The sequence below is a fragment of the Pseudomonas sp. 14A genome (assembly GCF_018132745.1).
GTDB lineage: Bacteria > Pseudomonadota > Gammaproteobacteria > Pseudomonadales > Pseudomonadaceae > Aquipseudomonas > Aquipseudomonas mercuritolerans.
The window spans coordinates 574,801-632,471 of the sequence record NZ_JAGRQJ010000015.1; the positions used below are offsets into that span (position 1 = coordinate 574,801).

Consider the following 57,671-nt stretch of genomic DNA (forward strand, 5'->3'; position numbering starts at 1 on the left):
CGCTTCCCTGCCGGTGTGCATGATCCCCAACTGCGCTGCCACCCGTCACGCACACTTCGTGCTCGACGGTTCCGGCCCGGCCTCGCTGGAAGCGCCACCGCTGGACGCCTATCCGGAAATCGTCTGGGAAGCCGGCCCGTCGGCGCGTCGCGTCAACCTCGACACCCTGACCCCGGAAGACGTGCAGAGCTGGAAACCGGGCGAAACCGTGCTGCTCAACGGCAAGATGCTCACCGGTCGCGACGCCGCGCACAAGCGCATGGTCGAAATGCTCAACAAGGGTGAAAACCTGCCGGTCGACCTCAAGGGTCGCTTCATCTACTACGTCGGCCCGGTTGATCCGGTCGGTGACGAAGTGGTTGGCCCGGCCGGCCCGACCACCGCAACGCGGATGGACAAGTTCACCCGCCAGATCCTCGAGCAGACAGGCCTGCTGGGCATGATCGGCAAATCCGAGCGCGGCCCTACCGCGATCGAAGCGATTAAGGACAACAAAGCCGTGTACCTGATGGCCGTCGGTGGCGCTGCTTACCTGGTTGCGCAAGCGATCAAGAAGTCCAAGGTGCTGGCATTTGCCGAGCTGGGCATGGAAGCGATCTACGAGTTCGAGGTCAAGGACATGCCGGTCACCGTAGCGGTGGACAGCAAAGGCGAGTCCGTGCACATCACCGGTCCTGCGATCTGGCAGCAGAAGATCAGCGAAAGCCTGGCGGTGGAAGTGCAGTAAGCCCTTCGCTTGCATGAAACGGCCGGCCATCCGCAGCGATGGACCGGCCGTTTTCACATGTGCAAACCGATCGCGATAAAAAAGCTGCCGGTGCATACAAAATGATCTTGTGCACCTGTCAGATCTGACAGGTTCATCTTTGGCCTTTTCTTGTTAGCGTCGATCCAACACGCCCACGCTGCGCGCTATGGATTCGACCATGCCCGACCAAGATTTGAGCATCACCGCACCGGCCATCGCCAAGAGTTCATCGATAGCCACGATCGGCAAGAGCTGGAGCGCTGTAGGGCCCACGGGCACAGCGGGGTTCGAACTGCCGATCCCTGCGAGCGTTGGGCGCGGTTTTGATCCGCAAATGACGCTTTCGTGCAGCAGCCAGAGCGGTAACAGCGCGTTTGGCCTGGGCTGGAATCTCGGTCTGAGTCAAATCAGCAGACGCACCAACAAGGGCGTACCGCGCTACAGCGAGCACGACGAAATCATCGGTCACGACGGTGAAGTGTGGATGCCCGAGCTGGATGATGACGGGAAGCTGAAATCGCGCAGGGAGCAAACCTACCGGGATGTCGTCATTGCTGCCCATGATGTCGTGTCTTACCGGGCGCGTATCGAGGGTGATTTCTCGCTACGCGAACGCTGGCAACCGGCTGACGGTGGAGCGCCCTTCTGGCTGGTACACGGCGCCGACGGCACATTGCACGTCTACGGCAAAACCACCGCCTCACGCCGTGCCGACCCCAACGACGAATCGCGCATCAGCAATTGGCTGCTGTGTGAAAGCATGAACGCCCATGGCGAACACATCTGCTACGAATACAAACCCGACGATCAGCCTGACGAACAAGACCCGATTCACGACTATCGCGCCCAGCGTTATCTGCGACGGGTGTGTTACGGCAATGCCACGGCGAGCGATCACCTTTACAGCTGGGACACTGACCGACCGACGGATCTGCCATGGCATTTTCAACTGGTGTTCGATTACGGCGAACGCAGCAATTCGCTGACGGAGATTCCGAGCTACGAGGAAGTGAACCGCTGGCGGCTGCGACCGGATCCGTTTTCCAGCTATGGGCAGGGTTTTGAGCTGAGCACCCGCAGGCTCTGCCAGCAAGTGTTGATGTTTCATCACTTCCCCGGGGGCCTGGCGACAGAGGCAAAACTTGCACGTCGCCTGCTGCTGGAATATCGACCGTTCCAGAACATTGCGCAGTGGGCTTACAGCCAGATCACTGCAGCGCACTATCAGGCGTTCGATGGCCAAGGCAATGTCGAACACACTCCACCGGTGGAATTCGACTACTCGCCTTTCGAGATCAATAAAACCCCTGCCCGGCTGTTGGAAAACGAGACTCAACCGGGCATCGAAGACGGCGGGTTCTATCAATGCGTCGATCTGTATGGCGAGGGCGTGCCGGGCTTTCTCTGCCGCTACGACAACGCCTGGTATTACCGAGAACCGCGACGCGCGGCACCTGGTACCGAACTGATCGGTTACGACCCATGGGTTTTGCTGGACAGGATCCCGGTGGCAGATCGCAACCGCGCCGTGGCGCAACTGCTTGACCTGACCGGTGACGGCCGCCTGGATCTGATCATTGCCCGGTTGGGTTACTGCGGTTTTCATGCGTTGAATGCGCAGCGGCAATTCGAACTGTTCAGCGCGTTCGACACGTTTCCCCGGGAACACCAGGATCTGACTTTGACCATGGGGGATTTCAGCGGGGACGGGCTGATGTCAGCGGCCAGCATCAGCCCCGACCGCGTACGTCTTTATGCCAGCCTGCGCGAAAAAGGCTTCGCCGCCGCACGGGAAATACCCCATGAATACGCAGACGATCGTCTGCCGGTGTTCAGCAACTCGCGAAGCGAACTGGTGCTTCTGGGCAATCTGCTTGGCAGCGACATGCCCGAGCTGTGCCGCATCCGCCATGACGAGGTCCGCTGCTGGCCGAATCTTGGTCATGGCAAATTCGGTCAAGGTCGCAAGATCAGCGCCCTGCCCTTCACCCATGAAGAATTCGACGCCTCGCGAGTACGTCTGGCCGATCTCGATGGCTCCGGCGCGCCCGCGCTGATCTATCTCAAATCCGATGGGTTCGACATCTACCTGAACCGGGGCGGCAATGGCCTGGAGCAGATTCCCGTCAGCGTGCCGTGGCCTGAAGACGTGCGCTATGACCGTTTGTGCCAGGTCAGTTTCGCCGACCTGCAAGGCCTCGGTTGCGCCAGCCTGATTCTGACGGTGCCGCATATCCAGCCGCGGCATTGGCGCTACGATTTTGTTGCAGCCAAGCCCTACCTGCTGGTCAACAGTAACAACAACATGGGCTGTTCCAGCAGCGTGACTTATCGCAGCTCGGCTCAGGAATGGCTGGATGAAAAGGAGCGGCTGCTGGCACTTGAGCGTGCACCGGTATGTCATCTGCCATTTCCGCTGGCCGTGGTGAAGAAGCAGGAGCAACACGACGAGATCACCGGCAACCGGTTGACCCAGTCGTTCACTTGGCGCGAAGGGTTCTACGACGGCAAGGATAGGGAATTTCGTGGGTTCGGCTACTTGCAGCAACTTGACTGCGAGGTTGGAGCCGATCCTTCAGAGCCCGGCTTCAGCGAGCCAGTGCAAACATGCACCTGGTTTCACAACGGTCAGGAAATCAATCGCTCCCGCGACGATTATTTCAGCGCGGACGCGGACGCCTGCCCGTTGGGCGAAACCCTGTTCAGTCGTTACCACCCCAAAGGTGAAATCGATGAGCCCGTCACTCCGGAGGGGGCCGACAGTCGCTATCGGATTGCGCAGGCACTGGTTGGCTCGGTCGCTCGAACAGAAATTTTCCCCTACCGCGCCGATGCGCAGGCGCCCGGTGCAGCCGCGCTGTACTCGGTAGAAGAGAAGCGCTATCTGGTTCGCGAGGTACGACCGCAGGGGCAATATGCCGCAGCCGTGCTGCTACCCCTTCAGGCCGAAGCAATCAGTTATCAGTACGACGGCTTTATCAATGACCCGCTGTGCCGCCACGATGTCATCCTGCGCTGGGACGCTTACGGCGCCGCGACCCACGCACTTACGGTGAGCTATGCGCGCAGGTTGACCGCCCAGAGCCCGCCCCCCTTCACCGAAGACCATCTGAATCAATGGTGGTCCGACGCTCACGACGAAGCGCAGCAATACTTTTACATCAGTGAAACCCGTGCACGCCGGATCAATCTGGTCGACTCGCAACAGTGGCGATTGGGCCTGCCCTATCAGGATCAGGGCAATGCTTTGAAGTTGGCCAAGGGCGATCTGCCGGTCGGGCTCAACCCGGGACAGGTATCGTTCGAGTTTCTGCGAGAGCACCAGGATTCCACGCAATGGCATAGCGAACGGGTGCTGACTTCCCAATCGATCCAGCGCTATGTGAGCGTGGACGGTATCGAACTGGATGACGGTGTCGCCGGGTTCGAAGCCCTGGCGCATTCTCTGGAGCTGGCGCTACTGGACAAGACCGCGCTGGACGCTTATAGCGTTGTGCCAGGCCTGGTCATCCGTGAAGCCCTGCTGGATATTGGCTATGCGCCCATGCCGCCGTTGTTCGAAGCGGCGCCGAGTGACGAACAGAATCTCTGGTCGTCGCGCTTCAATTTTTCTCGCTACGGCAACCTGCCAGCGTTCTACAACGTGCTCGCATTCAACGAAACGCCAAGCCATGGCATGACCACGGCGGTTTACGACAGTCATTACCTGACGATCATGCGGATGGAGTTGCCGGACGGTTGTGCCGTGCGCGTCGCGGAATTCGATTACCACGCGCTGAAACCCCTGCGAGTCATCGACGCCAACGACAATCTCGAAGAAGTTATCTACGAGCCTTCCGGTCAGCCATTGGTCACAAGTTTCCAGGGTACGGAAAATGGCAAACCCGCCGGCTTCCATGCCCTGAGCGACTATCGGCCGTTGCCCGACACTCATCCGGAATGGGCCATCGCCAATCCGGCGCAGGCCGTCCAGGGCGCAGCGAGTACCCTGCACAAAAACCTGTTCAGCTGGATGGCAGCCATTCCTGCTTCGGCGCTTGGGCGCCAAGGGATCAAACAAGGCGACCTGCTGCGCGGCGGACACATTCGCGCCAGCACACGTCGCCGGCTGACCCTTGCCCGGACATTGACGCTCGATGATCAGCGGATGCTCGAGGCCATCAGCTCAGCGTGTCGAGAACCTGTACACACCGTGATACTCAGCGCCGACCGCTATCCCGACGATGCGATCGATGCGCAGATCCAGATCGTCAAAGCCTGTGTCGACGGTTTTGGTCGTGCATTGCAAACCCTGCAATTGGTCGACCCGGGGCCGGCGCATGACGTGGACCCGAACACTGGCGAGTTGCTTGCCGAAAACGCTGAGTTGCCTGCCGATCCACGCTGGCGCGTCAGCGAACGGGTCGAATACAACAACAAGGGTTTGCCCATACGCCAGTACCGGCCGTTCTTTGCCAACAGGCACTGCTACGTCAATGATCAATCGCTGCACAGACTCGGGCTGTTCGACCAATTGTTCTATGACGCGCAGGGGCGTCCGATCAAGCTGGTCAACGCCAAAGGCGACTTTTCCCGCCAGACTTACCATCCCTGGTATCACACCAGCGAAGATTTCAACGACACCGCCGAAGAGCAAGAGTCCGCTCGCGAGTCAGGCTCATGACCTCCTCCCTGCATTGGCGCACGCCGTCACTGGCGGTCATCGACGGCCGCGGCCTGCCGATCCGACAGGTCGCTTACTTGCGCTCAGCAGTCGGTGCCACACCCAGCGCTCTGGTGACGACCCGGCAGCACGATCTGGCAGCGCGCCACGTGGCGCAGCAGGATCCGCGCTTGCCAATGGCGAACGCCACCACCACTTACATGCTCAATGGCACAACGCTGTTCACCGATAGTGTCGATTCGGGCTGGCGCCTGGTCCTGCCAGGCATGGCCGGCGAGCCTTTACAGCGCTGGGATGAGCTTGGCCATCACTGGGAATCGACATTTGACCCGCTGCTTCGCGTGAAAACTCTCAGGGAACACGGCGAGGACCTGGGCGAGAGTTTCACCTATGGCAAGAGTGATGCCGATGCAAGCCATAACCTGCGGGGGCAGTTGAACAAGCAGACAGATGCTTCAGGTTTACTGGAGATCACCGGCTACTCCCTCTCCGGCCAGACGCTCGTGGAAACCCGAACCTTCCATGATGACGAGCCATTCACCACGCGCCAGATGATCAGCCCCGTCGGTGCTGTCCTGGAGCAAACCGACGCCGGCGGTCATCGCCGAGCATCACGCCATGGTCTTGCCGGGCAGCTCAGGCAAGTGGATCTTGAGATCAAGGGGCACTCCGTCAAGCGAGTGATGCTCGATGCACAGTACAACGCCAACAATCAGATCATCGCGCAACTGGCCGGCAACGGCGTGCTCAGCCAATGGACATACGACCCGGCCGACGGGCGTTTGCACACGCAAACAAGTCACAAACCCGGTGAAGACAGGCTGCAGGATCTCGAATATTTCTACGACCGCGTCGGCAACGTCATTCGTATCGAAGATCACGCTTTCGAGCCGACCTGGTTCGCCAACCAGCGGGTCGATGGCCATCGCGAATTCAGCTACGACTCGCTGTACCGGTTGATCCGTGCCACGGGTCACGACGACGCCCTGCCCCCGGACATCCCCGGTCTGCCGCAACCGCCCACCGAAAAAAACCGCCTCAACTATACCCAGACGTACAGCTACGACGATGGCGGCAACCTGATCGAACTGCGTCATCAGCGCGACGGTGCCAGTCGCACCCGGCGCATGTACATCGACGATCAAAGCAATCGCGGTGTGCGCCGGGAAACGGGCGATGATGAACCGGACTTCAGCAACTGGTTCGACCTGCACGGCAATCAGCGCAGGCTGCGGCACGGCCCGACCTTGCACTGGAACAAGCGTGACGAGCTGGAGCACATCGATCTGGTGGTGCGGCCGGACAGCGCCAACGACGCCGAATACTACCGCTACAGCCAGGGCGTGCGAGTGTTCAAGCGCCACGAAACCTTTGCTCCGGGTGCCAACCATTTTCATCAGGTCCGCTACCTGCCCGGTCTGGAAATCCGCAGCAAGGACAACGGCGAAGAACTGCACGTCATCAGCCTCGGCAATGCACGCTGCCTGCACTGGGTGACCAATCCACCTGCCGAAAACAACCAGGTGCGTTACACCCTGGACGACCATCTCGGCTCTTGCGTGATGGAACTGAACGAAGAGGCGACAGTTACCAGCGAAGAAGGCTACTACCCCTTCGGCGAAACCGCGTGGATGGCGCCGGAATCGGAAATCGAATACCGCTTCATCCGGTATTCCGGCAAGGAAATGGACGTCAGCGGGTTGTATTACTACGGCGCCCGTTATTACGCGCCGTGGTTGCAGCGCTGGATCAGTGCCGATCCGGCGGGGGATGTGGATGGGTTGAACCTGTATGGGTTCGTCGGGAACAACCCGCTGACTTTTGTGGATGTGCATGGCAACAGCCAAGACAGATTCGATATCGTCAATTTCTCAAGGTTTGCAACGGTACTCGGCAACCACGCTGCTATGACGCAGGACAAGATGCTGAAAATTTCACAAAGAAAATACGGGGGGGATCTGCTCAAGAGCGGATTTGCAGAAGCACTTATAGGCACTGCCGGCTTCTTTGCAGGTTACTTCGGCGGCACATTCGTTGGTTCAGAACTTACCGCCGGTATGCCAGAGGCCGTCAAATACCTGGTCGATATGGTTGCCACGCACATCAACGGCGACATTGCCGAGTCGATCGTCGCTCAATTCACGTCCTTTGCAAATATGACAAGCCCATTGATTCCACAAACTTCGGTCATGAGCGTCGAAGCCATTGATCAAAAGATCGCTGGCACGGCGAGTTCATCGAGTTTTACGCCAGCTGATGCGTCCACCATCCTGATGAGCCGTGGCGTCGGATCATATGTTCCAGGCACGGGTGCGGCACTTAACCTGGGTTCGCGAGTGCAGGAAGTGGTGGACATACAAAATGGTCTGGATCCGGTCAAGATTGGAAAAATCGAAACAATGCTCGCCGACTGGCATCAAGCCCTTACTTCGCGAATGACCCATATTGAGAAGGCCTTCAGACGAACAGGACAAAACACGATCAATTCGGCTGACGTGCTATCTGACAAGAGCCGCTTGAAGGATGCCAAAATCATTCGGCTAGATACCTTGCGAGAGCAGACCACTGAGATCCTTGGATTTATCGAAACCACCCAGACCATGATGAAGTGGTACAAGGAAGATTTACTTACAGACAATGTTTTCCTGCGCAAAGAAGCGAAACCGAGGACCGGGTTCAGGGCGAAATTTCAGGCTTTTGTCGAGCGTTTCACCAGACATGTCTACCCACCCCAATGAAGTACGATACCGTCCATTCGCGCACTCCTGCGTTGACGGTCATCGACGCACGTGGTCTGCCAATCCGACAGATCGCTTACCTGCACTCGGTAGCCGCTGATCCGCCAAGCGCTCTGGTATCTTGCCAGCACCACGATGTAGCCGGGCGCCTGGCGGCACAGTACGACCCGCGCCTGCCGGTGGCGAACGCCACCAACGTCTATGCGCTCGACGGCACTGTGCTGTACACCGATAGCGCCGATTCGGGCTTGCGCCTGGTGCTGCCGGGACTGGCCGGCGAACCACTGCATCGCTGGGACAAACGTGATCATCATTGGCAATCGACCTTTGACATGCTGCTACGCGTAAAAACGCTAAAGGAAGCCAGCGGGGATCAGATCGACAGTTTCAGCTATGGTGAAAGTTCCGCCGATAGAGACTGCAACCTGCGCGGCCAGTTGATCGAACAGACGGATTTTTCAGGATCGCTGAAAATCACCGGTTATGCCCTCACCGGCCAGGCGATTGCAGAAACCCGCACCTTTCGCGATGGCGAGCCGTTCACCACGCGCCAGATGATCAGCCCCGTCGGTGCTGTCCTGGAGCAAACCGACGCCGGCGGTCATCGCCGAGCATCACGCCATGGTCTTGCCGGGCAGCTCAGGCAAGTGGATCTTGAGATCAAGGGGCACTCCGTCAAGCGAGTGATGCTCGATGCACAGTACAACGCCAACAATCAGATCATCGCGCAACTGGCCGGCAACGGCGTGCTCAGCCAATGGACATACGACCCGGCCGACGGGCGTTTGCACACGCAAACAAGTCACAAACCCGGTGAAGACAGGCTGCAGGATCTCGCCTATTTCTACGACCGCGTCGGCAACATCATTCGCATTGAAGACCACGCCTTCGAACCCACCTGGTTTGCCAACCAGCGGGTCGATGGCCATCGCGAATTCATCTACGACTCCTTGTACCGGTTGATTCGCGCAACCGGTTACGACGACGCCCTACCCCCGGACATCCCCGGCCTGCCGCAACCGACCGATCCGAAAAACCGCCGCAACTACACCCAGACTTACACTTACGACAAGGGAGGAAACCTGATCGAGTTGTGCCATCAGCGCGACGAGGGTTGTCGCACCAGGCGTATGCACATCGACAGTGAAAGCAATCGCGCAGTACGCCGGGAAACCGGCGATGACGAACCGGACTTTGGCAACTGGTTCGACCTGCACGGCAATCAATCCAGGCTGCGGCACGGCCCGACATTGCACTGGAACAATCGTGACGAGCTGGAACATATAGATCTGGTCATTCGCAAGGACAGCGCCAACGACACCGAGAATTACCGCTACAGCCAGGGCGTGCGGGTACTCAAATATCGCGAAACGGTCGCCAGGGGGGTCAGTCACATCGATAAAGTGCGCTACCTGCCCGGTCTGGAAATCCGCAGCAAGGACAACGGCGAAGAACTGCACGTCATCAGCCTCGGCAATGCACGCTGCCTGCACTGGGTGACCAATCCACCTGCCGAAAACAACCAGGTGCGTTACACCCTGGACGACCATCTCGGCTCTTGCGTGATGGAACTGAACGAAGAGGCGACAGTTACCAGCGAAGAAGGCTACTACCCCTTCGGCGAAACCGCGTGGATGGCGCCGGAATCGGAAATCGAATACCGCTTCATCCGGTATTCCGGCAAGGAAATGGACGTCAGCGGGTTGTATTACTACGGCGCCCGTTATTACGCGCCGTGGTTGCAGCGCTGGATCAGTGCCGATCCGGCGGGGGACGTGGATGGGTTGAATCTGTATGCGTTTGTAAGCAACAACCCCGTCGGTTATATAGACGCCGACGGTCAAGGCAAATTACTGCCGACAAAAGCGGACTATGACGCCGCCTGGAGCAGGCACTTTTCGCGGGAAAACGCCAGCTATGCAAAAAGAGGTCAGGGAATGGCTTCTGATCGCCTGCGCAGCACTCTGGCGAATCAGATACTCAAGCACGTGAATATTCTGGGAATCACCCAACTGCGATCCAACAATGTGCAGCAGCAGATGCTCAACCAGAATTCAACTTCCCATTTTGCGAAAGCAACAGCCCGTAGAACAGCCGTCCATGTGACGAATCAGGCCCTCAGTTATGGCGCAGGAATAGTGGTTGGGCTGGGTGCCCAAGCGTTAGGGGTAGCCGCTCCTGGCGTGGGAAATGTGGTTGGTGTCGGCATGGGGATTGCCACCAAAACCGCCGTCAGCTTCGCTATCGACTATGTCGCCGAAAAATCCGGGCTGAGCACCTCGGTCAAGCTCAAAGCAAGTGCTCTTGATCCTGACAAAATCATCCGGCAGGCAGAGTACAAGTCCATGAACCTACTGAATTACCTGGGCGCCAAGGGCATCAAGAATTTTGACGTTCGAAAAACCAAAGGCCAGGTAGGTACCGGAAAACTTGCTGCCGCTTTTGGGCTCAAGTTTTTTGCACCAAACGTTGCTTCTGAAGCCGGTGCAGGGCTTTCCTTAGCGATTGGAGCAGTAGAAATCGTTAAAGAAGTCAGCGACGCCAGTTCTGAAATATCCGACGAGAAATACGGCAGGCTGTTCACATATATCCCGGCATTGGTCCAGCAGATCAACGATAACCTGCAAACCACCAGAGAGTACTTCGCTGCGCTTTCCATTGATTCGCTGGCAGGAGTCAAACTTGCCGACCTCGAAACGGAAACGGCAAGAATTACCGGACACCTGCAAGAAACGATGAACAGGGCAATATCCTATTCGAAGAAACCCAGGGCGGCATGACCCCCATGGATCTCAAGTAGCAGGCAAGGGGTGATGGCATGCTATCGTGCCCCTCCTCCTACCATCCGTTAGACCAGCATGCTGCCGACTTCCCGTACCCTGCGTCTGTCGTTGTATTCCCTGCTGATCATCGCCGGCACGGTCGTGGCCGCGACACTCGCGATGCGCCACGCCGAGCGTCAGGCGCTGGAAGAAGACGCGGCCCGCGCCAATCAGCAACTGGGGTTGTACGCCAACTCATTGCACACCCTCATTGATCGCTATCGCGCCCTGCCCGCCGTACTGGCGCTGGACCCGCAATTGCGTTCGGCACTGGCCGGCCCGGTCGATGCCGCGCAGCAAGCGGCACTGAATCTGAAGCTGGAAAAGATCAACGGCGCGGCGCAGTCCTCGACCCTGGAATTGCTGGATCGAACAGGGCTGGCGGTGGCGGCGAGCAACTGGCGGCTGCCGAGCAGTTATGTCGGCCACAATTATGGTTTTCGCCCGTACTTCAGCCAGACCCGCACTCAGGGCACCGGACGTTTCTACGCGGTGGGCGTGACCAGCGGCATTCCCGGCTATTTCCTTTCCAGCGCGGTGCTCGGTGACCACGACGAGTTCCTCGGCGCCATGGTCGTCAAACTGGAATTCCCGGAGTTGGAGCGCGAATGGAGCCAGGGCAGCGACACGCTGCTGGTCAGCGATGCGCGCGGGATCATCTTCATCGCCAACCAGCCGGGCTGGCGTTATCGCGCCTTGCGGCCGTTGAGCGCCGATGATCTGGTCGAGATCAAAAGCACGCGTCAGTACGACAAGCAATCGCTGGTGCCGCTGACCCATTTGCCGTTGCGCCGCTTCGATGACAACAGCGATCTGCGCCGCGTCGAAGGCCCGCAGGGCACGGCGGACTATCTGTGGGAATCGCTGCCGCTGACAACCGAAGGCTGGACCCTGCACCTGTTGCGCCGCCCGCAAGTAGCCTTCGAGGATTTGCGCAACGCCGCGCTGGCCGCCGCTGGCGTGTGGCTGGCGTTGGTGTTTCTGTTGCTGTTTCTCAATCAGCGCTGGCGGCTGGCGAAGGTGCGTCAGCGCAATCGCGAAGAACTCGAGCGTCTGGTCGAGGAGCGCACCCGCGACTTGCGCACCGCTCAGGAAGGCCTGGTGCAGTCGGCCAAACTCGCCGCGCTGGGGCAGATGTCCGCCGCGCTGGCCCACGAAATCAATCAACCGCTGACCGCCCAGCGCATGCAACTGGCAACCTTGCGCCTGCTGCTCGAACATGGCCGCGTCGATGACGCCTACAAGGCGCTGAAACCGGTGGACGATATGCTCACGCGCATGGCTGCCCTCACCGGCCACCTCAAGACTTTCGCCCGAAAAAGCCCGAGCGGCCTGCGCGAACGTCTGGATCTGGCGACGGTGGTCGATCAATCACTGCAACTGCTCGATGCGCGACTGCGTGACGAGCAGGTCAGCCTGGTGCTGCATCTGACCCGCCCGGCGTGGGTGCGCGGTGATGCGATTCGTCTCGAACAGGTGTTGATCAACCTGTTGCGCAATGCGCTGGATGCAATGCAAGGCAAAGCCTGCAAGCGCCTGGAAATCCGTCTGGAGGCCGATGAACAATTGTGGCGGCTCAGCGTCAGCGACAACGGCGGCGGGATTGCCGAGGAACATCTGGGCCAGGTGTTCGATCCGTTCTTTACCACCAAACCGGTGGGTGACGGTCTGGGCCTGGGGCTGGCAGTATCCTTCGCCATCGTGCATGAATCCGGCGGGCGCTTGAGCGTGGAGAATGGCGACCACGGCGCAGTGTTCAGCCTGACCCTGCCAATCGATCTGGAGGCACATATCTGATGCTCAATTCGGTGATGGTGGTCGACGACGAAAGCAGCATTCGCGACGCCGTTGAACAGTGGCTGAGCCTGTCGGGGTTTCAGGTGCAATTGTTCAGCCGTGCCGAAGAATGCCTCGCCGCGCTCCCGGAACATTTTGCCGGGGTGATCCTCAGCGACGTGCGCATGCCCGGCATGGACGGTTTGCAACTGCTCGCCGAAGTGCAACAGCGCGACAGCGATCTGCCGGTGATTCTGCTTACCGGCCATGGCGATGTGCCGATGGCGGTCGAGGCGATGCGCGACGGCGCCTACGACTTTCTGGAAAAACCGTTCAGCCCGGAAACCCTGCTCGGCAGCCTGCGTCGGGCGCTGGACAAACGCCGCCTGGTCCTGGAAAACCGTGCCCTGCACGAACTGGCTGACAACCGCGCTAGGCTGGATGCGACGTTGCTCGGCGTGTCCCGCGGTTTGCAGACATTGCGTCGGCAAGTGCTGGATCTGGCGACGTTGCCGGTCAACGTGCTGATCCGTGGTGAAACCGGCAGCGGCAAGGAACTGGTCGCGCGTTGCCTGCATGATTTCGGCCCGCGCGCCGGTAAGCCCTTTGTAGCGCTCAATTGCGCGGCGATCCCGGAGCAACTGTTCGAGGCCGAGCTGTTCGGCCATGAGAGCGGCGCGTTTACCGGCGCCTCGGGCAAGCGCATCGGCAAGCTGGAATATGCCGATGGCGGCACGCTGTTTCTCGACGAGATCGAAAGCATGCCGCTGGCCCAGCAGGTGAAATTGCTGCGGGTCTTGCAGGAACAAAAGCTCGAACGGCTGGGTTCGAACCAAAGCATTCGCGTTGATTTGCGTATCGTCGCGGCGACCAAACCGGACCTGCTCGACGAAGCCCGCGCCGGGCGTTTTCGTGAGGACCTGGCGTATCGCCTGAACGTCGCCGAACTGCGCTTGCCGCCGCTGCGCGATCGCCGCGAAGACATTCCGTTGCTGTTCGAGACCTTCGCGCAGAATGCCGCTCAGCGTCTGGGCCGGACCTTTCCGCCGTTGACCGGTGCGCAGCTCAGTCACCTGCTCAGCCATGACTGGCCGGGCAACGTGCGCGAACTGGCCAATGTCGCCGAACGTCAGGTGTTGGGGCTGGATGAACCGGTGGTGGGGATTGATCCGGGGCAATCGCTGGCGGCGCAGCAGGAAGCCTTCGAAGCGCAATGTCTGCGCGCGGCATTGACCCGGCACAAAGGCGATGTGAAAGCCGTGCTCGAAGAACTGCAACTGCCGCGCCGCACGTTCAATGAAAAGATGCAGCGGCATGGGTTGAGTCGGGAGATGTTTCTGGCGGAGTGAGGCAGAGATTTGGGGTGTAGCTGAAATCCATCCCCCTCACCCCAACCCTCTCCCCCAGGGGGGCGAGTGGGAAGGGAGCCGATCTCCATGCTTTCCCGAATCTGTATTCGACTCGATATTGCAGGTCGATGTAACCCACAAGAACACCTCGGTCAGTCCCCTCTCCCGGCTAGGGTGAGGGGCTTTTGATCTTCACGCGGTAAGCGGAAATCCGCTCACTCAGCCCAATCAGTCGGCACAAATCCGCTCAGTCTTCCCCGCCACCCCCTCTAAACCGGCCCCTCACCCCTTGGCACACCTCCTGCTATAGCCCTGGCAGGCTGCGTTCCGACGCGCTCCACAAAAACAATTAAACGAAGGATCCTTCAATGGATAACTCCAACGCCCTGCCCCTTGGGTCGGCTGCCGTGCCGGCCAAACCAAGAACCACCGCGAGCCGGATCAAATCGATCTTCAGCGGTTCTGTCGGCAACATGGTCGAGTGGTACGACTGGTACGTGTATGCCGCTTTCTCCCTGTACTTCGCCAAAACCTTTTTCCCCGCCGGTTCCACCACTGCGCAACTGATGAACACCGCAGCGATCTTCGCCGTGGGCTTCCTGATGCGTCCGATTGGTGGCTGGCTGATGGGCATGTACGCCGACAAGGTCGGGCGCAAGAAAGCGCTGATGGCCTCGGTGTACCTGATGTGCTTCGGCTCGCTGCTGATCGCCCTGAGCCCGAACTATGAAACCATCGGCATCGGCGCGCCGATCCTGCTGGTGTTCGCCCGCCTGCTGCAAGGCCTTTCGGTTGGCGGCGAATACGGCACCTCGGCGACTTATCTGTCCGAGATGGCGACCAAGGAACGTCGCGGCTTCTTCTCCAGCTTCCAGTACGTGACCCTGATCTCCGGCCAGCTCATCGCCCTCGGCGTATTGATCGTGCTGCAAAACACCCTGACCACCGAACAGCTGTACGCGTGGGGCTGGCGCATTCCGTTCGCCATCGGCGCGCTCTGCGCAGTGGTAGCGTTGTACCTGCGTCGCGGCATGGAAGAAACCGAATCGTTCACCAAGAAAGAGAAGTCCAAGGAAAGCGCGATGCGCACCTTGATGCGCCACCCGAAAGAGCTGTTGACCGTGGTCGGCCTGACCATGGGCGGCACCCTGGCGTTCTACACCTACACCACCTACATGCAGAAATACCTGGTGAACACGGTCGGCATGAGCATCTCCGACTCGACCACCATTTCCGCCGCCACGCTGTTCCTGTTCATGTGCCTGCAACCGATCATTGGTGGGCTGTCGGACAAGATCGGCCGGCGCCCGATCCTGATCGCCTTCGGTGTGCTCGGTACGATCTTCACCGTGCCGATCCTGATGACCCTGCACACCATCCAGACCTGGTGGGGCGCGTTCTTCCTGATCATGGCCGCGCTGATCATCGTCAGCGGCTACACCTCGATCAATGCGGTGGTGAAAGCCGAATTGTTCCCGACCGAAATCCGCGCCCTGGGCGTCGGCCTGCCGTACGCACTGACCGTGTCGATCTTCGGCGGCACCGCCGAATACATCGCGCTGTGGTTCAAGAGCATCGGCATGGAAACCGGTTACTACTGGTACGTCACCGCGTGCATTGCCGTGTCGCTGCTGGTGTACATCACCATGAAAGACACCCAGAAGCATTCGCGGATCGTCACTGACTGACGGGGCTACATCGCTGGCAGGCCACAAAATCTGTGTCCTGCCACGAACCCTACGGGGTCTCGCGTCTGGCTGGAAATATGCGCTGGGTCCTTGCACTATGGCGGCATCCGAATGCAGCTCAGGAATCCGCTCCCCATGCCCGATGACATCCACTTCTACGAACCCGCCAACGGCCACGGCCTGCCCCACGATCCGTTCAACGCCATCGTCGGTCCGCGCCCCATCGGCTGGATTTCCTCCCAAGATGCCGAAGGCCGGCTCAATCTCGCGCCCTACAGTTTCTTCAACGCCTTCAACTACGTGCCGCCGATCATTGGCTTTTCCAGTGTCGGGCGCAAAGACAGTCTGAACAACATCGAGCAGACCGGGGAGTTCGTCTGGAACCTCGCCACGCGCCCGTTGGCCGAGCAGATGAACCAGAGCTGCGCGATGGTCGCGCCTGAGGTCAACGAGTTTGAACTGGCGGGGCTGACGACCGTGGCGTCAAAGGTGATTTCGGTTCCACGGGTCGCCGAAAGTCCAGTGTCCTTCGAGTGCAAGGTCACGCAGATCATCCAGCTGCAACGCGCCGATGGCGAAACCGTACCGAGCTGGCTGATCCTCGGTGAGGTCGTCGCCGTGCACATCGCCAAATGGCTGCTGAAAGACGGCATCTACGACACCGCCGCCGCACAACCGATTTTGCGTGGCGGCGGGCCGGCGGATTATTTCCAGCTGGGGCCGGAAGCGCTGTTCAAGATGTGGCGCCCAGGCGCACAGAAGTAATTACCAGATCAGCTCGGCGTCATCAGTGACGCCCTTGAGCTTGTCCAGCTCGTTGATGGCCGCATCATCGGCAGCGATGGCGCCGGGAAACACCTGCTCATTGAGCAATTTGTGAAAGCGTGGGGCGCCGCCATCGACCAGGGCCTTGACCGCGATGGCCGCGTAATAACCCTTGTTGCCGCCCAGCTCGACGGGGACGACTGCGGAGACTGCTTCGAAGCGTTCAAACTCTTTACGTGCCATGTCGCGGATCCTGGCTCAATCAAATAAGCCGGACATTAAACCCTCAACCGGCGAGTTTGTGTATCGGCGCCGCGCATTGACCGAGGGCCTGCGCGGCGGAAACGTCCCTGAAGGTGTGGAAGTCGAGGCTGTTGACCACCAGGTCCTGGACCAGCTCGGCAAAGACTTCCATCGACGGACTGTTGAAATACGCCGTCATCATCTGCTGGCTGCTCCAGTAGCCGCTGACCAGCCACAGGTCAGCGTCGCACTGCGATTGTTGCAAGGAAAAACTCAGGCAGCCGGGCGCCGCGCGCGAGACCTCGATCAACGCGCTGAGGCGCACACCGAGTTCCGCCGAACGCCCGGGCTGGGCACGAACGAAGGCCATATGACTGACAGGCATCTGCTTGGACATGATCAACCCTCCATGAAATCGCGTGGCAGCCGGGGGACGGGCTGCGACTGAAGCAAAGATTAAGGGCCGGGGCCGCAGCGCCGTTAGTCGATTCCTGCCTTCGCGTTGCACAATCCTGCGAGACTTGCCAAAACCCCGGCCGGCGCCGCTGCCCTGTAGGAGCTGCCGAAGGCTGCGATCTTTTGATCTGAAAAACAAAAATCAAAAGATCGCAGCCTCCGGCAGCTCGTACACACAGGCATCGCGTCGATGCTGATGGATATCGCGATGCAGAATCAGGCAAGCATTTGGCAGAATGTGTCTACCGCCGCTGCTTGCACAAACATATGCTCTGCTGCATTCCCCCCTCACTTGCCGAGGATGCCGTGCATGACGTCATTCGATCGTTTTCAAGCCGAACCCAGCGCCGACATGGAAAAGCAGCGTGCGGAGCTGGCGGCGATCATCCGCCGCAACACCAGCGACGATGGCAGCTACCAGACCGCGATCGGTTCGCTGGTGATGTCGCGCCACACCCAGTCCCATGATTTTGCCCCGGTGCTCGCGCAGCCGGCGCTGTGCATCATGGCGCAGGGGCGCAAAGAGGTGCGCCTGGCCGATGAGTTCTTCAACTACGACCCGCTGAATTATCTGGTGGTGTCGGTTTCGATGCCGCTCAGCGGCCGGGTGGTCAATGTCTCGCCGGAAGAACCGATCCTCGCCGTGCGCCTCGACATTGATCCGACCGAAATCACCGCGCTGATCGCCGACGCCGGCCCGATGGGCGTACCGACCCGGCCGACCGGACGTGGTCTGTACGTGGAAAGAATCGACAGCGCCATGCTCGACGCGGTGCTGCGTCTGGCCCGGCTGCTCGACGCGCCGAAAGACATCGCCATGCTCGCGCCGCTGATTCGCCGGGAGATTCTCTACCGCTTGCTGCGCAGCCCGCAGGGTCATCGTTTGTATGAGATCGCGATTGCCAACAGCCAGAGCCATCGCATCAGCCAGGCAATCAAATGGCTCAACGGCAACTTCGAGCAGCCGTTGCGCATCGATGATCTGGCGCGGGAAGTGAACCTCAGCGTGTCGACCTTGCATCACCGTTTCAAGGCGATGACCGCGATGAGTCCGTTGCAATATCAGAAGCAACTGCGCCTGCAAGAAGCGCGGCGGCTGATGTTGACCGAAGGCCTGGAAGCCTCGGCGGCGGGGTATCGGGTGGGCTATGAAAGTCCGTCGCAGTTCAGCCGCGAATACAGCCGCCTGTTTGGCGCGCCGCCGTTGCGGGATCTGGCGCGGTTGCGGCTTTCGGTCTGATCCAGTATCTGAGGTGGGGCTTATGGCGCTTTCGCGAGCAGGCTCGCTCCCATAAGGAAATGCATTCCAATGTGGGAGCGAGCCTGCTCGCGAAGGGGTCAGTCCAGGCGCTACATATCTATGATCAGACCGCGCGGATCACATGCTTGATCTCCTGAAACGCCGCCAACCCCCAAGGCCCCAACTCTCGACCGACGCTGCTCTGCTTGTAACCGCCCCAAGCCGTCTGCGGGAAGATCACCTGCGGAGCATTGATCCACACCAGCCCTGCCTGCAAGGCATTGGCCACGCGATCCGCCGTTGCAGCATCGCGCGTCGCCACACTCGCGACCAGGCCGAACTGCGTGTCGTTGGCCAGCGCAATCGCCTCGCTCTCGCTGGCGAAACTGCGTACACACACCACCGGGCCGAAAATCTCTTCACGCCATAACGCGCTGTCCAGCGGCACGTCGGTGAACACCGTCGGTTGGAGAAAATAACCGCGCGGCAAATGCGCCGGACGATTGCCGCCGCACACCAACCTCGCCCCGGCGCTCAAACCGCGATCAATATGCCCAAGCACCCGCTGGTACTGCGCCTGATTGACCAGCGCGCCCATCTCCACATCCGCATCAAACGGATCAGCGACTCGGATCGCCTCCGCACGTTTTTGCAGGCGCTGAAGAAATTCATCCATCAATGCCTCGGCAACCAGCACGCGACTGGTGGCCGAGCACATCTGCCCGGCGTTGAAAAACGCCCCGCCACAAGCCAGTTCTACCGCCAGCTGCAAATCGGCATCCGCCAGCACCAGCAACGACGATTTGCCACCCAGCTCCAGGCTGACCCCCTTCACCGTTTCGGCAGCGCGTTGCATCACCTGCACGCCAACCGCATTGCTGCCCGTGAAAGAGATCTTGGCGATACGTGGATCCGCCGACAACGGCGCGCCCACCGCCAGCCCGGTGCCGCAGACCAGATTGAACACGCCGTAGGGCAACCCGCATTCAGCGATGATCGCGGCCAGTTCCAACTCCGGCAGCGGCGTCACTTCAGAGGGTTTCAGTACCACGCAGCAACCGGCGGCGAGCGCTGGCGCCAGTTTCCACGCGGTGGTGACCATGGGGAAATTCCACGGCACGATCAGCCCGACCACGCCGCATGGCTCACGACGCAAGCGTGCGCTGAAATCCTCGCTGGGCAGCGGCACGTTGCTGTCCTGACCGGCGTCGAAGCCTTCGGCGAGTTCGGCGTAATAGTCGAAAGTGGCGATCACGTCATCGACATCGATGGCCGCTTCGAACTGCGGTTTACCGTTGTTGCTCGACTGCAGGTTCATCAAGTGATCGCGACCGTTGCGCACGCCGTTGGCAATGTTGCGCAGGATCGCAGCGCGTTCGGCGCCGGTGGTTTTCGACCAATGTTCGAACGCTTCGGTCGCCGCGCTGATCGCCTGGTCGACGGCGTGTTCGTCACCGCCATTGACGGTGGTCAGCAGCGCTTCGGTAGCGGGGTTGATCACCCGTAGATGTTCGCGGCCCGACGACCATTGACCGTTGATGTAGAGCCCGTCGAGTGTGGTTGGAAAACTCATCATTGGGCCACCGCCTGCATCCACTGGTTCTGGTCGATTTCAATCAGCGTCGGGCCTTGCCGGTCCGTCGCTTTACGCAGCGCTGCGCGCAATTCGTCGATGCTGCTGATGGCTTGCGCGGCGCAACCGAGGCCCTTGGCCACGGCGACGAAATCCGGGGTGTAGATGTCCACGCCGACCGGTTCGATGGCGCGGTTGACCATGTACTTTTTGATCTCCTCGTAACCCTGGTTATTCCACAGCAGCACGATTACCGGCACCCGCGCTTCAACGGCGCTGGCCAGTTCCGGCAGGGTGAATTGCAAGCCGCCGTCACCGATCAGGCACACCACCGGCGGGCGCGCGCCGTTATCGAGTTGTCCACCGAGCCACGCACCAATCGCCGCCGGCAACGCATAGCCGAGGGTGCCGTAACCGGTGGATGCGTTGAACCAGCGTCGCGGACGCTCGGGGTTGAACGTGAGGTTGCCGGTGTACACCGGTTGCGTGGAATCGCCGACGAACACCGCTTCGGGCAATTCGTGCAGCACGGTTTCGAGCAAACGCGTCTGCGCCAGCGTTGGTGCATCCCAGCTCGCCGCCAATTCATTACGCAGACGCGCGGCGCGGACCTGGCCCCAATCATTGCGACGCTCGGCCAGCGACTTTTGCGTCAGCGTGCTGAGCAATGCCTGCGCGGCATTGCGCGAATCAGCGACCAGTGCGACGTGCGGCGGGTAGTTGCGCACGGTCTGATCGGCATCGATGTCGATGCGCAACAGCTTGCCGGGAATCTCGAAGCCGCCGGCGAAGGTCACGTCGTAATCAGTCTCGGCCAGCTCCGTGCCGATCGCCAGCACCACGTCGGCTTCAGCGACCAGTGCGCGGGTGGCGACCAGGCTTTGCGTCGAACCGATCAACAATGGATGGCTGGTCGGCAGCATGCCTTTGGCGTTGATGGTCAGCGCCACTGGAGCGTCGAGCAATTCGGCGAGTCGCGTCAGCTGCGGCGCTGCGTCGATAGCACCGCCGCCGGCGAGAATCAGTGGACGTTGCGCCGTGGCGAGCAGTTCGCTCATGCGGGCCACGGCAGCCGGTGCGGCGCCGGCGCGATCGATATTCACCGGCAGGCTGGCGAGCAACTCATCGGCCTCTTCCACCAGCACGTCCAACGGAATTTCGATGTGCACCGGACGCGGTCGTCCGGCCTGGAACAGCGCGAAAGCGCGAGCAAGCACCACCGGCAGTTCGGCAGCGGACATCAGCGTGTGCGAGAACGCTGCGACGCCGCCGACCAGTGCGCTCTGGTTCGGCAGTTCATGCAACTTGCCGCGGCCACCGCCCAACTGACTGCGCGACTGCACGCTGGAAATCACCAGCATCGGAATCGAATCGGCGTAAGCCTGGCCCATGGCCGTGGTGATATTGGTCATGCCCGGGCCGGTGATGATGAAGCACACGCCGGGTTTGCCGCTGGTGCGCGCGTAGCCGTCAGCCATGAACCCGGCGCCCTGTTCGTGACGAGGCGTGACGTGGTTGATGCTCGAACGGGCGAGGCCTCGGTACAGCTCAACGGTGTGTACACCGGGAATGCCGAACACCTGCTCGACCGCGTAATTCTCCAACAGCTTGACCAGTACTTCGCCGCACGTTGCCATGTTGATTGCCCTTTCATTCACTGAACACTCCCTGTGGGAGCGAGCCTGCTCGCGAATAAGCGGTCCAGCCAACATCCGTGTCGAACCTTGAACCGTCTTCGCGAGCAGGCTCGCTCCCACAGGGTCCGTGGAGTGCCCATTGGAACGGTGCGCAACTGGCAGCAACAATCGATTAAAAGTCATACTAGCCATGTCGCCACGTCATACCTCGGATCGCCATGAAACGCCTGCCACCCCTGCCCGCTCTGCATACGTTCTGGATCACCGCGCAATGCTGCAATTTCACTCGCGCCGCCGAGCAGTTGCACATCACTCAGGGCGCGGTGAGCCGGCAGATCGCCGGGCTCGAAGAACAGCTCGGTTATCCGCTGTTCATTCGTCTGGCCCGAGGTCTGGCGCTGACGGCCGAAGGCCGCGAATGGCTGCCGCGAGTGGAAAAGGTCTTCGGGCTGATCAGTGAAGCGACCGAGCAGATCAGTCAGACGCGGCAAACCTTGCAACTCAAGGCCCCGAGCTGCGTGATGCGCTGGCTGCTGCCGCGTCTGCTGCAATGGCAGAAGGAACGCCCGGACGTGCCGGTGAAACTGACGGCCTCGCTGCAACACGGCGTGGACTTTCAGCGCGAGCAATTCGACGCCGCGGTGATCTACGGTCCGCCGCCGGACAATTCGCCAGGCGCACTGCATCTGTTCGACGAGCAACTGACACCGGTCTGCTCGCCGCAACTGCTCAAGGGCTCGCCGGCGCTGAATTCACCGCAGGATTTGCAAGAGCATCTATTGTTGCACCCGACCCACGACATTCAGGACTGGTCGGTATGGCTCGATGCGGCGGGTTTGCAACTGGGCAGTCTGCGCAGCGGTCAGCATTTCGAAACGCTGGATCAGGCGATGTCGATGGCGTCGCACGGGACGGGGGTGGCGATCGGGGACTGGTCGCTGATTGGCGATGATCTGAACGTCGGGCGACTGGTGATGCCGTTTGCGTTGAAGGTGAAGACGGGGTTGGCGTATTACGTGGTGGTGCCTGCTGGAACCGAACCCTCGCCGCAACTTGAGGAGCTGATGCTCTGGCTGGTTGAGCAGGCACATAGCCGTTGAACACCGCTATACCCCGTAGGAGCTGCCGAAGGCTGCGATCTTTTGATCTTGATCTTGAAAAGCAAAATCAAAAGATCGCAGCCTTCGGCAGCTCCTACAGGGACAGCATTTCAGATCAGTAACCGACCGTATAACGCTGCCGCAAATGCTTCGGCGTTTCCACTTCGTCGATCAGTGCAATCGCATAATCGGCGAAGGTGATCCAGCTACGCCCATCGGCACTGACCAACAGATGATCCTTGCCGACGCGATATTGGCCGCTGCGTTCACCCTCGACAAACTCCGCCGACGGCGAGAGGAAAGTCCAGTCCAGTTCCTGCTCCTGACGCAACGCATCAAGAAACGCCGCCCCCGCGCTCGCCTCGGCTTTGTATTCAGCCGGGAAACCGGCGCTGTCGATCACCCGCGTGTCATCCGGCAGCAACAGCGAACCGGCGCCGCCGACCACCAGCAAGCGCTTCACGCCCGCCTGTTTTACCGGTCCGACAATCGCCGAGGCCGGGACGGTGGCGAAATGCGCTGCGCTGATCACCACGTCGTGACCGGCCACTGCTGCTTGCAGCGCCGCCGAATCCAGCACGTCGAGGCTCTTGCTGACGACACCGGCGCGATCACCGACCTTTGAGGTATCGCGGGCAATGGCGGTGACGCTGTGGCCGCGACGCAGGGCTTCTTCCAGCAGTTGGCTACCGGCACGGCCGGTGGCACCAATGATTGCGATCTTGCTCATGACATTCTCCAGTTGGCTTGAAAATGCTGCGTGTTCAGGTTCGGCTTACCAATGCATCTCGCCCTTGGCGACTTTCGCGCTGAGTTCCAGCGAGCTTTCCTCGCCCAGCTGCGGGTAGCGCTTTTTCATCGCTGCGATCAGTGCAGCGGAGTCTTTGGCCTTGGCGGTTTCGGCATCGAAGGCCTTGATGTAATCGGCGGTGAATTTCACGCTGGCCAGCGAGCGGCTGCTGTCACCCAGGTAATGGCCGGGCACCACGGTTTGCGGTTTCAGGCTTTCGATGGTGTGCAGGGTGTGCAGCCAGTCGGCGTGGGATTGCGCGGTCTGGGTGTCGGCCATCCACACATGAATGTTCTCGGCGACCACTACGCCACCGACCACTGCTTTGAGCGACGGGATCCATACGAAGCTGCGATCCGGTTGCTTGCCGTCGAGGCCGATCACCTGCAATTGCTTGCCTTCGAGGGTCAGGCTGTCGCCCTTGAGCACGTCCGGGACGATGGTTTTCGCCGGCACGTCGGCGCCCATTTTCGGCCCCCAATACGCCAGTTTGCCGTCGACGGTGTGCTTGATGTGATCGACAGTCGGCTGCGAAGCCAGCACTTTCGCCTGCGGGAATGCTTTGGTCAGGGTGTCGAGGCCGAAGTAGTAATCCGGGTCACCGTGACTGATGTAGATGGTGGTCAATTGCTTGCCGCTGGCGCGGATCTTTTCCACCACCTGTTCGGCCTGGGATTTGCCGAATTGCGCGTCGACCAGAATCGCTTCTTTCTCACCGCTGACCAGCACCGAGCTGACCGGAAAAATCGCCTGGGTGCCCGGATTGTAGACATCTAGGCTCAGCTCGGCGGCGGACGCATGGGCGGCAAAGCCGAAAAATGCTGCGGCGAGCAGAATGCGTTTGAAAGGGGTGAAGCCGATCATTTGTTGCTCCGGATTGCGAATGCCAGTCTGGCGATGCAACAGAGCTTAGTTGCCAGACTCAGTACAAAAAATGCGATGCTTGGACATAGTTTGTTTCTGAAAGCGGGCAAATCATGGATCGGCTTCAAGCAATGCGGGTATTCGTCACGGTGGTGGACCTCGGCAGCCAGTCGGCGGCGGCCGATCACCTCGACCTGTCGCGGCCGGTGGTGTCACGCTATCTGGCGGAGCTGGAAGACTGGGTCGGCGCGCGGCTGATGCACCGCACCACGCGCAAATTGAGCCTGACCGCCGCCGGCAGTGAAATCCTCCCGCGCTGTCGGCAGATGCTCGACCTGTCGCAGGACATGCAGGCCGCCATCAGCGAACCCGATGACGCGCCGCGCGGACTGCTGCGAATCAGCGTCAGCACTTCGTTTGGCCAGGCGCAACTGGCCGATGCGGTGGCGGCGTACGTCAGGCTTTACCCCGGTGTGAGTATCGATCTGCAAATGCTCGACCGCACGGTGAATCTGGTCGATGAGCGCATCGATCTGGCGATTCGCACCAGCAACGATCTCGATCCGAACCTCATCGCCCGGCGCCTGACCGTGTGCCGTTCGGTGGTCTGCGCAGCGCCGGCTTATCTGCTTGAGCATCCGGCGCCGCAGACGGTTGAGGATTTGAGCCGACATAACTGCCTGACCCATTCCTATTTCGGCAAGAGCCTGTGGCATTTTGAAGAGGATGGCGAACCGGTTTCGGTACCGGTGCAGGGCAATATCAGCGCCAACGAGGCCAGCACCCTTCTGCGCGCAACCCTGGCCGGCGCGGGCGTGGCGATGCTGCCGACCTACCAGGCTGGCGTGCATATTCACAACGGCGAGCTGCTGCGTTTGCTGCCACACGCAGAACCGCGACAGATGAATATCTACGCGGTGTACGCCTCCCGCAAACACATGCCGGCGGCACTGCGCAGCATGCTCGATTTTCTGGTGCAGCGCTTTCCCGAAAATCCCGCGTGGGATGTCGGCCTGTAAACCCGATCCCTTGTGGGAGCGAGCCTGCTCGCGAAGAGGCCAGTACCTTCAACATTGATGTCGCTTGCACCACCGCCTTCGCGAGCAGGCTCGCTCCCACATGGGCATCAATTCGCTGAATGGCCGGCTAAATCCTCAAGCGCACTCGCTGGCAAGTGCGCGCCGCTGACCTATGCTCAAAGTAATACCGCAAGGTAGACGTTCAGAGGTCGAACACCATGAACATCAAAACAAAAAGATACGCCGCCATCTTCATCACCTGCGCCGCCACGCTGGCGCTGTACGGCACCGCTGCCTGGCGGGTCGAGCAGTTGCGCCAGCTGCCGCGCGAGTATGCGAGCTGCAACTACGAGCGGTGTATTCCGCACAATGCCACGCTGAACGCATTGCGCTGATAGACCTGAGCCGGAATGCAACTGTGTGGGAGCGAGCCTGCTCGCGAATGCGCGGTGTCAGCCAGCATCGTTGCTGAGTGAAAGAGCGTATTCGCGAGCAGGCTCGCTCCCACAGGGCTCATCAGCGCTTTCAGGATTGTTGCTCGGCCTTCAAGCGGTCGCGGAACGCCTTTGGCGAAATCCCCACGCGGCGACGGAACAGGCGCGTGAAATTGGTCGGATCGGAAAACCCCAACAGCTCCGACATCTCGTAAATCGTCATGCTGGTGTAGGTCAGCAGGCGCTTGGCTTCCAGCAACTGACGCTCGTGCATGATCTGCAACGCCGGTTGCCCGGCCAATTCACGGCAGGTGCCGTTGAGGTGCGACACGGAGATGCCCAGGCGATGGGCGAGGTCTTCGACCTTGACGTGCTGGCGGTAAGTCTCTTCCACCAACTGAATGAAACCGTTGAGGTATTCGCGTTGGCGTTGCGGCCGTTGGCTGGCCTTGTGACGAACGATCGCCTGGCGGCTGACCCAGACCATGATCACGCTGACCAGCGAATGCATGAGCATTTCCCGCGCCGGTTGATGGCCGTTGTACTCGGCCTGCAACGCTGAAAACAGGCTGTTGAGATAATCGCCATCCTTGCCGGCCGGGTAGTTTTCCGCCCGAGCCAACGCGTGTACCGAATCGCCCAGTTGCGCCTGCAAATGGTTGATCAGCGGCGTGGCCAAGGTGACGATGAAGCCTTCAACATCCTCGGAAAAACGAAAGCCGTGCACCGACAACGGTGGCAGCACCTGTATCGCCGGAGTCTCGAGTTGGGTGCGCTGGCCTTCGATTTCTAGCTCTGCCTGACCTTTGAAAACGAACAGCAGCTGGCACAGATCCGCGTGGCGGTGAGGTTTGATTTCCCATTGGTGTTCGCGACTGCGCGAGGAAATGGTTTCACAGTGCAGCAAGTCCGGGGTCGGCCAGTCCAGGCTTTCACCGTAGAGCTTGAACACCGGAATAGAAGGCAGGGCAGGCTTGTTCATACTTCAATCCAGGCCTCTGGTTTTTGGGCGATAATCGCACCGATTGGCAGAATGTACAGGTATCGGCTCAGTTTTCACCTTCAATTGACAGACCCGCAAGGGAAAAATGCAAGCACTCGATCCATAAAATCATTCACCGGTTGTTGCTGCGTGAAGCTTGCGAGTCATAAAAACAATGAAAACTCTGAAAACCCAAGTCGCCATTATCGGCGCCGGTCCTTCCGGACTGCTCCTTGGCCAGTTGCTGCACAACGCTGGCATCGACACCCTGATCCTCGAACGCCAGACGCCCGATTACATTCTTGGGCGCATCCGTGCCGGTGTGCTTGAACAAGGCATGGTAGAGCTGCTGCGTGAGGCCGGGGTCGGTCAGCGAATGGATGCCGAAGGTCTGGTTCATGGCGGCTTCGATCTGGCGCTGGACGGGCGTCAGGTGCACATCGACCTGCACGCGCTGACCGGCGGCAAAACAGTAATGGTCTACGGCCAGACCGAGGTCACCCGCGACCTGATGGCCGCTCGTCGGGAGGCCGGCGCGCCAACAATTTATCAAGCGAGCAATGTCGTTCCCCATGACATGAAAAGCGACGAAGCTTTTGTCACCTTCGAAAAGGACGGTGAAAGCTGGCGCGTCGATTGCGATTACATCGCCGGTTGCGATGGTTTCCACGGCGTCGCCCGCCAGTCGATTCCTGCCGATAGCCTGAAGATTTTCGAGCGGGTCTACCCGTTCGGCTGGCTGGGGATTCTCGCCGACACACCGCCGGTCCACGACGAATTGGTCTACGCCCGCCATGAGCGCGGCTTCGCCTTGTGCAGCATGCGTTCGGCCACCCGTACCCGCTATTACCTGCAAGTGCCGGCGGATGAAAACGTCGATGACTGGAGCGATCAGCGTTTCTGGGATGAGCTGAAAAAACGCCTGCCGGATGCCCTCGCGGAAAAACTGGTGACCGGTCCTTCGATCGAAAAAAGCATCGCGCCGCTGCGCAGTTTTGTCGTCGAGCCAATGCAGTACGGGCGCATGTTTCTCGTCGGCGACGCCGCACATATCGTACCGCCCACTGGCGCCAAGGGCTTGAACCTGGCCGCCAGTGATGTCAGCACGTTGTTCAATATTCTGCTGAAGGTCTATCGCGAAAATCGCACTGATTTGCTGGAAAAATACTCGGAGATCTGCCTGCGCCGAGTATGGAAAGCCGAACGGTTTTCCTGGTGGATGACGTCGATGCTGCATCGCTTCGACGAGCATGATGAATTCAGCCAACGCATCAGCGCGTCGGAACTGGACTATTTTGTCAGCTCGCAAGCCGGGCAAAAAACCATTGCAGAAAATTACGTCGGGCTTCCGTACGAGGCTATCGAATAGCCTGCTATCGACTTACACTGGCGAGCACTTACCCGCTCGCCTTGTCCATGCGGGTCAATCACTGCCCGCAGGTTTTCCGTGACCACTCTCAATCAGCCTGAAACGCCCAAACCGGCCATTCGCAGCGTGCTGGTCGCCTTGATGATGGCGATCTTCCTCGGTGCGCTGGACCAGACCATCGTCGCCGTGTCGATGCCGGCGATCTCCGCGCAATTCAAGGACGTCAGCCTGCTGGCCTGGGTGATTTCCGGTTACATGGTGGCGATGACCGTGGCGGTGCCGATCTACGGCAAGCTTGGTGACCTTTACGGGCGGCGCAAACTGATGCTGTTCGGTATGGGCCTGTTCACCCTCGCCTCGCTGTTCTGCGGCATGGCGCAGAGCATGGAGCAGTTGGTGCTGGCGCGAATCCTTCAAGGCATCGGCGCCGGCGGCATGATCTCGGTGAGTCAGGCGATCATCGGCGACATCGTCCCTCCACGTGAACGCGGGCGCTATCAGGGTTATTTCAGCAGCATGTACGCCGTGGCCAGCGTTGCCGGTCCGGTGCTTGGCGGCTACATGACCGAATACCTGTCGTGGCGCTGGGTGTTTCTGATCAACCTGCCGCTGGGCCTCGGCGCCTGGTGGGTGGCTCGGCGCAATCTGCGCGGCTTGCCGATTCCACAGCGCAAACCGGTGATCGATTATCTCGGCACGGTGCTGATGATCATCGGCCTGACCGCGTTGTTGCTCGGTATCACCGAAGTCGGCCAGGGTCATTCATGGCGCAGCAGCGAAGTGCTCGGCCTGTTCGGTTGTGCCGTGGTGGTGCTGGCGCTGTTCGTCTGGCATGAACGCCGGGCGCGGGAGCCGTTGCTGCCGATGCACCTGTTCGCCAACCGCAATGCCCTGCTGTGCTGGTGCACGATCTTCTTCACCAGTTTCCAGGCCATCTCGCTGATCGTGCTGATGCCGCTGCGCTTCCAAAGCGTCACCGGCGCTGGCGCCGACAGCGCGGCGTTGCACTTGCTGCCACTGGCGATGGGCTTGCCGATCGGTGCCTATTTCGCCGGCCGCCGCACCTCGATCACCGGACGCTACAAACCGCAGATTCTCACCGGGGCGATCCTCATGCCGATCTCGATTCTCGGCATGGCCTTCAGTCCGCCACAAGCAACGCTGCTCAGCGGTCTGTTCATGCTGCTCAGCGGCATCGCCGGCGGCATGCAGTTCCCGACCTCGCTGGTCGGCACGCAGAACTCGGTGGAACAACGCGACATAGGCGTCGCCACCAGCACCACCAACCTGTTCCGCTCACTGGGCGGCGCGGTGGGCGTGGCGTTGATGTCGGCGCTGCTGCTGGCGTTATTGCACGACTCCAGTTTCGCCCATCTGGCGAACAGTTCGCTGATCAGCGAAGGGCATTCGGGCAACGTCCTGCTCGATGGCCTGAACGCAGCACCCGGCGAAGCGCAGAACGCTTTGCGCGCGGAGCTGCTGGTGACCTTCCGCCACCTGCTCTGGGTCAGCACGGCAGTGTCGCTACTGGGGCTGGCGGCGGCGATTGCCATGCCGAACAACCTGCTGCGCGGGCGCGAGCACGGCGCGAAATAATTGCCGCAACAAATACCACTGTGGGAGCGAGCCTGCTCGCGAAGGCGCGGTGTCAGCCGACACATAGCTGAATGACACACCGCTTCGCGAGCAGGCTCGCTCCCACAAGGGAACGGTGTTCGCTCAAGGGCTGTAGTAACCCACCGCGACGAGGAAATGCCCGACCTTTTTCAGGTACGCATGCTTGTCCTCGATCTTGCCGGTTACCGGGTTTTTCCAGCGGTATTCGTATTCGCCTTCTTCCTGCTTGCCGATCAGCGCCAGAATCGGCTCGCCCACCGGTTTGCCTTCCGGATCCTTGACCTTGCCAAAATCAGTGTTGATCAAACGCAGATTGGTGCCGTGGGCGACATAGCGTTGATTGTTCAGATCGACCACGAAGACATACAGGTCATCCTGCAGATATCCGCCCTTGAGCGAGTTGATCGCCACCAACGTGCCCTTCTCGTCCTTGCTCAGATCCGTCGCGGCTTTTTCCAGCAGGGCCTTGGCCTGCTCAGCTGAGGCCCGTGGCAGGTAGTAACCCACCGCGAGAATGCGCTGCCCGACGCGCTGATAGAACACATGCTTGCGCTCGACCTTGCCGTCGGCCCAGTTCTGCCAGCGATATTCGGCCTGCTGGATGCCATTGCCTTCCGGCACTTTCAGCGCATCCTTGAACGCCTTCTGCAGATCCGGCCCGAGCACTTCGCTGACATCACGGCCGATCAGCGCCGATGACGGCCCGCCACTGGCAAGCATGACGCCTTTGGTGTCGAGGACGAACACGTAGCGATCCTTGTCGACGAACTCACCCTGGCGGCTGAAGGCGGCAAACGCCTTGTCGCCATTGTCGTGGTAATAGGCCAAGGCTTTTTCCAGCAGGGCGATGGCGGCCTGACTGTCATCCTTGGCGGCGGTGGCGGCGCTGGCCTGACCGAAACCGGCCAACAGAATCAGGCCGAGCCAGGCCACTTTATGCAAAAACCCCATAGCGCATCCCTCGTTCTTTTTGGTGTCTCAAGAGCGTAGACGGCTTGGGCTGATGTACGAGTATTCAGAATGATGCAGGGGATTACAGGCCCCTGTGGTAAGGGGACAAAGCCCTCCGGGCAACAGATCAGTCGCTACGGGCGAGAATTGATCTGCTGCTGGAGATTCTGGATCTGCGCCTGCAAGGTATTCAGGTTGCGGGTCATCTGCGCGCGGAACGCATCGAACTCGGCGGTGTTGCCGCCACCCTGTGGCGCTGCCGGGCGGTTGTCCTGCTGACTTTTCAGCACCACGATGTCCTGCTCCAGACGGTCGATCGCCGCGCTCGGATTGCCCTGTTTCTTCAGCGCGGCGATATCGGCGCCGAGGCTTTTGAACTGGGCGTCGAAGGCTTTCAACTGGGCATCGACCTTGCTGGTATCGGCCGGGGTGCTTTTAATGGTCGCCAGCTCGGCGCTCAAGGCTTTGACCTGCGCCTGCAACTGCGTATTGGCGTTCTGCTGTTCGGTGGTCTGCGCGGTCATCTGCGCCAGCCGCTTGTCCAGCTCGCTGGCCTGCCCGGCCACGCCTTGCTGCTGCTTGCTCTGGTCGAGCAGCTTGCCTTCGAGTTGTTTGATCTGCAGCTTCAGCGCTTCGCTGTCACTGTTGACGTTGCTCTGGCTGGCGACAACCTTGCCGGAAATATCCTGCAGGCGCCCCGCCGCTTCTTCGCTGATGCGGGCAAAGCTTTCCTGGGTGGCAACCAGTTGCTGCTCCATCAGCGAAATCTGCTGGAAGCTCCACCAGGCCAGACCGATGAAGGCGAAAAACAACGCGCCGACCAGCGCCCACAGCGGCCCAGTGCTGGCGGCCTTGACCTTGACCACTGGCGCGCTGCGCGAATGCACGGATGTACGGGGGCTGGGGGCGATGTCATCGTCGTCGAACGGATCGGCGCGCAGGCTTGGCACGTTATCGAAATCGTCGTCGTGGGCATCGTTTCGCATGGACATTGAGGCAACCTTTGGCAAACGCGGTGATGGCTAAATGCTGCGAAGTATAACCGCCGCAGCCGCAGGCATTGACCCTCAACCCGCAAGGCGGTTCATTGCCGCCCGGCCGAATCGTTTCAACGGATGTCCTGGGCTTTCCACCACGCACAGAACTCATCGAGGGCCGCCCACAGGCTGACTTTCGGATCGTAGTCGAGATAATGCCGGGCGCGGCTGATGTCGAGGGTGAAATTTTTTTTCATGACCTGCATGCCCAGGCGCGACAGGGTCGGCTCCGGGCGTCCCGGCCAGAGCATGCACGCGCCTTCGTTGAGCGCCGCGACGCTGTAGGCCAGACCGTAGGAGCGGTATTTGCGCACCTGATCGACTTCCATCCGCCGCATCACGTAATTGACCACGTCCCACAGCGGCACCGGCGTGCCGTTGCTGATGTTGTAGGCCTTGCCCAGCGCCGAACCTTGCGCCAACAGGCTGCTGAGCATGGCTTCGTTGAGGTTTTGCACGCTGGTGAAATCGACCTTGTTCAAGCCGTCGCCGATGATCGCCAGCCGGCCCTTGCGCTGCATCTTCAGCAGGCGCGGGAAGATGCTCATGTCGCCGGCACCGGTGACGAAACGCGGGCGCAGGGCGATGGTTTCCAGACCGAACTCCTGGGCACCGAAGACTTTCTGCTCGGCCAGATATTTGGTCGCGGCGTAGGGATGCTTGAAGCGTTTGGGCAGTTGCTCTTCGGTCAGACCGAGATGGTCGCGGCCATCAAAATAGATCGACGGCGACGACAGATGCACCAGCCGCCGCACCCGCTGCTTGAGGCACGCTTCGACGACATTTTCGGTGACTTCGACGTTGCCCTGATGAAAGTCCTGATAACGCCCCCACACGCCGACAGCACCGGCGCAATGAACCACGGCTTCGACATCGTTGCACAGTTCGCGCACCAGATCGGCGTCGGTCAGATCGCCCGGCACGAACTCCGCGCCCCGGCGCACCAGATGCTCGACGCTCTCGGCCCGGCGACCGTTGACCCGCACTTCAAGGCCCTGCTCCAGGGCGAAACGCGCAAAGCGCCCGCCAATAAAGCCGCTGGCGCCGGTAACCAAAATCTTCATCAAAAACTCCAGGGAAGCAGCTGCAAGCTTCGAGCTTTCAGCTGCAAGTTGAAACGGTGCGTGTTCTTGCCGCTTGCAGCTTGACGCTTGCAGCTGCGTTCAAGCCACTAGCCATTGCTTTGCGGAGCGCAGCAGTTGTTCGGTCAGTAGATTGAGCAACTGGCCGCCATTGCGCCAATGATGCCAGTACAGCGGCACGTCTATCGGTTTATCTGGCAGCAATTCGCGCAGCACCCCGCGTTGCAATTGCTCGCGCACCTGCAGCTCTGGCACCAGGCCCCAGCCCAGACCGGCTTCGGTCAGGCGAATGAAGCCTTCGGAAGACGGGCATAAGTGATGCTCGAACGCGCCGTCGACGCCCAACAGCGCCAGATAGCGATGCTGAAGAAAATCGTCCGGGCCGAACACCAGCGCCGGGGTGCGCGGCAGCTGTTCGGCGCGCACGCCATCGGGAAAATGCCGGGCGATGAAGGCCGGGCTGGCCAAGGCGCGATAACGCATGGCGCCGAGCAATACGCTGCGTGCGCCGGCCACCGGGCGCTCGCTGGCGCACAGGCACGCAGCCACTTCACCGGCACGCATGCGCTTGAGGCCAACGGTCTGGTCTTCGACGATCAGGTCGAGCAACAAATGCTGCTCGGCGCAGAAACCGCCGACGGCCTCGGCCCACCATGTGGCGAGGCTGTCGGCGTTGAGGGCGATGCGCAGGCGATCGGGCAGGCCTTCTTCGTCCAGCGCCGGCACCACCGATTGCAGGTCGCGCTCGAGCAGACGCACCTGCTGCACATGGTTGAGCAGGCGGCGGCCGATCTCGGTCGGCGCTGGCGGTGTTCCGCGCACCAGCACTGGCTGGCCGACCCGCGCTTCAAGCAATTTGATGCGCTGGGAGATCGCCGACTGCGACAGGCCCAGCACTTGTGCGGCGCGATCGAATCCGGCCTGCTCGACCACAGCGGCGAGCGCGGAAAGCAATTTATAGTCGAACATCAGTTTTCCTAATGGGCGATCAGCACTATTGGTTTTTCTTATACAGCGTCACACCGGAGAATAGCCAGCAAGCACTCTCTTTCAAAGGATCTCTCCCATGTGGCAAAGCTACGTAAACGGCCTGTTGGTGGCGTTCGGCCTGATCATGGCGATCGGCACGCAGAACGCTTTTGTCTTGGCGCAAAGCCTGCGCCGTGAACACCATTTGCCGGTGGCGGCATTGTGCGTGGTGTGTGACGCAATTCTGGTCGCGGCCGGGGTGTTCGGCCTGGCGACGATTCTGGCGCAGAACCCGACCCTGCTGGCGATCGCCCGTTGGGGCGGTGCGACGTTCCTGATCTGGTACGGCAGCCAGGCGCTGCGCCGGGCCTGTTCGAAGCAGAGCCTTGAGCAAGGCGAGAACCAGACCGTGCGTTCGCTGCGCGCAGTGATGCTCAGCGCGCTGGCGGTGACCTTGCTCAACCCCCACGTTTATCTCGATACGGTACTGCTGATCGGCTCACTGGGCGCGCAGCAATCGGTGCCGGGCGCTTATGTGGTCGGCGCGGCGAGTGCATCGTTGTTGTGGTTTTTCACCCTGGCCCTCGGCGCGGCGTGGCTGGCACCGTGGCTGGCACGCCCGAGCACGTGGCGCATTCTCGATCTGGTCGTGGCGTTGATGATGTTCGCCGTGGCCGCACAGTTGATCATCGCCGGATGAATAATTGCCAAAGGCTCTGGAACCTCTATCCCACACAGTTGTTGCGTGGTTAAGGCGCGACCCCGGTGCTATGATCCGAACCCTGCGCCGCAAAGAGTAAAAACTCGCCGGTGCATTTCCGGCCGCCCGTGATCGGCCTTGCGCTCACCGCAACAGACCTGATTAGGAGAATCATCATGGCTTTCGAATTGCCGCCGCTGCCTTACGCACACGATGCCCTGCAGCCGCACATCTCCAAGGAAACCCTGGAGTTCCACCACGACAAGCACCACAACACCTACGTCGTGAACCTGAACAACCTGGTGCCAGGCACCGAGTTTGAAGGCAAGACCCTGGAAGAAATCGTCAAGACTTCTTCGGGCGGCATCTTCAACAACGCCGCTCAGGTCTGGAACCACACTTTCTACTGGAACTGCCTGGCGCCAAACGCCGGCGGTCAACCAACCGGCGCTCTGGCAGATGCCATCAACGCAGCGTTCGGTTCGTTCGACAAGTTCAAGGAAGAATTCAGCAAAACCTCGATCGGCACCTTCGGTTCCGGCTGGGGCTGGCTGGTGAAAAAGGCTGACGGTTCCCTGGCCCTGGCCAGCACCATCGGCGCCGGCAACCCGCTGACCAGCGGCGACACCCCGCTGCTGACCTGCGACGTCTGGGAACACGCTTACTACATCGACTACCGCAACCTGCGTCCGAAGTACGTTGAAGCGTTCTGGAACCTGGTCAACTGGAAGTTCGTGGCCGAGCAGTTCGAAGGCAAAACCTTCACCGCTTAAGCTGCGCGCCAGACAAGAAACCCGGCTTCGGCCGGGTTTTTTTATGCCCGGCGCATGGCGTTTCTCGCACGGTAAAAGCAGCTTCGCGCCGTTTGCCGCCAGCCCCCAGCCGTCTACCATCACAGAAAGGAAAAAATCTTTGTCCCAGTGCTCAAGTTGAAGGCAATTGCAACCGACACAGTTAATTCAGAGCTATTACTCAAATGACGACATTGCGGCCAGGATCACGGCGACTTTTCCCGTGCCTGATTGTCCCTTTGACTGCCAACCCGGGATTGCCAATACTCATGGCAACTTGACGCTACCCGCACGGAACAAGGAATAACCCTTTGAAGCTGGAACTCAAGAACAGCTTGTCGGTGAAGTTGCTCCGGGTCGTGCTCCTGTCGGCATTGATCGTAGGCGTAGTCTTGAGCTGCGCGCAGATTGTCTTCGATGCCTACAAGACCCGTCAGGCAGTGGCCGGCGACGCCGAACGGATCCTCGACATGTTCCGCGATCCATCGACCCAGGCCGTGTACAGCCTGGATCGGGAAATGGGTATGCAGGTGATCGAAGGGCTGTTCCAGGACGACGCCGTGCGTCAGGCCTCCATCGGCCACCCCAACGAAGCCATGCTCGCGCAGAAATCCCGCGAGCTGCAGCATTCCAACAGCCGTTGGCTGACCGACCTGATTCTCGGCCAGGAACGCACCTTCACCACGCAACTGGTCGGCCGTGGCCCTTACAGCGAATACTACGGCGACCTGAGCATCACCCTCGACACCGCCACCTATGGCGAAGGGTTTATCGTCAGCTCAGTGATCATTTTCATTTCCGGTGTGCTGCGCGCACTGGCGTTGGGCCTGGTGCTGTATCTGGTCTATCACTGGCTGCTGACCAAACCGCTGTCGCGAATCATTGAGCACCTCACCGAGATCAATCCGGATCGTCCCAGCGCGCACAAGATTCCGCAGATCAAGGGCCACGAAAAAAACGAACTGGGCCTTTGGATCAACACCGCCAACCAGTTACTCGAGTCCATCGAACGCAACACCCATCTGCGCCACGAAGCGGAAAACAGCCTGCTGCGCATGGCCCAGTACGATTTCCTCACCGGTCTGCCGAACCGCCAGCAATTACAGCAGCAACTGGACAAGATTCTCGTCGATGCCGGCAAATTGCAGCGCCGCGTCGCGGTGTTGTGCGTCGGCCTGGATGACTTCAAGGGCATCAACGAGCAATTCAGCTACCAGACCGGCGACCAATTGCTGCTGGCCCTGGCCGATCGTTTACGTGCCCACAGCGGTCGTCTCGGCGCCCTCGCTCGACTGGGCGGCGATCAGTTCGCGCTGGTGCAGGCCGACATTGAACAGCCTTACGAAGCAGCAGAACTGGCGCAAAGCATTCTCGATGACCTCGAGGCGCCCTTCGCCCTCGACGATCAGGAGATCCGCCTGCGCGCGACCATCGGCATCACCCTGTTTCCGGAGGACGGCGACAGCACCGAGAAGCTGTTGCAGAAAGCCGAGCAGACCATGACCCTGGCCAAGACCCGCTCGCGCAATCGTTATCAGTTCTACATCGCCAGCGTCGACAGCGAGATGCGCCGTCGTCGCGAGCTGGAAAAAGACCTGCGTGACGCGCTGATCCGCGACCAGTTCTACCTCGTCTATCAGCCGCAGATCAGCTACCGCGATCACCGCGTGGTCGGCGTCGAAGCGCTGATTCGCTGGCAACATCCGGAACACGGCCTGGTGCCGCCGGACCTGTTCATTCCGCTGGCCGAACAGAACGGCACGATCATCGCCATCGGCGAGTGGGTGCTCGATCAGGCCTGCAAGCAATTGCGCGAGTGGCACGATCAGGGTTTTGCCGATCTGCGCATGGCGGTCAATCTGTCCACCGTGCAACTGCACCACGCCGAGCTGCCACGGGTGGTCAACAACCTGTTGCAGATGTACCGCTTGCCGCCGCGCAGTCTGGAACTGGAAGTCACCGAAACCGGCCTGATGGAAGACATCACCACCGCCGCCCAGCATCTGCTCAGCCTGCGCCGCTCCGGTGCGCTGATCGCGATCGACGACTTCGGCACCGGCTATTCATCGCTCAGTTATCTGAAAAGCCTGCCGCTGGACAAGATCAAGATCGACAAGAGCTTCGTTCAGGACCTGCTCGATGACGACGATGACGCGACCATCGTTCGCGCGATCATTCAACTGGGCAAGAGCCTGGGCATGCAGGTGATTGCCGAGGGCGTGGAAACCGCCGAGCAGGAGACGTACATCATTTCCGAGGGCTGCCACGAAGGTCAGGGCTACCACTACAGCAAACCGCTGCCGGCGCGGGAGCTGGGGATTTACCTCAAGCAGGCGCAACGCAGTAACGCGGCGATTCTTTAAAGATCAAAGATCGCAGCCTCAAAGATCAAAAGATCAAAAGATCGCAGCCTCGTTGCACTCGTCAGCTCCTACAGTGCAACGAGGCTGCGATCTTTTGATCTTCTTGCGCAAATAAGAAATATTTCCAGGCACGCCTTTACACATAATGCGAAAGATTTGCATTATGTCGCAGTTTTGCGCGCCCCCGGCGCCAGTCCACTCAACTACCGAAGCAGGATGTTCGCCATGATTCGTATGCCTCTGGCTACCGCCAGTCTGCTGGCCATCGCTATTTCCCTCGCCGGTTGCGGCGAAGGCAAGGACAAAGAAAAAGCCTCCGAGATGACTCCGGCTTCCAGCAGCGCTGCTCCAGCCCCGGCGCCGGCCGCTGCACCCGCTCCTGCTGCCGGTAAAGTTGACGACGCCGCCGCCAAGGCTGTGGTCGCGCACTATGCCGACATGGTCTTCGCCGTTTACAGCGATGCCGAATCCACCGCGAAAACCCTGCAAACCGCCGTCGACGCGTTCCTCGCCAAGCCGAACGCCGACACCCTGAAAGCCGCCAAGGCTGCCTGGGTCGCCGCGCGCGTGCCGTACCTGCAGAGCGAAGTATTCCGCTTCGGCAACACCATCATCGACGACTGGGAAGGTCAGGTTAACGCCTGGCCCCTGGACGAAGGCCTGATCGACTACGTCGACAAATCCTACGAGCACGCACTGGGTAACCCGGGCGCCACCGCCAACATCATCGCCAACACCGAAGTGCAGGTCGGCGAAGACAAGGTCGACGTGAAAGAGATCACCCCGGAAAAACTCGCCAGCCTCAACGAGCTGGGCGGTTCCGAGGCGAACGTTGCCACCGGCTACCACGCGATCGAATTCCTCCTTTGGGGCCAGGACCTGAACGGCACCGGCCCTGGCGCTGGCAACCGTCCGGCCTCGGACTATCTGGAAGGCGCCGGCGCCACCGGTGGTCACAACGAGCGTCGTCGTGCCTACCTGAAAGCCGTGACCCAACTGCTGGTCAGCGATCTGGAAGAAATGGTCGGCAACTGGAAGCCGAACGTGGCCGACAACTACCGCGCCACCCTGGAAGCCGAGCCAGGCGAAACCGGCCTGCGCAAAATGCTCTTCGGCATGGGCAGCCTGTCCCTGGGTGAACTGGCGGGCGAGCGCATGAAGGTTTCCCTGGAAGCCAACTCCCCTGAAGACGAGCAGGATTGCTTCAGCGACAACACCCACTACTCGCACTTCTACGACGCCAAAGGCGTGCGTAACGTTTACCTGGGCGAGTACACCCGTGTTGACGGCACCAAGCTGAGCGGCGCCAGCCTGTCGTCGCTGGTGGCCAAGGCCGATCCGGCTGCCGACACCGCGCTGAAAGCCGATCTGGCCGCGACCGAAGCGAAGATCCAGATCATGGTCGATCACGCCAACAAGGGTGAGCACTACGATCAGTTGATCGCCGCCGGCAACACCGCTGGCAACCAGGTCGTTCGCGACGCCATCGCCGCGCTGGTCAAGCAGACCGGTTCGATCGAAGCCGCTGCCGGCAAACTGGGCATCAGCGACCTGAACCCGGACAACGCCGATCACGAATTCTGATCACAGCGTCCGCTCAAAAAGAGGCGACCTTCGGGTCGCCTTTTTCATTATTGGCACACCACTATCCCTGTGGGAGCGAGCCTGCTCGCGAAGGCTTGATCCGGCGCAGCATTTACAGCGCGTCGGGCATCGCTTTCGCGAGCAGGCTCGCTCCCACAGTGTTGGCATGCGCTTTAAGGCTTGCGCGATATCAAGCAAACGATAATTCCTCTTATTCAAACTCCCCCGCCCTGTTAGACTTTGCGCCTTTGTTTTCGCCCGTTTGCAGGATGTCTGATGCCGTCGTTGCCGCTTCGCTTGTCCGCACTGTTGCTGGCCCTGGGCCTGAGTGCCTGCGATGACGCCCCGCGTTTCACCAAGGCCGAGCCGGGGGAAGCGCGTTCGGGCGGTGCGGCGACCGTGCGCAAGAGCGATCAGAACGCCTTCTCCCTGCCATCGGCCAACCTGCCGCCGTCGCGGCGGGTGGACTTCAGTGTCGGCAACAGTTTCTTTCGCAGCCCGTGGGTGATCGCGCCGTCGACCACCACGGCGCGCGACGGCCTCGGCCCGCTGTTCAATACCAACGCCTGCCAGAACTGCCACATCAAGGACGGTCGCGGTCATCCGCCGGCACCTGATGCAACCAATGCAGTGTCGATGCTGGTGCGCCTGTCGATTCCCGACGCGCCGCCCTACGCCACAGTCATCGAACAGCTCGGCGTGGTGCCGGAGCCGGTGTATGGCGGGCAGTTCCAGGACATGGCCGTGCCCGGCGTCGCCCCGGAAGGCAAGGTGCGCGTCGACTACACACCGGTGCCCGTACGCTTCAAGGACGGCACTGAAGTCGAGCTGCGCAAACCGACCCTGCAGATCACTCAACTCGGTTACGGCCCGATGCACCCGGACACGCGTTTTTCCGCCCGGGTGGCGCCGCCGATGATTGGTCTGGGCCTGCTCGAAGCCATCCCCGAGGAGGCGATCCTCGCCAACGCCGCCGCCCAGGCGAAAGAGAACAACGGCATCAACGGCCGGCCCAACCGTGTCTGGGATGACCAGTTGCAGAAAACCGTCGTCGGCCGGTTCGGCTGGAAAGCCGGGCAACCGAACCTCAATCAGCAGAACGTTCACGCGTTCTCCGGTGACATGGGCCTGACCACCAGCCTGCGGCCGTTCGACGATTGCACCGAGGCGCAAACCGCCTGCAAACAGGCGCCGAACGGTAATGGCCCGGACGGGGAACCGGAAGTCAGCGACAACATCCTGCGGCTGGTGCTGTTCTACAGCCGCAACCTGGCAGTGCCGGCGCGCCGTGGCGTCAACGACCCACAGGTGCTGGCGGGCAAGAATCTGTTTTTCCAGGCCGGTTGCCAGTCTTGCCACACGCCGAAATACACCACCGCCGCCGATGCCGCCGAACCGGAATTGGCCAGTCAGGTGATTCGTCCGTACAGCGACTTGCTGCTGCATGACATGGGCGAAGGCCTGGCGGACAACCGCACCGAATTCCAGGCCTCCGGCCGCGACTGGCGCACGCCGCCGTTGTGGGGGATCGGCCTGACGCAAGCGGTCAGCGGTCACACCCAGTTTTTGCATGACGGCCGCGCACGCAACCTGCTCGAAGCGGTGCTCTGGCATGGCGGCGAAGCGACGGCGGCGCAGCAACAGGTTTTGTCTTTCAATGCCGAGCAGCGCGCTGCGTTGCTGGCGTTTCTGAACTCACTTTAAATACTGAAAAAACATCGGGAGCCCGACATGTTCCGTCCCAAGTTACTGTTCACCAGCCTCGCCGCGCTCGCCCTCGGCGCCTGCTCGCCGCAGGACCCGCAAGCGGTCACTTCGGCGGCGATCGCCAAATCGGTGATCCTGCCGACCTACACCCGTTGGGTCGAAGCCGACCGGCAACTGGCGGTCAGCGCCCTCGCCTATTGCCAGGGCAAAGAGACCCTGGAAACCGCCCGTGCCGATTTCCTTCACGCGCAGAAAGCCTGGGCCGAACTGCAACCGCTGCTGATCGGTCCATTGGCCGAGGGCAATCGTTCGTGGCAAGTGCAGTTCTGGCCGGACAAGAAAAACCTCGTCGGCCGTCAGGTCGAGCAACTGGTCGTCGCCCAGCCGCAGATCGATGCCGCCGCACTGGCCAAATCCAGCGTCGTGGTGCAGGGCCTGTCGGCTTACGAATACATCCTCTTCGACGCCAAGCCTGACGTCGCCAACGATGCGCAAAAAGCCAGATACTGCCCGCTGCTGATCGCCATCGGCGAGCGCCAGAAGCAACTGGCCGAAGAGATACTGCAGGGCTGGAACAACACCGATGGCATGCTCGCGCAGATGAGCAAGTTCCCTAACCAGCGCTACGCCGACTCCCACGAAGCGATCGCCGATCTGCTGCGCGTCCAAGTGACGGCTCTGGATACCCTGAAGAAAAAACTCGGCACGCCGATGGGCCGTCAGAGCAAGGGCGTGCCGCAGCCGTTCCAGGCTGATGCGTGGCGCAGCCAGTCGTCGCTGACCGCACTGGAAGCCAGCCTTGCCGCGGCCAAAACCGTCTGGGAAGGCGTCGACAACAAAGGCCTGCGCGGTCTGCTGCCGGCCGAGCAGAAACCGTTGGCGGACAAGATCGATGCCGCCTATGCCGCGTCGCTGAAGCTGTTCGACAGCACCCAGCGCTCGCTGGGCGAAATGCTCGAAGACGACGCCGGTCGCCAGCAACTCAACGATATCTACGACAGCCTCAACGTCGTCCATCGCCTGCATGAAGGTGAGCTGGCCAAGGCGCTGGGCATCCAACTGGGCTTCAACGCCAACGACGGTGACTGATGAGGGCGAGTGCCATGCTGCGACGTCAGGTTCTGACTTTAGGTAGTGCACTGCTGGGAGCAGTGACGCTGGGCGGCTGGACGCTGTTCAAACGCAAGGATCAGAGCCCGCTGTTGCTGTCGGCGCGCGACGATACTGACGGCAAGCATTACGCCGTCGGCTATCGGCTCGACGGTACGCGGGTGTTCGCCACCCACGTCGGCCAGCGTTGCCACGACATCATCAATCATCCGACGCAGCCGCTGGCGCTGTTCGTTGCACGGCGCCCGGGTACCGAGAGTTACCTGATCGACCTGCGCGACGGCAAGCTACTGCAGATCGTGACCTCGCAGCCGAACCGGCACTTCTACGGCCACGCCGTGGTGCACAAGGACGGCGAATACCTGTACGCCACCGAGAACGACACGAGCGATCCCGGCCGTGGCCTGCTCGGCGTGTACAAATTCGAGGGCGAACGGCTGGTGCACGCTGGCGAGATTTCCACCCACGGCCTCGGCCCGCATCAGGTGTCGTGGATGCCCGACGGTGAGACGCTGGTGGTGGCCAACGGCGGGATTCGCACCGAGGCGGAAAGCCGCGTCGACATGAACCTCAACGCCATGGAACCGAGCCTGGTACTGATGCAGCGCGACGGCACATTGCTGAGCAAGGAAACCCTCGCCCAGCAGATGAACAGCGTGCGCCACCTGGGCATCGCCAGTGACGGCACAATCGTTGCCGGTCAGCAATTCATGGGGCCGTCCCACGAGCGCTCGGAGCTGTTGGCGATCAAGCGACCCGGGCAACCGTTCGTGGCGTTCCCGGTAGCGGAAGAGCAGTTGCAGGCGATGGGTCACTACACCGCCAGCGTCGCCGTGCACAGCGATCTGCGTCTGGTCGCGTTGACAGCGCCGCGCGGCAATCGCTTCTTTATCTGGGATCTGGACAGCGGCGAACTGCGCCTCGATGCGCCGCTGCCTGATTGCGCCGGCGTCGGAGCGGTGAAGGATGGCTTTGTCGTGACCTCGGGTCAGGGCCGTTGCCGCTACTACGATTGCCGCCAGGAACAACTGCTGGCCAAGCCGCTGGAATTGCCGGCGGGGCTCTGGGACAACCATCTTCATCTTATGGCGTAGAACGCCCTTAAAAGATCGCAGCCTTCGGCAGCTCCTACTTTGGAATGCAATCCCCTGTAGGAGCTGCCGAAGGCTGCGATCTTTTGCTGTGTTGGCAGTTGGATTCCCTGCCACTCTCGGAGTAATGTTCGGGCCTGTCTCACCTGATTTATCCAAGGAAATGGAAATATGCTGCGTCGCCGCATGCTGATCATGTTGGGTGTTGTTTTGCTGATCGTCCTGGTACTGGGCGGATACAAAGCCTTTTCGATCTACACGATGATCCAGGGCTTTTCCAGGCCCAAGCCGCCGATCAGCGTCGCCGTGGCCACTGCCGGCGAACAGCCGTGGCAGATGCGCCTGCCCACCGTCGGCACGCTCAAGGCGCTGCAAGGTGTCGACTTGAGTCTGGAAGTCGCCGGCACCGTCACTGAACTCAAATTCGAATCCGGGCAGAAGGTCAAGGCCGGACAGCCGTTGCTGCAACTCGACAGCGCCGTGGAAACCGCTCTGCTGGAAACCGCTCGCGCCGACCTCGGCCTGGCGCAACTGGACTTCGGCCGTGGCGCGCAACTGGTCGACAGCCGCGCGATCTCCAAAGGCGAGTACGACCGCCTCTCCGCCGTGCTGCAAAAGAACAAGGCCACGGTCAATCAGCTCAACGCGTCGCTGGCGAAAAAGCGCATCCTCGCGCCATTCAGCGGCACCATCGGCATCCGCCAGGTCGACGTCGGCGACTACCTCGCCAGCGGCACCAAAATCGCTACGTTGCAGGATTTGAGCAGCCTCTACGCTGACTTCTACGTGCCGGAACAAGCGGTGCCAAAACTCGCTATCGGTCAGCCCGTGCAGTTCACCGTCGCCGCTTATCCGGGGCAGAACTTTGCCGGCAAGATCAGCGCGATCAACCCGATCGTCGAAAGCACCACGCGCAATATCCTCGTCCGCGCCACCCTGGCCAACCCCGACGGCAAGCTGCTGCCGGGCATGTTCGCCAGCCTTGAAGTGCTGCTGCCTGATCCGCAAAAGCACATCGTGGTGCCGGAGAGCGCGATCACCTACACCCTGTACGGCAACTCGGTTTATGTGGTCGGGCAGAAGAAGGCCGAGGACGGCAGCGTCGCCAAGGATGACAACGGCCAACCGCTGCTGATCGCCGAACGTCGTTTCGTCGAGACCGGTGAACGCCGCGATGGCCTGGTGATGATCAACAAGGGCGTGCAGAGCGGCGAACAAGTGGTGACTGCTGGCCAGATCAAACTGGACAACGGTGCCCCTATCGCCATCAGCGACGACAAGACCCTCGGCGAGCAGAACAGTCCGCCTCGCGCCGACTGATCAAGGAATCCCCATGGCTTTTACCGATCCGTTCATCCGCCGCCCGGTGCTCGCCACCGTGGTCAGCCTGCTGATTGTGCTGCTGGGCTTCCAGGCCTGGAGCAAGCTGCCGCTGCGCCAGTACCCGCAAATGGAAAACGCCCTGATCACGGTGACCACGGCGTACCCCGGGGCCAACGCCGAAACCATTCAGGGCTACATCACCCAGCCGATGCAACAGAGCCTGGCCAGTGCCGAGGGCATCGATTACATGACCTCGGTCAGCCGGCAGAACTTCTCGGTGATTTCAATTTATGCGCGCATCGGTGCCAACACCGACCGCTTGTTCACCGAACTGCTGGCCAAGGCCAACGAGGTGAAGAACAAGCTGCCGCAGGACGCCGAAGACCCGGTGCTGAGCAAGGAATCCGCCGATGCTTCGGCGCTGATGTACATCAGTTTCTTCAGCAAGGACCTGAGCAACCCGCAGATCACCGACTATCTGTCGCGGGTCATCCAGCCGAAACTGGCGACGCTGCCGGGCATGGCCGAAGCGGAAATTCTCGGCAATCAGGTGTTCGCCATGCGTCTGTGGCTCGACCCGGTGAAACTCGCCGGCTTCGGCCTCAGCGCCGCCGACGTGACCGCCGCAGTGCGCCAGTACAACTTTCTCTCCGCCGCCGGCGAAGTGAAAGGCGAGTACACCGTCACCAGCATCAACGCCAACACCGAACTGAAATCCGCCGAGGCCTTCGCGGCGATTCCGCTCAAGGTCGATGGTGACAGCCGCGTGCTGCTGCGCGATGTCGCACGGGTGGAAATGGGCGCGGAAAACTACGACTCGATCAGTTCGTTCGGCGGCACGCCGTCGGTGTACATCGGCATCAAGGCCACCCCCGGCGCCAACCCGCTGGACGTGATCAAGGAAGTGCGCAAGCTGATGCCCGAGCTGGAAGCGCAGCTGCCGCCGAACCTGAAAAGCGAGATCGCCTACGACGCGACATTGTTCATTCAGGCCTCCATCGATGAGGTAGTGAAAACCCTGTTCGAAGCGGTGCTGATCGTTATCGTCGTGGTGTTCCTGTTCCTCGGCGCTCTGCGTTCGGTAGTGATCCCGGTGGTGACCATTCCGCTGTCGATGATCGGCGTGATGTTCTTCATGCAGATGATGGGTTACTCGATGAACCTGCTGACGCTGCTGGCGATGGTGCTGGCCATCGGTCTGGTGGTGGACGACGCGATTGTCGTGGTGGAAAACATCCACCGGCACATCGAGGAAGGCAAGACGCCGTTCGATGCAGCGCTGGAAGGCGCGCGGGAAATTGCCATGCCGGTGGTGTCGATGACCATCACTCTGGCGGCGGTGTATGCGCCGATCGGATTCCTCACCGGGCTGACCGGGGCGCTGTTCAAGGAGTTCGCCCTGACTCTGGCCGGTGCGGTGGTAATTTCTGGCGTCGTCGCCTTGACCCTGTCGCCGATGATGTGCGCGTTTCTGCTGCGTCACGAAGAGAATCCCAGCGGCCTGGCCCATCGTCTCGATCGTGTTTTCGAAGGGCTCAAGCGCCGTTATCAAAGCATGCTGCACGGCACGCTCAACACCCGGCCGGTGGTGCTGGTGTTCGCGGTGATCGTGCTGTGCCTGATTCCGGTGTTTCTCAAGTTCACCAAGTCGGAACTGGCCCCGGACGAGGACCAAGGCATCATTTTCATGATGGCCAGCGCGCCGCAGCCGACCAACCTCGACTACCTGAGCACCTATACCGACGAATTCATCACCATCTTCAAAGAGTTTCCCGAGTACTACTCTTCGTTCCAGATCAACGGCTACAACGGCGTGCAGGCCGGTATCGGCGGTTTCCTGCTCAAGCCGTGGAACGAGCGCAGCCGCACGCAGATGGAAATCCTCCCCGAGGTGCAGGGCAAACTGGAGAGCATTCCCGGCTTGCAGATCTTCGGTTTCAACCTGCCTTCCCTGCCCGGCACCGGTGAAGGGCTGCCCTTCGAGTTCGTGGTCAACACCGCCAATGACTACGAGCTGCTGCTGCAAGTCGCCGACCGCATCAAGAAGCGCGCGATGGAGTCGGGCAAGTTCGCTTTCGTCGACCTTGATCTGGCGTTCGACAAGCCGGAAGTAGTCGTGGATATCGACCGCGACAAGGCCGCGCAGATGGGCGTGTCGATGCTCGACCTCGGCGGCACGCTGGCGACCTTGCTTGGCGAAGCGGAGATCAACCGCTTTACCATCGACGGGCGCAGCTACAAGGTCATCGCCCAGGTTGAACGGGCCTACCGCGACAACCCGGACTGGCTGAACAATTACTACGTGAAAAACACCCAGGGCGAATTGTTGCCGCTGTCGACCTTGATCAAGGTCAGTGATCGCGCGCGACCGCGTCAGCTCAATCAGTTCCAGCAGCTCAATGCGGCGAAGATTTCCGGCTTTCCGCTGGTGAGCATGGGCGAAGCCATCGACGCCGTGCTGCAGATTGCCCGCGAAGAAGCACCGGCCGGGTTTGCCTTTGACTACGGCGGCGCCTCGCGGCAGTACGTGCAGGAAGGCAGCGCATTGTGGGTAACTTTCGCTCTGGCATTGGCGATCATCTTTCTGGTGCTGGCTGCGCAGTTCGAAAGCTTCCGTGATCCGCTGGTGATTCTGGTGACAGTGCCGCTGTCGATTTGCGGTGCGCTGATCCCGTTGTTCCTCGGCTGGTCGAGCATGAACATCTACACCCAGGTCGGGCTGGTGACGCTGATCGGCCTGATCAGCAAGCACGGGATCCTGATCGTCGAGTTCGCCAACCAGTTGCGCAAGGACAAGGGCCTGAGCGCCCGTGAGGCCGTCGAGGAAGCGGCGGCGATTCGCTTGCGTCCGGTGCTGATGACCACGGCGGCGATGGTGTTCGGCATGGTGCCGCTGATTTTGGCGACCGGTGCGGGAGCGGTGAGCCGCTTTGATATCGGCCTGGTGATTGCCACGGGGATGTCGATCGGCACGTTGTTCACATTGTTCGTGCTGCCGTGTGTTTATACCTTCCTTGCTAAGCCAGATGCCAGATAAGCCCATTTCCCTGTGGGAGCGAGCCTGCTCGCGAATGCGGCAGTTCAGCTGCATTGATGTCGACTGACACACCTTCGCGAGCAGGCTCGCTCCCACAGAGGGCGATATGTATCTTGAAAGTTGTGGAATAAAAAAAGGCCTCGCATCTGCGAGGCCTTTTATTTGGGCTTCAATCGTTTCAACTGGCTGGCCTCATTCCCTGGGACAGGCCGAACATGAACAACAGCAAATCATGATCGGGCTGGGTCGCCACGGAGGCCTTGGCCACCCGTGGAACCGAGCAGTGAGCGTCGTTCCCGGACGCTCCTATGACCTGCATGCGCGGCTGCTCCCAGGCAGCCACCGCCAGTGAAGCAACTGCCAAGGCCCCAACCAGGAACAAACCTCGTGCAATTTCGAGTTTCATCGCTATAAACCTTTGATAGCGCTGCCAAACGCCGTCTCATAAAAGTAGACGAGTTTTTTCCAGTCGGCATCGCGGAACGACGAATGGCGACGCAGTTGCTTCATGTCATGCCGGGCGGCGCGATAGGCGGTCAGACGCTGACGGCACTTCTCCAGATCGATCAACGCCACTTCAACCTGCGCCGCTTCGCCTTCACCGGTCACCCGGACGAAGACATGCTTGATGTAGATGCAGCTGTGTTGCCAGCGGCCCTTGTGCATGCGGGCCAGGTTTTCGGCGAGGTCCTTGAGGACTCGCTCGTAAACCACGTTGTCACATTGATCGCGACCACCGACGGCGGCCAGCCAGTGCTCCAGTTCCTGGAAGCCGTCCAGCGACTTCGTCACCAGCAATGCGCGCCACTTGTGCTGAGGATCGGGCTGGGCGCCGCAGAAAACGATTTGCGGTACGCGGACACCGAGCTTGCTCACGCCGGTCAGCGCGTCGAGCTCACGCAATACGGTGGGGCGTCCGAACGGGTGAAGCCAGCTGCGATAGATGTGCCCGGTCTGGCGCTTGGCGTACAACAGCTGACCGTCACGGTCGACGATGCGCTGCACCCCGCTTTCGCCACCACGGCGCACATTGGGCTCTTCAACCCATTCGCCGCGCTGGTTCCAGTAATGATCGAAACGATCCTGGGGAGCGACATTCGCTTCAACCGCTGCTTGCACTGCCATCCTCTACCTCTTGCGTAATACGTAAACTCGCCACATCGCATAGAGCGGTATGAAGTCCAGTTGTTCCTGAATGCGGAAACCCGCCTGTTCGAATTCTTTCTCGATCGTCGCCGCCGGAATCAGAAAACGATTCTGATAGTCATGGCTCGGCCGTTCCCGCTCGGCGCGCTTGCGCTTCCAGGCCTTGAAATTGCCGTCGACCCACAACGAAACAATCACACTGTCACGGGTCACCCGCTCGAACTCGCGCAGGATCACCCGGCGGTGCTCGGCCTCGCCGATGTGGTGCAGCAGACGCATGCAAAAGATGCTGTCGACCGAGTTATCCGGCAGAGCGATGTCGAATGCCGAGGTGTGCAGTGGTTGCACGCGCTTGACCACTTCGGCCGGTTGCCCTCGCAACGCGGTCTTGATCATCGATTCGGAATTGTCCGCACCGATGATTACCCGGTTGGGCTTTTCCGCAAGCATTGGCCAGAAACGCCCGGCACCGCAGGGCAGATCCAGCACCAGTCCGGGGTCACCCGCGAGCGCCAGGGCCTTGCGACCCACTTGCTCGTCGCGCCAGTGCGACAGGCGGCGACCAAGGCTTTCCTGATGCTTGCGCAGATATCGTTGTGCGTGTTGGTCGTCGTACTTTTCGGAAAAATCGAGCTTGATCGGGCCGGCCATCATCTGGACTCCTGAGTTCTGATGACGCCACCTTAAGCAGCGACCTGTCAGCGTCAGGTCATCCAATTGTGAAAATTCTGTCAGGTAAATCCGCAAATTATTACAACGTTATACAGGATTCAGACAGCTGTACGGGAGTAGCCTCGAGCCACTATTTGCCGGCATTCACGCCAAGATCCACCTCGAATCGGCAGCCATTGGGCTCCATCGTGCTCAGGCTCACCGTCCATCCCTGGTTTTCACAGATGCGTTGCACCAGCGACAAGCCCAGGCCGAGACCTTCGCCACGTTTCTCGCTGCCGCGTACAAAGGGCTCGAACATCGCCTCGCGTTTTTCCTCGGGAATGCCCACGCCCGAATCCTCGACAACAAAACCGTTGGCGGTGAGGGTCAGGCGAATGAAGCCCTGTTCGGTGTAGTGCAGCGCGTTACGCAGAAGATTGCCCATGACCGCGTTCAGCAAGGTCGCGTTGTAGCGAGTGTCCGGTGGGTTGCCCGGCTCGAACATCAGCGTCAGGCCCTTGCGCTCGATCGGCTCACGCCACAGGCACAACAGGCTTTCGGCGACTTGCGTGAGATTCTGCTGCGGCGCCGCCGCGGCTTCTTCGTTCTGTGTGCGTGCCAGCATCAGGAAAGTCTGTACCAGTTCGCGCATCTCTTCGCTGGCCCGGGCAATGCGCTCGACCTGCGCGCGACCGCGCTGATCGATACCGGGGTTTTCCAGCAACAGTTCGCAGGAACTGGCGAGGACCATCAGTGGCGTGCGCAACTCATGGCTGACGTCACTGGTGAACAGGCGTTCGCGGGTCAGCGCCTGACGCAAGCGCCCCAGCGTGGCATCGAATGCCACCGCCAGCTCACCGACTTCATCCGCTGCGTAATCCGGCGCCAAGGGTGGCGCCAGGCCGAGCAACTGGTCGCGATGACGGACCTGCCGCGCCAGGCGCACCACCGGCGCCATCACTTTGCGGGCGAGCACCCAGCCAAGGAACACCGCCAGCGCCAGACTGAGCACGAAGCCGACCAGCACCACAGCAAACAGCACGCGCTCGCGCTCTTCGAAATCGCTTTGATCCTGCAGCAAAACATAACGCCGACCATCCACCACTTCGACCATGGCGTGATAGGACAGCTGCTCGCGAAATACCTCATGGAAACCTGCATCGAGGTGACGCAAATCCTTGGGCAGGTCGAAATCCCCTGGCCCGCCGCTGAAATAGAACAGCTGATCCGGCTCGGGCCGGTGGCTCCAGTCGGAGACATTGTCCATCAGCAGCAGACGTTGCAGGTCGCCGCCCAGCCCCGCAGAAATCAGTTTCTCTTCCACCAGGTGCACCGTCGCAACGATGCCCATGGCGAAAGCGCCGGCGACCAGCGCACTCATCAGCGCAAAGGCGATGATGATCCGCTGGGAAAGACTCTGCTTAAACTCCATCTCGCCCCTCGGCCAAGCGATAACCGACACCGTGCACGGTGTGCAGCAGTGGCTTGGCGAATGGCTTGTCGATCACCTGGCGCAATTGGTGAACATGGCTGCGCAGGCTGTCGCTGTCCGGGCAGTCATCGCCCCACAGCGCTTCTTCGAGAATCTCCCGACGCAGCACGTGCGGGCTCTTCTGCATCAGCACTGCGAGCAGCTTGAGGCCGACCGGGTTGAGCTTGAGCAACTTGCCTTCGCGGGTCACTTCGAGAGTGTCGAGGTCGTAGCTCAGGTCGCCGACCTGCAATGCCCGGCGACCGCCGCCCTGAGCACGGCGCATGACCGCTTCGACGCGCGCCGCCAGTTCGGACAGAGCGAACGGTTTGATCAGGTAGTCGTCGGCGCCGGACTTGAAGCCCTGCAGCCGGTCGTCCAGTTGATCGCGGGCGGTGAGCATGATCACCGGCGTGTCGCGCCGGGCATCTTCACGCAAGCGTTTGCACAAGGTGTAGCCGTCGATGCCGGGCAGCATGATGTCGAGCACGATCAGGTCGTAATGCTCGGTCGCCGCCAGATGCAGACCGGACAGGCCGTCTTGTGCGCAATCGACGGTATAGCCTTTCATGCCCAGGTAATCGGCCAGATTGGCCAGGATGTCACGGTTGTCTTCGACCAGCAGAATTCGCATGGACATCTCCTCCGAACGGGGTAACGGCCGTCTTGGCCCGCGCAGCTTACGGCCAAGTGTGGCTCAGGGCTAGGGGCGTTTTTCGATAAACCTGCACTGCGCGCGCTGCGACGTTTTTTTCACTTTCGGTTAACAAATCGCCGACGCCAGCGCGCGCAGACTCCGCGCGATTGCGCCTTCACTCTCTCTTCATCGACCAAGGAACCTGCCATGGTGTCGACCTCTGCCCTTCCCGCTTCAAGACCGCTGAACTGGTGGTTGTGTCTGGGCATTCCCGCAGCGGCGGCGATCATTCTGCTGTTGCTCGAACTGACCGATCTGGACATGGTTCTGGCGCAGATGTTCTACGACCCGGTCGCTGGCGATTTCATAGGGCGGCACAGCTATTTTCTTGAAGACATCCTGCATGACCGGGCGAAACAGCTGGTGATCGGCTTCTCGGTGTTTGCCATCCTCGGTTTCATCGGTGCGTTTTTCATCGTGAGGCTGAAACCGTTCAAGCGTGAATTGGGCTGTCTGGTGCTGTCGCTGGGGCTGGCGACTTCGTTTGTCACCCCGGTCAAAGCCGTCACCGCCGTGCAATGCCCGTGGAGCCTGGAGCAATTCGGCGGTCACGAGACCTACAGCAAACTGATGGAGCATCGCCCCGCCACTGATAAGCCGGGACGTTGCTGGCCGGGTGGCCATGCGGCAACCGGGTTTACGTTGTTTGCGTTGTTCTTCGTGTTGCGCGACCGCCGCCCGCGACTGGCGCGGCAGGCGTTTGTGTTCGCCTTTGCGCTGGGCTCGGTGTTCTCGATCAGCCGCATGATGCAGGGCGCGCACTTCTTTTCGCACAACGTGTGGACGGCGATTTTCTGCTGGCTGATTTGTCTGGGGGCTTATTACTGGGTGCTGTATCGCCCGGCTGGCAAGACTTCGACGGCGATGAACACACAGCCGATCAATGCCTGAAATAAACAACCTGTGGGAGCGAGCCTGCTCGCGAATTGTCGGCTCAACTGGCTTGCATGTCGGATGACAGACCGCTTTCGCGAGCAGGCTCGCTCCCACAGGGGATACCAGTGAGCTTCGAAATTGGGGCAATAAAAAACCCCGCTGACTTTCGCCAGCGGGGTTTTTCGTTACAGGGCCAGGGCTGGCTTACATCATGCCGCCCATGCCACCCATGCCGCCCATGTCTGGCATACCGCCGCCAGCTGCACCTTCTTTCTTCGGTGCGTCGGCAACAGCTGCTTCGGTGGTCAGGATCAGACCGCCGATGGAGGCTGCGGCTTGCAGAGCCGAACGGGTTACCTTGGTTGGGTCCAGGATGCCCATTTCGATCATGTCGCCGTATTCGCCGGAAGCAGCGTTGTAACCGAAGTTACCTTTGCCGTTCTTCACTTCGTTGACGACAACGCTTGGCTCGTCACCGGAGTTGGCAGCGATCTGACGCAGCGGCGCTTCAACAGCGCGACGCAGCACAGCGATACCGACGTTCTGGTCAGCGTTGTCGCCGGTCAGCTCGGTCAGTGCTTCCAGAGCACGGATCAGCGCCACGCCACCGCCAGGTACCACGCCTTCTTCAACGGCTGCGCGGGTTGCGTGCAGGGCGTCTTCAACGCGGGCTTTCTTCTCTTTCATTTCAACTTCGGAACCAGCGCCAACCTTGATCACTGCTACGCCGCCGGACAGCTTGGCCAGACGCTCTTGCAGTTTTTCACGGTCGTAGTCCGAGGAAGTTTCGGCAACCTGGGCGCGGATCTGAGCGATACGGCCTTCGATGTCTGCCTGCACGCCAGCACCGTCAACGATGATGGTGTTTTCCTTGGACAGGGTGACGCGCTTGGCGTTACCCAGGTGCTCCAGGGTGGTGCTTTCCAGGCTCAGACCGATCTCTTCGGAGATAACGGTACCGCCGGTCAGAACAGCGATGTCCTGCAGCATGGCCTTGCGACGGTCGCCGAAGCCCGGTGCCTTGACGGCAGCGACTTTGACGATGCCACGCATGTTGTTCACAACCAGAGTCGCCAGGGCTTCGCCTTCAACGTCTTCGGCCACGATCAGCAGCGGACGGCCGGCTTTGGCAACGGCTTCCAGCACTGGCAGCATTTCGCGGATGTTGGAGATCTTCTTGTCGACCAGCAGGATCAGCGGGCCGTCGAGCTCGGCAACCATGGTGTCCGGCTTGTTGACGAAGTATGGCGACAGGTAGCCACGGTCGAACTGCATGCCTTCAACAACCGACAGTTCATTTTCCAGGCCCGAGCCTTCTTCAACGGTGATCACGCCTTCTTTACCGACTTTTTCCATGGCTTCGGCAATGATGTCGCCGATGGAGTTGTCGGAGTTGGCCGAGATGGTGCCGACCTGAGCGATGGCTTTGAAATCAGCGCATGGCTTGGACAGGGCTTTGAGCTCTTTGACAATGGCGATGGTCGCCTTGTCGATGCCGCGCTTGAGGTCCATCGGGTTCATGCCGGCAGCGACGGCTTTCAGGCCTTCGTTGACGATCGACTGAGCCAGAACGGTAGCGGTGGTAGTACCGTCACCAGCGTCATCGTTGGCACGGGAGGCAACGTCTTTGACCAGCTGCGCGCCCATGTTTTCGAAGCGATCTTCGAGTTCGATCTCTTTGGCGACGGAAACGCCGTCCTTGGTGATGGTCGGAGCGCCGAAGCTCTTCTCGAGGATCACGTTACGGCCTTTCGGGCCCAGGGTCGCTTTTACCGCGTCAGCCAGAACGTTGACGCCTTTGAGCATCTTGGAGCGGGCGGCATCGCCGAACTTAACTTCTTTAGCAGCCATGATCGATATTCCTTAAATACTTTGTAGTAGCGGGAAAATGAACGGGGATATCAGCCTTCGATAACCGCGAGGATTTCGTTCTCGCTCATTACCAGCAGGTCTTCGCCATCGACTTTCACAGTGTTGCTGCCGGAGTAAGGACCGAACACAACCTTGTCGCCTTCCTTCACGGACAGTGCACGCACTTCACCGTTTTCCAGAGCTTTGCCCGGGCCTACAGCGAGAATCACACCGTGGTTGGCTTTTTCAGCAGCCGAACCTGGCAGGACGATACCGCCAGCGGTTTTCTTTTCTTCTTCGCTGCGACGGATGACGACGCGGTCATGCAGAGGACGAAGCTTCATTGTCGATCTCTCCTAATTGTGGTTTTCATCGGCCGGTGTAGTCCCGGCGGGTTTAACGAATCCGGCCTGCGCCGGTTGCGGTCCGTCGAGCGAACCGCGCAAGTCTGTCCGGTTTGAATACCGGAAACCTTTCGGTGACCGATACATAGGGGCGTACAAGCCGATTACAAGGGCTGGCGGAAAAAATTTTTCATCCAGACACGGCAAATAACAGCCATAAACGAGCACGGCACCCGCAGGTGCCGTGTCGATGCTGATATCACTTGTTGTCGCGGTGTTCGAACTCGCCTTCGATCACATTCGGCTCCCGACCGAGCGGCTCGCGCGGGGCCGGGCCGCCACGGGGTTGCAGGTCGTCGGCGAAGGCGCGCTGGCGCATGGCCTGGTCTTCGGCGCGCTGGCGCATCTTGTTCGCCAGCAGACGCCGGGTGACCGGCAAGAGCATCACCAGACCGACCACGTCACTGATGAAGCCGGGAATGATCAACAGGCCACCGGCCAACGCCAGCATCAGACCTTCGAGCATGGTCTGCGCGGGCAATTCGCCGCGGTTCAGGCTTTCCCGGGCACGCAATGCGGTGGCCAGACCGGCGACGCGCAGCACGAACACACCGAACATCGAGCCGAGAATGATCAGCAGCAGGGCCGGGAAGAACCCGATTGAGCCTGCCACTTTGACGAATACGAACAGCTCCAGCACTGGAAACAGCAGAAAGAGCAACAGAAAAGGGCGCATCAAAGTTTCCTCAACGCAAGAAATGCCTTGCAGTAAGCCTTAGATGACGTCGCCCTTGCGTGAATTCAAGCTTAACTTTGCGCTTTTTTCGGCCAGGACTGGGCGTGAGCCAGAGAAACCAAGGCCTCGCGCACTTGTGTCGGCGTATTACATGGCGCCGCGAAGGGCAACCAGTACAGCGCCTGGCCGATACGCAAGTGCATGCCTTCGCTGTCGATCCCGGCCAGTTGCGCCGGCACGCTGTCAGGCAGCCCGGCGAGTTCGACGTAATGGGCAATGGCTTTGGCGTGATCGCTGTTCATGTGCTCGACCATGCTGATTTCAGCCTTGCCGGCGAACGGGTTGGCCAAGGTCAGATCGTCGATCCAGTGGATCGCACCAAAGCCGCCGATGTAGCGATGGCGCACCGGATTGAGCACCCAGAAATCGAAATCGTGGGCCTGGTGATAATTCTGCGAGTCAGGGAAATAGCGGTAATAACGCTCGGCGGCGGCCTCGATGGCTGCCGGGTCTTCGAGTTTCTGCGCTTGGGCCAGATAAGTCAGCCGCCCGACCGCCTGCACATCGTCGGCCTCGCGCTCGCCCACCAGCATCGAGCACTTCGGATCTTTCAGCAGGTTATGCGTGTGCTGGGCGATGCGGCTGATCAGGATCAGCGGCCGGCCCTGCTCGTCCAGGCAATACGGCACGACGGAGCCGAAGGGAAAACCCGGCATCGATTTGGAATGGGTCGACAGCACTCCCCGGTATTCCTTGAGAAGCAATTCTCGGGCATTCTTCGCCACTTCAGCGCTCAATTTGTGACTCCTTAAATGGGTTCCGTCTAGAAAACGGACAGGCGCGCAGCGAAAAGTAACCGGCGCGCATCGGGCAAATGTTCGTGTGCAACCAGGCCTGACCGGTACCGATCGAGCGTTGCCGACAACAAAAACAACTCAGACCTGCCAGCGGGACATGCGAATGCATCTCAACGACAAAGTAATCATTATCACTGGCGGTTGCCAGGGTTTGGGCCGTTCCATGGCCGAGTATTTCGCCGGCAAGGGCGCGAAACTGGCCCTGGTCGATCTGAATCAGGAAAAACTCGACGCCGCCGTGGCTGCGTGCAAAGCCAAGGGTGTCGAAGCGCGCAGCTACCTGTGCAACGTCGCCAGTGAAGAACAGGTCGAGCACATGGTCGCGCAAGTGGCCGAAGACTTCGGCGCCATCCACGGCCTGATCAACAACGCCGGGATCCTGCGCGATGGTCTGCTGCTGAAGGTCAAGGACGGCGAGATGACCAAGATGAGCCTGGCGCAGTGGCAGGCAGTGATCGACGTCAACCTGACCGGCGTGTTTCTTTGCACCCGAGAAGTCGCGGCGAAGATGGTCGAGCTGAAGAACAGCGGCGCGATCATCAATATTTCCTCGATCTCCCGTGCGGGCAACGTCGGCCAGACCAACTATTCCGCCGCCAAGGCTGGCGTAGCGGCAGCGACCGTAACCTGGGCGAAGGAACTGGCGCGTTACGGCATTCGCGTCGCGGGCATTGCGCCGGGCTTCATCGAAACCGAAATGACTTTGGGCATGAAGCCGGAAGCGCTGGAGAAGATGACGTCGGGCATTCCGCTCAAGCGCATGGGCAAGCCGGAAGAAATCGCCCATTCGGCGGCGTATATCTTCGAAAACGACTACTACACCGGGCGGATTCTGGAGATGGATGGCGGGTTGCGCATCTGACTGTCACCCTGAAACAAATGTGGGAGCGAGCCTGCTCGCGAATGCGGTGTGTCATTCAACCCATTGGTTGTCTGATCTACCGCTTTCGCGAGCAGGCTCGCTCCCACAGGTTTTTCAGCGTTGCTGATGGATCAATCGTCGCTGATGGTGATGTTCGGCATCGCCGGCGTGGCCGCTTCCTGCAAGACAATGCGCGCGCCGACGTGACGGGCCAGCTCCTGATAGACCATGGCAATCTGGCTGTCCGGCTCGGCGATGACGGTTGGCTTGCCGCCATCGGCCTGTTCGCGGATCAGCATCGACAGCGGCAGTGAGGCCAGCAGTTCGACGCCGTACTGGGTGGCCAGTTTTTCGCCGCCACCTTCCCCGAACAGATGCTCGGCATGCCCGCAGTTCGAGCAGATGTGCACCGCCATGTTTTCCACCACGCCCAGCACCGGAATGTTGACCTTGCGGAACATTTCCACGCCTTTGCGTGCGTCGAGCAGCGCCAGGTCCTGCGGCGTAGTGACGATCACCGCACCGGCCACCGGGACTTTCTGCGCCAGGGTCAGCTGGA

At 60.5% G+C, this 57,671-nt stretch carries 46 protein-coding genes and 1 pseudogene (2 of these 47 only partly in view); 25 read left to right on the plus strand and 22 right to left on the minus strand.

The features are described from left to right. The 8 genes from PS14A_RS19440 to PS14A_RS19475 all read left to right on the plus strand — a co-directional run. Nucleotides 1-727, plus strand: partial view of a fumarate hydratase gene (locus tag PS14A_RS19440; protein WP_212617004.1) — the 3' end only. It extends 797 nt beyond the left edge of the window; only the last 727 of its 1,524 coding nucleotides appear in the window; the start codon falls outside the window, past its left edge; the stop codon is at nt 725-727. A 199-nt stretch (nt 728-926) separates the two neighbouring features. Next, the gene (locus PS14A_RS19445; protein ID WP_212617005.1) at nt 927-5,411 is read left to right on the plus strand and encodes a SpvB/TcaC N-terminal domain-containing protein; all 4,485 of its coding nucleotides are present in this window, start codon (nt 927-929) and stop codon (nt 5,409-5,411) included. Beyond that, on the plus strand, nt 5,408-8,149 hold the full coding sequence (locus PS14A_RS19450; RefSeq protein WP_212617006.1) for an RHS repeat-associated core domain-containing protein: 2,742 nt from the start codon (nt 5,408-5,410) through the stop codon (nt 8,147-8,149). The genes PS14A_RS19445 and PS14A_RS19450 overlap by 4 nt, the downstream gene beginning before the upstream one ends. Beyond that, on the plus strand, nt 8,146-10,929 hold the full coding sequence (locus PS14A_RS19455; RefSeq protein ID WP_212617007.1) for an RHS repeat-associated core domain-containing protein: 2,784 nt from the start codon (nt 8,146-8,148) through the stop codon (nt 10,927-10,929). Before PS14A_RS19450 ends, PS14A_RS19455 begins: the two co-directional genes overlap by 4 nt. A gap of 78 nt (nt 10,930-11,007) precedes the next feature. Continuing rightward, nucleotides 11,008-12,768, plus strand: a complete 1,761-nt coding sequence (locus tag PS14A_RS19460) for an ATP-binding protein (protein WP_212617008.1) — start codon at nt 11,008-11,010, stop codon at nt 12,766-12,768. Continuing rightward, entirely contained in the window at nt 12,768-14,096 is a 1,329-nt protein-coding gene (locus tag PS14A_RS19465) for a sigma-54 dependent transcriptional regulator (RefSeq protein ID WP_212617009.1), read from the plus strand. The genes PS14A_RS19460 and PS14A_RS19465 overlap by 1 nt, the downstream gene beginning before the upstream one ends. A gap of 368 nt (nt 14,097-14,464) precedes the next feature. Further along, nucleotides 14,465-15,784, plus strand: a complete 1,320-nt coding sequence (locus tag PS14A_RS19470; protein ID WP_076563978.1) for an MFS transporter — start codon at nt 14,465-14,467, stop codon at nt 15,782-15,784. A 135-nt stretch (nt 15,785-15,919) separates the two neighbouring features. Continuing rightward, nucleotides 15,920-16,549 (plus strand): flavin reductase family protein, encoded by a 630-nt coding sequence (locus PS14A_RS19475; RefSeq protein ID WP_071173402.1) that lies wholly within the window; start codon nt 15,920-15,922, stop codon nt 16,547-16,549. On the opposite strand, the gene PS14A_RS19480 is transcribed toward PS14A_RS19475, so the two are convergent. Continuing rightward, entirely contained in the window at nt 16,550-16,792 is a 243-nt protein-coding gene (locus PS14A_RS19480; RefSeq protein ID WP_041479831.1) for a hypothetical protein, read from the minus strand. A gap of 43 nt (nt 16,793-16,835) precedes the next feature. Then, entirely contained in the window at nt 16,836-17,189 is a 354-nt protein-coding gene (locus PS14A_RS19485; protein ID WP_041479832.1) for an antibiotic biosynthesis monooxygenase family protein, read from the minus strand. Nucleotides 17,190-17,558: 369 nt separating this feature from the next. Here PS14A_RS19485 and PS14A_RS19490 point away from each other — a divergent pair, with 369 nt between their 5' ends. After that, complete coding sequence (locus PS14A_RS19490) at nt 17,559-18,488, plus strand: AraC family transcriptional regulator (protein WP_130912679.1); 930 nt, start codon at nt 17,559-17,561, stop codon at nt 18,486-18,488. A 124-nt stretch (nt 18,489-18,612) separates the two neighbouring features. Here the strand turns inward: PS14A_RS19490 and PS14A_RS19495 are convergent, their stop codons facing one another. Together PS14A_RS19495 and PS14A_RS19500 are read right to left on the minus strand one after the other, a co-directional pair. Further along, nucleotides 18,613-20,061 (minus strand): aldehyde dehydrogenase family protein, encoded by a 1,449-nt coding sequence (locus PS14A_RS19495; protein WP_212617010.1) that lies wholly within the window; start codon nt 20,059-20,061, stop codon nt 18,613-18,615. Then, entirely contained in the window at nt 20,061-21,698 is a 1,638-nt protein-coding gene (locus PS14A_RS19500) for a 5-guanidino-2-oxopentanoate decarboxylase (RefSeq protein WP_212617011.1), read from the minus strand. Before PS14A_RS19500 ends, PS14A_RS19495 begins: the two co-directional genes overlap by 1 nt. A gap of 218 nt (nt 21,699-21,916) precedes the next feature. On the opposite strand from PS14A_RS19500, the gene PS14A_RS19505 reads away from it, so the two are divergent. Further along, nucleotides 21,917-22,798, plus strand: coding sequence for a LysR substrate-binding domain-containing protein (locus tag PS14A_RS19505; RefSeq protein ID WP_212617012.1), 882 nt, complete (start codon nt 21,917-21,919; stop codon nt 22,796-22,798). A 115-nt stretch (nt 22,799-22,913) separates the two neighbouring features. On the opposite strand, the gene PS14A_RS19510 is transcribed toward PS14A_RS19505, so the two are convergent. Then, on the minus strand, nt 22,914-23,528 hold the full coding sequence (locus PS14A_RS19510; protein WP_212617013.1) for an NAD(P)-dependent oxidoreductase: 615 nt from the start codon (nt 23,526-23,528) through the stop codon (nt 22,914-22,916). 45 nt (nt 23,529-23,573) lie between these two features. Next, nucleotides 23,574-24,452 carry an MBL fold metallo-hydrolase gene (locus PS14A_RS19515; protein ID WP_212617014.1) on the minus strand — a complete coding sequence of 293 codons (879 nt, stop codon included), beginning with the start codon at nt 24,450-24,452 and terminating at the stop codon, nt 23,574-23,576. Between the two features lie 113 nt (nt 24,453-24,565). On the opposite strand from PS14A_RS19515, the gene PS14A_RS19520 reads away from it, so the two are divergent. Both PS14A_RS19520 and PS14A_RS19525 read left to right on the plus strand, forming a co-directional pair. Then, nucleotides 24,566-25,471, plus strand: a complete 906-nt coding sequence (locus tag PS14A_RS19520; protein WP_212617015.1) for a LysR family transcriptional regulator — start codon at nt 24,566-24,568, stop codon at nt 25,469-25,471. Nucleotides 25,472-25,689: 218 nt separating this feature from the next. Further along, nucleotides 25,690-25,866, plus strand: coding sequence for a hypothetical protein (locus tag PS14A_RS19525; RefSeq protein WP_016773438.1), 177 nt, complete (start codon nt 25,690-25,692; stop codon nt 25,864-25,866). A gap of 130 nt (nt 25,867-25,996) precedes the next feature. On the opposite strand, the gene PS14A_RS19530 is transcribed toward PS14A_RS19525, so the two are convergent. Further along, nucleotides 25,997-26,887, minus strand: a complete 891-nt coding sequence (locus PS14A_RS19530; RefSeq protein WP_024014136.1) for a helix-turn-helix domain-containing protein — start codon at nt 26,885-26,887, stop codon at nt 25,997-25,999. A gap of 175 nt (nt 26,888-27,062) precedes the next feature. Here PS14A_RS19530 and pobA point away from each other — a divergent pair, with 175 nt between their 5' ends. Then, nucleotides 27,063-28,256: a 4-hydroxybenzoate 3-monooxygenase gene (gene pobA, locus PS14A_RS19535; protein ID WP_212617016.1), complete on the plus strand. Its 1,194-nt coding sequence runs from the start codon at nt 27,063-27,065 to the stop codon at nt 28,254-28,256. 78 nt (nt 28,257-28,334) lie between these two features. Next, nucleotides 28,335-29,852, plus strand: coding sequence for an MDR family MFS transporter (locus tag PS14A_RS19540; protein ID WP_212617017.1), 1,518 nt, complete (start codon nt 28,335-28,337; stop codon nt 29,850-29,852). A 123-nt stretch (nt 29,853-29,975) separates the two neighbouring features. Here the strand turns inward: PS14A_RS19540 and PS14A_RS19545 are convergent, their stop codons facing one another. From PS14A_RS19545 to PS14A_RS19560, 4 genes are all read right to left on the minus strand, one after another. Continuing rightward, nucleotides 29,976-30,824 carry a cache domain-containing protein gene (locus PS14A_RS19545; RefSeq protein WP_130910932.1) on the minus strand — a complete coding sequence of 283 codons (849 nt, stop codon included), beginning with the start codon at nt 30,822-30,824 and terminating at the stop codon, nt 29,976-29,978. A gap of 134 nt (nt 30,825-30,958) precedes the next feature. After that, a complete protein-coding gene (locus tag PS14A_RS19550) occupies nt 30,959-31,816 on the minus strand; it encodes an ATPase (protein WP_130910931.1) in 858 nt (285 codons plus the stop codon). A gap of 116 nt (nt 31,817-31,932) precedes the next feature. After that, complete coding sequence (locus tag PS14A_RS19555) at nt 31,933-32,925, minus strand: NAD-dependent epimerase/dehydratase family protein (RefSeq protein ID WP_212617018.1); 993 nt, start codon at nt 32,923-32,925, stop codon at nt 31,933-31,935. A gap of 99 nt (nt 32,926-33,024) precedes the next feature. After that, nucleotides 33,025-33,912: a LysR family transcriptional regulator ArgP gene (locus PS14A_RS19560; protein ID WP_130910929.1), complete on the minus strand. Its 888-nt coding sequence runs from the start codon at nt 33,910-33,912 to the stop codon at nt 33,025-33,027. Nucleotides 33,913-34,009: 97 nt separating this feature from the next. On the opposite strand from PS14A_RS19560, the gene PS14A_RS19565 reads away from it, so the two are divergent. The 9 genes from PS14A_RS19565 (at nt 34,010) to PS14A_RS19605 (ending at nt 47,618) form a co-directional block, all read left to right on the plus strand. Then, a complete protein-coding gene (locus PS14A_RS19565; protein ID WP_016773432.1) occupies nt 34,010-34,612 on the plus strand; it encodes a LysE/ArgO family amino acid transporter in 603 nt (200 codons plus the stop codon). A gap of 176 nt (nt 34,613-34,788) precedes the next feature. Continuing rightward, nucleotides 34,789-35,385, plus strand: a complete 597-nt coding sequence (locus tag PS14A_RS19570) for a Fe-Mn family superoxide dismutase (protein WP_016773431.1) — start codon at nt 34,789-34,791, stop codon at nt 35,383-35,385. A 329-nt stretch (nt 35,386-35,714) separates the two neighbouring features. Further along, on the plus strand, nt 35,715-37,766 hold the full coding sequence (locus PS14A_RS19575) for a bifunctional diguanylate cyclase/phosphodiesterase (protein ID WP_137214045.1): 2,052 nt from the start codon (nt 35,715-35,717) through the stop codon (nt 37,764-37,766). A 225-nt stretch (nt 37,767-37,991) separates the two neighbouring features. Further along, a complete protein-coding gene (locus PS14A_RS19580) occupies nt 37,992-39,350 on the plus strand; it encodes an imelysin family protein (RefSeq protein WP_212617019.1) in 1,359 nt (452 codons plus the stop codon). 276 nt (nt 39,351-39,626) lie between these two features. After that, a complete protein-coding gene (locus PS14A_RS19585) occupies nt 39,627-41,054 on the plus strand; it encodes a di-heme oxidoredictase family protein (protein WP_212617020.1) in 1,428 nt (475 codons plus the stop codon). Between the two features lie 27 nt (nt 41,055-41,081). Continuing rightward, a complete protein-coding gene (locus PS14A_RS19590) occupies nt 41,082-42,146 on the plus strand; it encodes an imelysin family protein (protein WP_212617021.1) in 1,065 nt (354 codons plus the stop codon). Nucleotides 42,147-42,160: 14 nt separating this feature from the next. Continuing rightward, nucleotides 42,161-43,261, plus strand: a complete 1,101-nt coding sequence (locus PS14A_RS19595) for a DUF1513 domain-containing protein (protein ID WP_212617022.1) — start codon at nt 42,161-42,163, stop codon at nt 43,259-43,261. 168 nt (nt 43,262-43,429) lie between these two features. Beyond that, complete coding sequence (locus tag PS14A_RS19600; protein ID WP_212617023.1) at nt 43,430-44,578, plus strand: efflux RND transporter periplasmic adaptor subunit; 1,149 nt, start codon at nt 43,430-43,432, stop codon at nt 44,576-44,578. Between the two features lie 13 nt (nt 44,579-44,591). Then, on the plus strand, nt 44,592-47,618 hold the full coding sequence (locus PS14A_RS19605) for a multidrug efflux RND transporter permease subunit (RefSeq protein ID WP_137214051.1): 3,027 nt from the start codon (nt 44,592-44,594) through the stop codon (nt 47,616-47,618). A gap of 178 nt (nt 47,619-47,796) precedes the next feature. Here the strand turns inward: PS14A_RS19605 and PS14A_RS19610 are convergent, their stop codons facing one another. The 5 genes from PS14A_RS19610 to colR all read right to left on the minus strand — a co-directional run bounded on the left by PS14A_RS19610 (nt 47,797) and on the right by colR (nt 51,523). Continuing rightward, the gene (locus tag PS14A_RS19610; RefSeq protein WP_016773424.1) at nt 47,797-48,024 is read right to left on the minus strand and encodes a hypothetical protein; all 228 of its coding nucleotides are present in this window, start codon (nt 48,022-48,024) and stop codon (nt 47,797-47,799) included. 2 nt (nt 48,025-48,026) lie between these two features. Further along, nucleotides 48,027-48,743, minus strand: coding sequence for a lipopolysaccharide kinase InaA family protein (locus PS14A_RS19615; protein ID WP_130912038.1), 717 nt, complete (start codon nt 48,741-48,743; stop codon nt 48,027-48,029). A 3-nt stretch (nt 48,744-48,746) separates the two neighbouring features. Then, complete coding sequence (locus tag PS14A_RS19620) at nt 48,747-49,415, minus strand: class I SAM-dependent methyltransferase (protein ID WP_212617053.1); 669 nt, start codon at nt 49,413-49,415, stop codon at nt 48,747-48,749. Nucleotides 49,416-49,566: 151 nt separating this feature from the next. Beyond that, the gene (locus tag PS14A_RS19625) at nt 49,567-50,850 is read right to left on the minus strand and encodes a HAMP domain-containing sensor histidine kinase (RefSeq protein WP_130912036.1); all 1,284 of its coding nucleotides are present in this window, start codon (nt 50,848-50,850) and stop codon (nt 49,567-49,569) included. Beyond that, nucleotides 50,840-51,523, minus strand: coding sequence for a two-component system response regulator ColR (gene colR / locus PS14A_RS19630; RefSeq protein ID WP_016773421.1), 684 nt, complete (start codon nt 51,521-51,523; stop codon nt 50,840-50,842). Before colR ends, PS14A_RS19625 begins: the two co-directional genes overlap by 11 nt. A 210-nt stretch (nt 51,524-51,733) precedes the next feature. On the opposite strand from colR, the gene PS14A_RS19635 reads away from it, so the two are divergent. Then, nucleotides 51,734-52,477 carry a phosphatase PAP2 family protein gene (locus tag PS14A_RS19635; RefSeq protein WP_212617024.1) on the plus strand — a complete coding sequence of 248 codons (744 nt, stop codon included), beginning with the start codon at nt 51,734-51,736 and terminating at the stop codon, nt 52,475-52,477. Nucleotides 52,478-52,666: 189 nt separating this feature from the next. On the opposite strand, the gene groL is transcribed toward PS14A_RS19635, so the two are convergent. The 4 genes from groL to PS14A_RS19655 form a co-directional block, all read right to left on the minus strand. Then, complete coding sequence (gene groL, locus PS14A_RS19640; protein ID WP_064365078.1) at nt 52,667-54,313, minus strand: chaperonin GroEL; 1,647 nt, start codon at nt 54,311-54,313, stop codon at nt 52,667-52,669. A 50-nt stretch (nt 54,314-54,363) separates the two neighbouring features. Beyond that, nucleotides 54,364-54,657 carry a co-chaperone GroES gene (locus tag PS14A_RS19645; protein WP_007916610.1) on the minus strand — a complete coding sequence of 98 codons (294 nt, stop codon included), beginning with the start codon at nt 54,655-54,657 and terminating at the stop codon, nt 54,364-54,366. A gap of 259 nt (nt 54,658-54,916) precedes the next feature. Then, entirely contained in the window at nt 54,917-55,393 is a 477-nt protein-coding gene (locus PS14A_RS19650; RefSeq protein ID WP_016773418.1) for an FxsA family protein, read from the minus strand. Between the two features lie 71 nt (nt 55,394-55,464). Next, nucleotides 55,465-56,190, minus strand: a complete 726-nt coding sequence (locus PS14A_RS19655) for a HugZ family protein (RefSeq protein WP_212617025.1) — start codon at nt 56,188-56,190, stop codon at nt 55,465-55,467. A gap of 163 nt (nt 56,191-56,353) precedes the next feature. Here PS14A_RS19655 and PS14A_RS19660 point away from each other — a divergent pair, with 163 nt between their 5' ends. Then, nucleotides 56,354-57,112 (plus strand): SDR family oxidoreductase, encoded by a 759-nt coding sequence (locus tag PS14A_RS19660; protein ID WP_212617026.1) that lies wholly within the window; start codon nt 56,354-56,356, stop codon nt 57,110-57,112. Between the two features lie 23 nt (nt 57,113-57,135). Here the strand turns inward: PS14A_RS19660 and PS14A_RS26845 are convergent. Together PS14A_RS26845 and apbC are read right to left on the minus strand one after the other, a co-directional pair. Next, a pseudogene (locus tag PS14A_RS26845) lies at nt 57,136-57,240 on the minus strand (metal ABC transporter ATP-binding protein); the annotation flags it as partial. Between the two features lie 3 nt (nt 57,241-57,243). After that, on the minus strand, nt 57,244-57,671 hold the 3' portion of the coding sequence (gene apbC / locus PS14A_RS19665; protein WP_024014150.1) for an iron-sulfur cluster carrier protein ApbC. 667 nt of this gene lie beyond the right edge of the window; only the last 428 of its 1,095 coding nucleotides appear in the window; the start codon falls outside the window, past its right edge; the stop codon is at nt 57,244-57,246.

What these genes read in the sequence shown, in the direction of transcription:
- PS14A_RS19445 (WP_212617005.1), top strand. Translation starts at nt 927, where the DNA reads ATGCCCGACCAAGATTTGAGCATCACCGCACCGGCCATCGCCAAGAGT.
- PS14A_RS19450 (WP_212617006.1), top strand. Translation starts at nt 5,408, where the DNA reads ATGACCTCCTCCCTGCATTGGCGCACGCCGTCACTGGCGGTCATCGAC.
- PS14A_RS19455 (WP_212617007.1), top strand. Translation starts at nt 8,146, where the DNA reads ATGAAGTACGATACCGTCCATTCGCGCACTCCTGCGTTGACGGTCATC.
- PS14A_RS19460 (WP_212617008.1), top strand. Translation starts at nt 11,008, where the DNA reads ATGCTGCCGACTTCCCGTACCCTGCGTCTGTCGTTGTATTCCCTGCTG.
- PS14A_RS19465 (WP_212617009.1), top strand. Translation starts at nt 12,768, where the DNA reads ATGCTCAATTCGGTGATGGTGGTCGACGACGAAAGCAGCATTCGCGAC.
- PS14A_RS19470 (WP_076563978.1), top strand. Translation starts at nt 14,465, where the DNA reads ATGGATAACTCCAACGCCCTGCCCCTTGGGTCGGCTGCCGTGCCGGCC.
- PS14A_RS19475 (WP_071173402.1), top strand. Translation starts at nt 15,920, where the DNA reads ATGCCCGATGACATCCACTTCTACGAACCCGCCAACGGCCACGGCCTG.
- PS14A_RS19480 (WP_041479831.1), bottom strand. Translation starts at nt 16,792, where the DNA reads ATGGCACGTAAAGAGTTTGAACGCTTCGAAGCAGTCTCCGCAGTCGTC.
- PS14A_RS19485 (WP_041479832.1), bottom strand. Translation starts at nt 17,189, where the DNA reads ATGTCCAAGCAGATGCCTGTCAGTCATATGGCCTTCGTTCGTGCCCAG.
- PS14A_RS19490 (WP_130912679.1), top strand. Translation starts at nt 17,559, where the DNA reads ATGACGTCATTCGATCGTTTTCAAGCCGAACCCAGCGCCGACATGGAA.
- PS14A_RS19495 (WP_212617010.1), bottom strand. Translation starts at nt 20,061, where the DNA reads ATGAGTTTTCCAACCACACTCGACGGGCTCTACATCAACGGTCAATGG.
- PS14A_RS19500 (WP_212617011.1), bottom strand. Translation starts at nt 21,698, where the DNA reads ATGGCAACGTGCGGCGAAGTACTGGTCAAGCTGTTGGAGAATTACGCG.
- PS14A_RS19505 (WP_212617012.1), top strand. Translation starts at nt 21,917, where the DNA reads ATGAAACGCCTGCCACCCCTGCCCGCTCTGCATACGTTCTGGATCACC.
- PS14A_RS19510 (WP_212617013.1), bottom strand. Translation starts at nt 23,528, where the DNA reads ATGAGCAAGATCGCAATCATTGGTGCCACCGGCCGTGCCGGTAGCCAA.
- PS14A_RS19515 (WP_212617014.1), bottom strand. Translation starts at nt 24,452, where the DNA reads ATGATCGGCTTCACCCCTTTCAAACGCATTCTGCTCGCCGCAGCATTT.
- PS14A_RS19520 (WP_212617015.1), top strand. Translation starts at nt 24,566, where the DNA reads ATGGATCGGCTTCAAGCAATGCGGGTATTCGTCACGGTGGTGGACCTC.
- PS14A_RS19525 (WP_016773438.1), top strand. Translation starts at nt 25,690, where the DNA reads ATGAACATCAAAACAAAAAGATACGCCGCCATCTTCATCACCTGCGCC.
- PS14A_RS19530 (WP_024014136.1), bottom strand. Translation starts at nt 26,887, where the DNA reads ATGAACAAGCCTGCCCTGCCTTCTATTCCGGTGTTCAAGCTCTACGGT.
- pobA (WP_212617016.1), top strand. Translation starts at nt 27,063, where the DNA reads ATGAAAACTCTGAAAACCCAAGTCGCCATTATCGGCGCCGGTCCTTCC.
- PS14A_RS19545 (WP_130910932.1), bottom strand. Translation starts at nt 30,824, where the DNA reads ATGGGGTTTTTGCATAAAGTGGCCTGGCTCGGCCTGATTCTGTTGGCC.
- PS14A_RS19550 (WP_130910931.1), bottom strand. Translation starts at nt 31,816, where the DNA reads ATGTCCATGCGAAACGATGCCCACGACGACGATTTCGATAACGTGCCA.
- PS14A_RS19555 (WP_212617018.1), bottom strand. Translation starts at nt 32,925, where the DNA reads ATGAAGATTTTGGTTACCGGCGCCAGCGGCTTTATTGGCGGGCGCTTT.
- PS14A_RS19560 (WP_130910929.1), bottom strand. Translation starts at nt 33,912, where the DNA reads ATGTTCGACTATAAATTGCTTTCCGCGCTCGCCGCTGTGGTCGAGCAG.
- PS14A_RS19565 (WP_016773432.1), top strand. Translation starts at nt 34,010, where the DNA reads ATGTGGCAAAGCTACGTAAACGGCCTGTTGGTGGCGTTCGGCCTGATC.
- PS14A_RS19570 (WP_016773431.1), top strand. Translation starts at nt 34,789, where the DNA reads ATGGCTTTCGAATTGCCGCCGCTGCCTTACGCACACGATGCCCTGCAG.
- PS14A_RS19580 (WP_212617019.1), top strand. Translation starts at nt 37,992, where the DNA reads ATGATTCGTATGCCTCTGGCTACCGCCAGTCTGCTGGCCATCGCTATT.
- PS14A_RS19585 (WP_212617020.1), top strand. Translation starts at nt 39,627, where the DNA reads ATGCCGTCGTTGCCGCTTCGCTTGTCCGCACTGTTGCTGGCCCTGGGC.
- PS14A_RS19590 (WP_212617021.1), top strand. Translation starts at nt 41,082, where the DNA reads ATGTTCCGTCCCAAGTTACTGTTCACCAGCCTCGCCGCGCTCGCCCTC.
- PS14A_RS19595 (WP_212617022.1), top strand. Translation starts at nt 42,161, where the DNA reads ATGCTGCGACGTCAGGTTCTGACTTTAGGTAGTGCACTGCTGGGAGCA.
- PS14A_RS19600 (WP_212617023.1), top strand. Translation starts at nt 43,430, where the DNA reads ATGCTGCGTCGCCGCATGCTGATCATGTTGGGTGTTGTTTTGCTGATC.
- PS14A_RS19605 (WP_137214051.1), top strand. Translation starts at nt 44,592, where the DNA reads ATGGCTTTTACCGATCCGTTCATCCGCCGCCCGGTGCTCGCCACCGTG.
- PS14A_RS19610 (WP_016773424.1), bottom strand. Translation starts at nt 48,024, where the DNA reads ATGAAACTCGAAATTGCACGAGGTTTGTTCCTGGTTGGGGCCTTGGCA.
- PS14A_RS19615 (WP_130912038.1), bottom strand. Translation starts at nt 48,743, where the DNA reads ATGGCAGTGCAAGCAGCGGTTGAAGCGAATGTCGCTCCCCAGGATCGT.
- PS14A_RS19620 (WP_212617053.1), bottom strand. Translation starts at nt 49,415, where the DNA reads ATGGCCGGCCCGATCAAGCTCGATTTTTCCGAAAAGTACGACGACCAA.
- PS14A_RS19625 (WP_130912036.1), bottom strand. Translation starts at nt 50,850, where the DNA reads ATGGAGTTTAAGCAGAGTCTTTCCCAGCGGATCATCATCGCCTTTGCG.
- colR (WP_016773421.1), bottom strand. Translation starts at nt 51,523, where the DNA reads ATGCGAATTCTGCTGGTCGAAGACAACCGTGACATCCTGGCCAATCTG.
- PS14A_RS19635 (WP_212617024.1), top strand. Translation starts at nt 51,734, where the DNA reads ATGGTGTCGACCTCTGCCCTTCCCGCTTCAAGACCGCTGAACTGGTGG.
- groL (WP_064365078.1), bottom strand. Translation starts at nt 54,313, where the DNA reads ATGGCTGCTAAAGAAGTTAAGTTCGGCGATGCCGCCCGCTCCAAGATG.
- PS14A_RS19645 (WP_007916610.1), bottom strand. Translation starts at nt 54,657, where the DNA reads ATGAAGCTTCGTCCTCTGCATGACCGCGTCGTCATCCGTCGCAGCGAA.
- PS14A_RS19650 (WP_016773418.1), bottom strand. Translation starts at nt 55,393, where the DNA reads ATGCGCCCTTTTCTGTTGCTCTTTCTGCTGTTTCCAGTGCTGGAGCTG.
- PS14A_RS19660 (WP_212617026.1), top strand. Translation starts at nt 56,354, where the DNA reads ATGCATCTCAACGACAAAGTAATCATTATCACTGGCGGTTGCCAGGGT.